This is a genomic window from Salinicoccus hispanicus (assembly GCF_009831115.1).
Lineage (GTDB): Bacteria > Bacillota > Bacilli > Staphylococcales > Salinicoccaceae > Salinicoccus > Salinicoccus hispanicus.
On the sequence record NZ_WUUK01000001.1, the window covers coordinates 747,625 to 805,295 of the forward strand.

Consider the following 57,671-nt stretch of genomic DNA (forward strand, 5'->3'; position numbering starts at 1 on the left):
TTCTTGTAATCATGAAGCCGATCTCATCAAGGTGGCCCCCGATGAGCAGTGTGCGCGAGCCATTTTTCGCATTGCGTCTGCCGAAGATGCCTCCCAAGTTATCCTGTACCAATTCATCACTGACCGGCTCCAGATATGATTTCATCACTTTCTTGACATCGTATTCAAAGCCTGAAATACCATGTGCATCCGTCAGGCTTTTCATCATTTCCAGCTGTCTATCCATAATCAGTCTCCTTGCTTCCATTAAGATACTTCCATTCTATCATAAATTATTTCAGTTTTCGTAATATGGACCATATTGATACACATATCGGAGAGAAGTTGATATCATCATTGTAGACGGGATATAGAAATACTCTAGGAGGCGTTACCTTGATGAATATAAAGATATCGAAAGTTGAAGAATCCGGCCAGGAAGTACTTGTAAAAAGCAATACCTATGAAGACGACAAAGCGGTTGAGCTATATAGCAGACTGACTGATGAATATGCAGATCAGACACTGCCATTCTTCGACGAAGGCGAGAAACTCATCCGCCTCGACATCATGCCGGAAGATGACGTAGCGGATGAAAATAAAGAGCAGAAGGAATGCTACTTCGAGTACTCTGACGCACTGCTTGATGAACTGTCTGCCCATATATAGTAAAAATACAGTAAAAAACCACTCATTCGGATGAATGAGTGGTTTTTTCATGCAATATTATTTGTTCAGTGCATTTTTAGCCTGAGTTACAATCTCAGCGAATGCTTTTTCATCTGAAATCGCGATTTCAGAAAGCATTTTTCTGTTGATGTCGATACCAGCAGTTTTCAGTCCGTTCATCAGACGGCTGTAGCTTATGCCATTCTGGCGAGCGCCTGCATTGATACGCGCGATCCAAAGCTTGCGGAATTCGCGTTTCGTCTGACGACGGTCACGGTATGCATACTGACCGGATTTGATGACTTGCTGTTTAGCTGTTCTATAGAGTGTGCGTTTTGCACCAAAATATCCTTTTGCTTGCTTCAATACTCTTTTACGTCTTTTACGGGACGTCAAACCATTCTTAACACGTGCCATTTTTGCTCCTCCTTAATCAATCGATTATTTTACATATGATAGTAGTTTTTGGATACGTTTGTGGTCGCCTTTGGAAACCAGTCTTGATTTTCTCAGGTGACGCTTCTGTTTAGTGGATTTGTTCGCAAACAGGTGGGAAGTGAACGCACTGTTGCGTTTGAATTTACCTGTTCCAGTACGCTTGACGCGTTTAGCATAACCTTTGTGAGTTTTCATTTTTGGCATGGGATCATAACCTCCGGATTATTGGTTTTTGTCGACGATGGGTGCAACCACCAGGAACATTGAACGACCTTCCATCTTAGGTCTCTGTTCAACTGTTGCAACTTCAGACAATTCGCTGGCAAATCGTTCTAATACTTTACGACCGATATCCTTGTGGGTGATTGCACGTCCACGGAATCGGATGGAAACTTTCACCTTGTCTTCTTTCGCAAGGAATTTCTTTGCGTTTTTCAACTTGGTATTGAAATCGTGATCTTCGATTGTCGGGGAAAGTCTGATCTCCTTGACGTTGATCACTTTTTGTTTCTTACGCGCTTCTTTCTCTTTACGCTGCTGCTCGTACTTATACTTGCCATAGTCCATGATGCGGGCAACCGGCGGCTTTGCGTTCGGAGCCACAAGTACAAGGTCCAGTTCCACACGTTCTGCCATTTCCTGTGCTTCACGTTTAGGCTTGATGCCGAGTTGGGAACCGTCCTGACCGATCAGGCGTACCTCTTTGGCGCGGATTCTGTCATTGATTAATGTTTGGTCCTTAGCTATCTTTGACACCTCCATATAGTTTGAAGACGAACAAAAAGGGCGGGCACAATATGCGCCCGCCAACCAGCATCAAGATGCATGAGACAGAGTCACACTCTGCTCATGTCATTCTTACTGTACTAACCCGGTCGCTACCAGTGTGGTGCTTGCGGGTGAGAAGCGGGAGCTTCTTCTTGTCCGTTCTTATCAACTCCTAATATACTACACGCTTTCAGGATGAATGTCAAGCAGCTATTTCTTCAGTCTGATTTCATCCACAAGCTGCCAGATGAACTCGTCGCGATCAAAGGTGTTCTGATCCTTCTCGCCATACTTGCGTACATTGACCTGGGATTCTTCAATCTCCCTATCACCGATGACGACCTGGTATGGGACTTTCCTCATCTGTGCTTCGCGGATCTTGTACCCCATCTTCTCATTCCGGTCATCGATGTTCACACGGATGCCGTGGCTCTTCATTTCATCCTTGAGCGCTCTTGCATAGTCGTAGTGGAGATCCAGATTGACCGGTATGATCTCCACCTGCTGTGGCGCGAGCCATAGCGGGAAGGCACCTTTATATTCTTCTGTCAGGAATGCTACGAAGCGTTCCATTGTGGAGACGACGCCGCGGTGGATGACGACTGGACGATGGAGCTCACCGTCACTGCCTGTATATGTCAGGTCGAACCGCTCAGGCAGCAGGAAATCGAGCTGCACTGTCGACAGTGTCTCTTCCTTGCCGAGTGCCGTCTGGACCTGGACATCGAGTTTCGGACCATAGAATGCCGCTTCACCATCGGCTTCGGTATAGTCGAGCGCCATTTCATCGACCGCTTCCTTCAGCATGGATTCCGCCTTGTTCCACATTTCATCATCATCGAAGTACTTTTCAGTATCTGCAGGATCGCGGTAGCTCAGACGGAATGAATAGTTCTCGAAACCGAAGTCCGCGTACACATCGATGATCAGCTGGACGACACGCTTGAACTCTTCCTTGATTTGGTCGGGCCTGACGAAGACGTGGGCATCATTCAGTGTCATGCCCCGGACGCGCTGCAGACCACTGACCGCCCCACTCGCTTCGTAGCGGTGCATCGTGCCGAGCTCGGCAATGCGGATCGGCAGCTCACGATAGGAGTGTTTGCTCGATTTGTAGATCATCATGTGGTGCGGGCAGTTCATCGGACGGAGTACAAGCTCCTCCCCATTCATATCCATTGTCGGGAACATGTCATCCTGATAGTGTTCCCAGTGGCCACTTGTCTTGTAGAGATCGACATTCGCCATGACCGGTGTGTAGACGTGGTCGTAGCCGAGAGCGATCTCCTTGTCGACGATATAGCGCTCGATTTCGCGTCTGATCGTCGCACCATTCGGCAGCCATAGCGGCAGGCCGGCCCCGATCAGCTGGTTGTTCTGGAACAGTGCCATATCCTTGCCGATCTTTCTGTGGTCGCGCTCTTTTCTTTCCTCGAGCAGATTCAAGTATGACTTCAGTTCCTTTTTATCGAAGAAGGCTGTACCGTATATGCGCTGCAGCATCTTGTTGTCGCTGTCTCCGCGCCAGTATGCACCTGCTGTCGACAGAAGCTTGAATGTCTTGATCTTTGAAGTGGATGGTACATGGACACCGCGGCACAGGTCGATGAACTCACCTTGTGAGTAGACCGTCACTGTTTCATCCTCAGGAATCGCATCGATCAGCTCGAGCTTGTATGGATCATCACTGAAGAGGTCTTTTGCCTCATCACGAGAAAGTACTTTACGTTCCACTTCCACATTCTCTTCGACGATCTGCTTCATTTCCTTCTCTATCTTCTCGAAATCATCGGAGGAGATCTTCTCATCCATATCGAAGTCGTAGTAGAACCCTTCCTCGATGACCGGACCGACTCCGAAATTCACTTCGCCGTACAGGCGTTTCAGTGCCTGCGCCATAAGGTGTGCAGTGGAGTGGCGCAGTACTTCGAGCCCCTCCTCGTCCTTGTTCGTGATCAGCGCGATGTCTGCATCCGCTTCGATCGGCCTTCTGAGATCATACATCTCACCATCAACTTTGGCAGCAAGCGCCGCTTTCCTAAGGCCCGGACTGATGGACTGGGCAATTTCTTCCGCAGTTATACCGGAATCGAAACTCTTGGCATTCCCATCCGGAAATGTAATTTTCACTTCACTCATATTCTCCACCCTTTCACATATATTGATTGCATTCTAAAAATAAAAAATCGTCCCTCTATAGATAGAGGGACGATTTTCACCGTGGTACCACCCTGATTTGCAGGACAAATGCCTGCCTTCAGTCGGAAATAACGGTCCGTGCCGGCTGGGGATTAGCCAGCATATATCAAGGGAGTCACTCAGACGGTTCATTATGCATGTTTCAGCAGTTCATGCACTCTCTTTGAATAAACACGGAAAAAGTGGTGTCCTTGGAATTCATTTAATGAAATTATACATTGATTATACTCAACCAACTTCCATTAATCAAGCATCAGTTGCCGCGGTAGTTGCTGCCTTCAAGCTGTACTTCCTCGCAAAGTGACCTCAGCCGCTCCATCATCCGGCGTGCCTTCGTCTCCTCTACCCCATTCTCCTTTGTCCTGGCATAGCGGTACTCGAGGTCGGCCATCGAATAGTTGGAGCTGACAAATGTCGGCAGACCTTCCACCATGCGGTAGTGCAGTATGCCGGTCATGACCTCATCGCGCACCCATGGTGTCACATCTTCCGCACCAAGATCATCGAGCATGAGCACCTGCGCGTTCTTGATCGTATTGAACTTGCTGTCCGTCGTGCCATCCTTGAAGCCCGCCTTCAGATCGCGGATGATCTCCGGCACATAGACGATGATTGAAGACACCGACTGCTCCTTGAGCTCATTGGCAATGCAGCCGAGCAGATAGGACTTGCCGATGCCGAAGCTGCCGTGGATGTACAGCCCTTTTGCATCTGTACCTTCGATGATTTTCTTACTTGAAGCAATGGATTTCATGATGATCTGCTGGCGGTTCGAATCGGGATCAAGAAAGACCGTTTCGAACGTCGCGTCCTTGACATCTTTCGGTACATGGTAGGATTCGATCATCTTCTCCTTCTCACGGAAAGCATCATCCTTCTTCTTGTTCGGGCAAGGTGTATACATGATATGGATTCTGCCGCCCCTGACATCTATCGAAGGGACGTATCCCTGTGGATGGTTGATGCACTGTCCCAGGGACGGGCAGTTCTCGCATGCCAGAGACTGTTCTGTATAGCGTTTCAGCTGCAGCAGGTCATTTTTGATCATGGACCGCGTAATTTCGAATTCGCTGTTTTCAAGCAGTTCCACAATTCTCGGATGACGAATCAAAGATTCATACAGCCTGTCGTTATTATCCTGTATTTTTTTATTGTTCTTTAAGAACTGGTTTATAGGTTCCATCTGAATCACCTGGATTTTCTAAAGTCATCTATCATTTTCTGGAGTTCCGGATCGTCTTTTGCCGTCTTCTGAACTGCACCTTTTTCAGGCGCAGGCTTTTTGTCCTCATCTTTATTTGATGCTGGTGCTGGTGCCGTCTTCCTGGTGTCATCCATCCAGGCTGGTCTGCGTTCACCCTGGCGCTCCCTTGGACCGGTGCGCTTCGTATTCCGCTGCTTCCTGAACTCCATGATGGACTGGTACGCCTCCCTGGCCGAACGGATGCCCTTCTCTTCCCAGTCCCGGGCGATCTTCATCGTGTAGGGATAGTTCAGATTGCCCTCCTTCTGCTGATATACATACTCGAGCAGAAGATTGACGACGCCGTTCGGCAGGCTTGTCTTGGCGATGATATCCGTCACAAGCTTCAGATCATTGTCACTCGGCTGATGGTTACGGATATCATTGAGACGATCCAGCGGACTGATCGATTCAAGCCGCTCTATATAGGAGTCATTGGAATTTCCAACTTCTTTTTGCTGCGGCTCAGGCCCGGTCGTCATGGACGGCAGCTTGCCCCTGTTCTCTTTCTGGTAGTACTTTCTTGCTTCATATCTCAGCTGCTCCCTGTCGATACCGGCATACTGTGTGGTCGCCGACAGCAGTATCTGCTTCATATCATATGCATTGAGATTGAAAAGTACGCTCAGTTTCACAATCAGCATCCGTACTTCCTTGGTAAAGAACGCACGGTCGATCTTTGTGCCTTTCAGATGCGTAAAAAGAACATCAAAATCGAAATCGTCCAGATCGACATTCGGACCCGTCGATGCATTGTCCTTCCTTAAAGAATCCTCCGGAATGCTGAATCCTTCTTCGCTGCCTACCTGGAACACCTCCGTAAACTTCCGGGTCACTTCGGTGAAATGCTCAGGCTTCGAAGGATAGCACAGGCGGTCTTTCTTTGTTTTATAGGCATTCGGACCAATATGATTATGAAGGTAGAGACTCAGCATCGGATCCTTGAAAAAGGCTTCCGGAGTGAGCGGCTGCAGCAGCTCATATACGAAGAGGTCATCATGTGCTTCATCGGATACGAAAGATCTGACCAGACCGATGCCTTCCAGTTTCTCTAGAGTTTTCGAGAAGCTGGATAAGGACGTGTTCAGCGCGTCCATTATCTCCTTATGAAACCTTATTTCGAGTTTCTCATAATATGCCGAGGATTCCTGAAGATATATATATGCCATTGCTGCATCCTGATGGATGAGCGGCAGGTAGAGCTCATTCAAAATATTAAGATGGGACTTTTCAAATGCAGCAGGATTATAGACCATGAATTCGGTATTCGGTTTCAGCCGCTCATTGAAGTTCATCGTCATCCCTGCCTTTGGCGAGGTGATTCAATGTATCCATCAGCTGATCGATATCCTTGAATTCCTTATATACAGAGGCAAACCTGACATAGGCCACCTGGTCCAATGTAATCAGTTCCTTCATTACGCACTCGCCAATTTCATTGCTCGAGATTTCTGGTTTATTCAAGTTTCTGAGCGCAGATTCTATGCGCGCAGTCGTTTTTTCCAGTGCTTCATATGGTATCGGGCGTTTTTCGCACGCTCTCAGCAGTCCATCCATGAGCTTCTCCCGGCTGAAGACTTCCCTGTTTCCATCCTTTTTGACAACCACGAGGGGAGAGAGTTCCATCCGTTCAAAAGTAGTGAACCTGAATCCGCAGTTTTCACATTCCCTTCTTCTGCGTATGGCGGACACCTCATCCGTATGTCTGGAATCGACGACCCTGGAACTTGTCTGATGGCAGTTCGGGCATTTCATATGACCACCTCACTTCTCAAGGATTAGTATACCATTATAATATATTACGCATAAAAAAAGAAGAAACATCAGTTTCTTCTTTTCAAATACTACTATAGGTCATGAACAATTTTCTCTGCAAGTTCCACGACACGCGTGGAATATCCCCATTCATTATCGTACCACGCCAGCACCTTCACCTTGCTGTCATCCATGACCATGGTCAGCGAGGCGTCGATGATGGAGCTTCTGCTGTCGGTATTGAAATCGCTTGATACGAGCGGCGCATCAGTCACACCGAGAATGCCGGAAAGTTCCCCATTCGCCTGCTGCTCGAATGTTTCGTTCAGCTGCTCCTTTGTCACCGGCGTATCGAGATCGACAACAAGGTCAACCAGCGATACATTGGATACCGGCACACGCAATGCCAGACCGTGCAGCTTGCCGTTCAGCTGGGGCAGCACTGTGCCAAGCGCCTTTGCCGCTCCGGTCGAAGTCGGAATGATATTGTCCGCGCATGAACGTGCCCTACGCAGATCCTTATGCGGGTTGTCGATATTCTTCTGATCATTTGTATAGGCATGGACCGTTGTCATCAGACCGTTCTTGATGCCGAATGCATCATCCAGCACTTTTGCGACAGGCGCCAGGCAATTCGTCGTACAGGAAGCATTGGAGAATACATCATATGTATCAAGGTCCAGGGCTTCATCATTTACACCGAGCACAATCGTCTGGACGTCGCCGCCTTTCGATGGTGCGGTAAGGAGTACTTTCCTTGCGCCCGCCCTCACATGGGCACTCGCTTTGTCGCCATGGTTGAATGCACCAGTTGCTTCTATTACAAGGTCGATGCCAAGCGCTTCCCATGGAAGATCTTCAGGGTTTCTTTCATTTGTAAGCTGGATTTCCCTGCCGTCGATGACAAGTCCTTCCCCTTCCACCTCAACATGCTTATCCCACGTGCCATGTGTCGTATCATAATTGAGAAGATGTGCAATTGTTTCTGCAGGATAGCTTGCATTCACCGCGACGAGTTCGATGTGATCTGAAGCAGCGGCAATGCGGAAAACCATTCTGCCGATTCTTCCAAGACCGTTAATAGCTACTTTTTTCATGACCATTACCCCTTTATGCTATACTTTTCAATAATTAGTATAACACAATAGAATGCCATTAAAAGTAGCGTTTCATATAAAATTTCACTTTTCAATACTGGATATGAAATCATCTATCTGGTCGAAAAGATCTGCCTTTGAGCCACTGTTATCAAGTACTTCAGTACTTCTTTCCCTTTTTTCGGAAAGAGGCATCTGGCTGTTGATCCGGGCAAGCGCTTCGGACCGCTCGAAGCTGTTACGTTCCATAAGCCGCTCGATCTGTGTCTCCTGATCGACATATACCGTCAATGTGATGTCACATTGACGATCCAGCCCGTTTTCGAAGAGCAGTGGAATATCAAGGAAGACATGGCTTTCAGATAACGCCTCGGCCTTATCCCGATCCATCAGCTTCCGAACCTCCGGATGCACGAGATGGTTCAGCACTTCTCTTTCCTTGCTGTCATTGAAGACGATGGCACCGAGCTTCCTACGGTCGATCTCGCCATCTTCCTCCAGGATGCCACTACCGAAATGTTCGACGATGCCAGGATATGCCGGCCCGTCCTTCGCTGTCGACTTCCGTGCATAGACATCCGCATCAAGTACAGGATATCCTTTTTCTCTGATGTAGTCGGCAGCAGTAGACTTGCCACTGGCAATGCCGCCTGTAAGTCCAATTACCTGGTTCATTGCTTCACCTCTGACATCTAGTGCAATAGAATGTATTTCTTGTCGCAATTGTTTTTGTACTGACCGGTCCACCGCATGTCCGGCACGTCTTCTTCTGATAGATGTTGAAGCGGTCCTGCATGCTTCCCTTTTCACCGGATACCCCTCTATAGTCGGAGATTGTCGAACCGCCGCTTTCTATTGAAAGGTTGAAGACATCGGTTATGGATCTATGGAGATCCACCAGTCTCGCAATGGACACATTACCTGCTTTCCGTGTGGGCAGTATGCCTGATGTGAACAGTGCTTCTGATGCATAGATGTTTCCGACGCCCGGAATGACCGAGCTGTCCATGATAACCGCTTTGATCTCCTTATTGATGTTCGCCGGTGCCTTCGCCCTGTCCAGGAATTCCGCCAGACTGTCCGGATCTGTGTATTCCACCGCCATGCGGGCAAACGGTGGGAACCCACTCAATTTATCCACTGTCGCCATTTCTCCGAACCGTCTGATATCACAATAGATCAGAGCGCGTCCGTCCTGGAGTCTGAAGACGACCTGCCAGTGCTTGCGGTAGTTTGCATCTGTGATCGACTCTACCGAGTCCCTGACAAAATAGGCACCCGACATCCCGAGATGCGAAATCATATGGAACACTCCGTCCGACTTCTCCATTATGAAATACAGGTACTTGCCGCGCCGGCCGATCTTCCTGATTGTTGCATCAAGGACACGGGAGCCGAATGATTCAAAGTCTTCTTTGACGATTGTTCTGCGTCCGGTCTGATGCCCATTTACTACAAAATCGGAAAACGCCACTGCTTCAATAGTAGCGCCTTCCACTTCCCTGGCCAGGGCTCGCCTGACCAGCTCCACTTCCGGTAATTCCGGCATATCTCCACCTACTTCACGTCATACCAATCGCTGCCATATCCATAATCCACTTTGAGTGGCACAGAGAGCGCCATTGCATTTTCCATAATATCCTTGATGACCGGGATGAATGCTTCCACTTCTTCCCGAGGGATATCAAAGATCAGCTCATCGTGGATCTGCAGCAGCAATTCAGCATTGAATTTCTGTGCTTCTTCCGATTTTTCGTATTTTACCATTGCAAGTTTTATTATGTCTGCCGCGCTTCCCTGAATCGGTGAGTTCATGGCTGTCCGTTCAGCAAAGCTCTTTGCGTTGAAATTGCGGCTTTGGATATCCGGGATGTATCTTCTGCGATTGAGCAGCGTCTTCACATAGCCATCGCGCTTGGCATCCTGGATGATGGATTTCATGAACAACTTGACTTCAGGGAAGGAATTCAGGTAATTGTCAATGAATGTCTTGGCTTCTTTTCTCGTGATGCCAAGGTTCTGGCTCAGCCCATAGTCGCTGATGCCGTAGACGATACCGAAGTTGACCGCCTTCGCATTCCGCCTCATATCACTGGTGACATCTGCCCGTTCCACGCCGAAGACTTCCATTGCAGTTTTTGTATGGATGTCGGTATCACTTGTAAATGCGCTGGTCATGGTCTCATCACTGGTGATATGTGCAAGTACCCTGAGCTCGATCTGTGAATAGTCGAGCGCAAGCAGTACATGGGAATCATCTTTCGGCACGAATGCCTTTCTGATTCTGCGGCCTTCATCGATGCGTATCGGTATGTTCTGAAGGTTCGGCTCGACTGATGACAGCCTTCCCGTCTGTGCCAGCGTCTGATTGAAACGCGTATGGATTCTCGAGTCTTCCTTGATTTCGCCCTGCAGTCCGATGACATATGTCGACTGCAGCTTGGATAGCGAACGATAGTCCAGAAGGTAGCTGACAATCTCATGCCTGCTCTGCAGTTCTTCCAGTACATCCACTGCAGTGGAGTAGCCTGTCTTGGTCTTCTTTATGACGGGCAGCTCCAGTTTCTCAAATAGAACGACACCAAGCTGCTTGGGAGAATTGATATTGAATTCCTCTCCCGCGAGCTCATATATTTTTCCTTCTATTTCATCAAGCCGTTCTTTTATTTCACTTTCCATATCCCGAAGACGTGCTGCATCCACTGTGATGCCGCGATATTCCATGCCGGACAGCACTTTGGCCAGTGGTATCTCCAGATCTTTCCAGAGGTCATACATGTCGTCTTTCTGGAGGGATTCCGCCATCAGCGGACCGACATGATGCACTGCCATGACCTTATCCGTCAGAAACTTGTCATGCTCTTCCCCAATCGGCTGCTTGGCATTACGCCCTTTGCCATAGTGGAAATCATCACTGTCGATATTGACACTGAACTGGCCGACAGTCTCCGCCACATCAATGATTTTCTTTGATGGATCGAGCAGGAAGCTGCCGAGCATGATATCCGTATCGAAGTCTTCAAAATGAATATCGAGATGCTTGAGCAGACCCATCTGACGCTTGATGTCATAGACATTGATGGTCTCTCTCGACTTCAGGAACTGCTCAAGCCCCTCCCGATCGATATCCTCCGCGTTGCTGATGAAGGTTCTTTCTCCATCCGTAACAGCGATATGCTCGGGGCCGTGTACCAGGTAATTGTCAGCCCGGACTTCAAGATGGAAAGAAACATCTGCGCCGAGCTGATCCAGCGCATCCACACGCTCGGAATCAAACTCTTTCTTATCCTCCGTCTCGGAAGCGTCCATGTTCTTCAGCAGCGACTCGAATTCGAGTTCCTTGAAGATTTCATATTTCTCTTCTGCGTTTTCATTGGCAAAGGCAAGGGAATTCATATCGAAATCAAGCGGAACTTCACGGTAGATGGTTGCGAGCGATTTGCTCATCAGTGCATCTTCCCTATGTTCCATCAGATTCTCCTTCAGCTTCTTCCCTTTGACACCTTCAAGGTTTTCGAGTACTGCTTCAACAGATCCATGTTCACCGAGCAGTTTGAGTGCCGTCTTTTCCCCTACGCCGGGCACACCAGGAATATTATCCGATTTATCGCCCATCAGTCCTTTCAGATCTATGATCTGCTCCGGTTTCAATCCATATATCTCCTGAATATGTTCCGGTGTATACCGATCAATATCGGATATCCCTTTTTTCGTATAATAAATGACTGTATTTTCACTGGCCAGCTGGGTCAAGTCCTTATCCCCCGAGATGATGATGGTTTGAAAACCTTCCTCATCCGCTTTTCTGCTCAGCGTTCCGATGATGTCATCGGCTTCATACTCCTCCACTTCATACCGTTTGATGCCGTAGGCATCAATAAGTCTCCGTATCGGCGCGAACTGCTCCCCCAGTTCAGGCGGCGTCTTCTGTCTGCCGCCTTTATATTCCTCATACTGCTTGTGTCTGAAAGTCGATTTGCCTGCATCGAAAGCAACAAGGAAGTGCGTCGGCGCCTCTTCCTCTATCAGCTTCTCAAGCAGCCTCGCATAACCGAAGATGGCGTTCGTGTGGAGTCCGCTCTGATTGCTCAGGAGCGGCAGCCCATAGAATGCACGAAACGCCATACTGTTGCCGTCTATCAGTATCAGCTTCTTCATTTCACTATCTCCTCTCTATCGAAATGATCCGACCGTCCGTTACCAGTCTCTTCATAATCAGATTATACATTTCCATACCGGTTTAATCCATAAATAAAGGCACAGCGATTGCTGTGCCTCTAATATCAACCCACATATTCTATTGGTGCATTCGGTCCGAGCGGAATGCCGAACAGCATCCAGACGATCAGCATGATTGCCCAGGCGACGAAGAAGAAGATGGAATATGGCAGCATGACTGAAATCAGCGTACCAATCCCGATATTCCTATCGTACTGCTGCGCAAATGCAATGATGATGGCGAAGTATGTCATGAGCGGTGTAATGATATTGGTTGAAGAATCCGCCACACGATATGCCATCGTCGTCAGTTCCGGAGAATAGCCGAGCTGCATCATGATCGGCACGAATATCGGTGCCATCATCGCCCATTTGGCGCTCGCACTTCCGATGAACAGATTGACGACTGCAGTGACGAACATGAAGCCGATGATCAGTGGAATACCCGTCAGATTCAACGTTTCAAGCAGTTCGGCACCATATACGCCGATGACCAGCCCGATATTGGATTCGGCAAAATATGCAACAAATTGTCCGGCAGTGAATGCCAGTACAATGAACATTCCCATTGCTGCCATCGTTTTTGTCATCTGATCCGCAACATCCTTGTCATTCCTGATGGATTTTGTAATCAGCCCATACACGAGACCTGGAATGAAGAACAGGATCGCTATGATCGGAACCAGTCCATCACTCATGAATGGCGACTGGATGATCGTATCCATGTAGTCTCCCACGGCATCATCTCCACGCATCGGCGAATTCGGCAGTAGTACCAGGAGCGACGCCAGCAGAGCCCCGACCACCATTGAAGTGATAGCCCATACGAGTCCTTTCTTTTCAATCGGTTCAAGCGGGTTCATCTCATCCGTGCTGTTGACTGCTTCCTCATCGGCATTTTTGGAATCAAAGCTGCCAAGTCGTGGCTCGACAATCTTATCGGATACAAACCAGCCGACAAGCGTAAGCAGGAAGACACTGACAAAGATGAAGTAGTAGTTCATTGCTACGTTCATGCCTTCAGCATACTGCGGATCGAGAACTGAAGCTGCAGCAATCGACAGTTCGGACAGCATTGCATCGGTTCCACTGAGCAGCAGGTTGGCTGAAAACCCTGCCGAAACCCCGGCAAATGCAGTGGCCAGACCAGCAAGCGGATGCCTGCCAAGTGCCAGATAAAGTACAGCACCGAGTGGTGGCAATACAACGTAGCCTGCGTCAGATGCAAGTGAAGACATGATACCGGCAAACACAAGGCCGGCAGTGATCAGCTGGTTCGGAATTGCCAGAACAAATCCGCGCAGTGCCGCGCTGATGAGACCTGAACGTTCAGCAACACCAATGCCGAGCATGGTCATGAGTACAACACCCAAAGGTGCAAAGTTGATGAAGTTATCAGTCATGCTTGAGAATATGTAGCTTATGCCTTCCCCATTCAAAAGATTATTGACTGAAACGGTACCTTGATCATCTGCCGGGTGCTCCACTGTGATTTCGAGCATCGACAGTATTGCGGAAGCAACCAGTGTAAGCCCTGCAAGCAGTGCAAAAAGCGTCACCGGATGCGGCAGCTTATTACCCAGCCATTCGACAAAATCAAGGAATTTTTGAAAGATACCATTTTTCTTTCTACCATTTTCCATTCCCAAATTTCCTCCCATTTATTATAATATTTTTGAAAATTCAAAAAGGCCACCATGAAGGCAGCCTTTCCAGTATAATACCCGTACTTGAATTTTACAAATACTATTTCAGCATGTTCATGACATGAGTGACGGAATCCCTGGATTTATCCAATTCAGCTTTTTCCTCATCGGAAAGCTCCAGTTCGATGATTTTTTCTATGCCTTCTGCCCCGAGCACTGTCGGCACACCAAGATAGAGATTATCATAGCCGTATTCACCTTCAAGATATGCAATTGCCGGAAGTACACGTTTCTGATCGAACAGAATTGCCTCAGCCATCTCGACAAGCGCCGCGGCAGGAGCATAGTATGCCGATCCATTGCCCAGCAGATTGACGATTTCGGCACCGCCTTTTCTGGTACGCTCTATGATGGCATCGATGCGGTCCTGATCCAGCAGGCTTGAAAGGGGCACGCCACCCACATTCGAATAGCGGATGAGCGGTACCATGTCATCACCATGTCCGCCAAGTACAAACCCTTGGACGTCTTTGACGGAAAGGCTCAGTTCTTTGGCAACAAAAGTCCGGAACCTTGCGGTATCAAGAACACCTGACTGGCCGATCACCCTGTTTTTAGGAAAGCCGGACTCTTTGAATACAGTATAGGTCATCGCATCCACCGGATTGGTCAGAACAATGATCGAGCAGTCCGGTGAATACTTAACGATGTCTCGCGTGACAGCAGACATCACCTTCTGGTTGGTCTTGACCAGGTCGTCCCGGCTCATTCCAGGCTTTCTGGCAATCCCGGCTGTAATGATTACGATATCCGAGTCTTTAGTATCTTCGTAGCTGCTCGTCCCTTTTATATCCACATCGGTACCGAGAACCGGTGTTGCTTCCATCATATCGAGTGCCTTGCCACGTGTCGGATCTTCAGATTGCGGAATATCCACAAGAACAATATCACCCAATGCTTTTGAAGCTGCGATGAACGCTGTAGTCGCACCTGTAAAACCGGCACCGATAACTGAAATCTTCTTTCTGTCCATACTGTCCACACTCCTAGTCAGCAAACATGCCTACATGTTTTTGATGAGTTCGTCTCCAAATTCGGAGCACTTCACTTCTGTCGCGCCATCCATCAGACGGGCAAAGTCGTATGTTACAACTTTGGAAGCAATTGTTTTTTCCATCGCTTTTGTAACCAGGTCAGCAGCTTCCTGCCATCCAAGGTGCTCGAGCATGAGTACGCCCGATAGGATTACTGAGGAAGGATTAACCTTATCGAGACCTGCATACTTCGGTGCAGTACCATGTGTCGCTTCAAAAATTGCATGTCCTGTTTCGTAGTTGATATTGGCGCCTGGTGCGATGCCGATTCCGCCCACCTGTGCTGCAAGCGCGTCGGAGACGTAGTCTCCATTCAGATTCATGGTCGCAACCACACCGAAGTCCTTCGGACGTGTCAGAATCTGCTGCAGGAAGATGTCTGCAATAGCATCCTTGATGATGATCTTGCCAGCTGCTTCAGCTTCGGACTGTGCTTTATCCGCAGCTTCACGGCCTTCGTCTTCAACAATCTTATCGTAGACTTTCCATGTGAAGACCTTATCTCCGAATTCACGTTCCGCAAGGTCATAGCCCCATGCTTTGAATGCCCCTTCAGTGAACTTCATGATATTGCCTTTATGAACAAGTGTTACGGACGGGCGATTGTTCTCAATCGCATAATTGATTGCGGAACGCACCAGTCTTTCCGTACCTTCTTTTGATACTGGCTTGATGCCGATACCGGAAGTTTCAGGGAAACGGATATTCTTGGCACCCATTTCTTCCTGCAGGAAGTCGATGACTTTCTTGACTTCGTCCGTACCTTCCTGGAATTCGATACCTGCATAGATATCTTCGGTATTTTCACGGAAAATGACCATATCCGTATCTTCAGGACGCTTCAATGGAGAAGGAACACCTTCGAAATACCTTACGGGACGCAGGCATGTGAACAGATCCAGTTCCTGTCTCAGTGCAACGTTCAGGGAACGTATGCCTCCACCGATCGGTGTTGTCAGCGGGCCTTTGATGGCAAGCAGGTATTCATCGATCGTATCCAGTGTTTCCTTCGGCAGCCATTCGCCTGTCTTGTCATACGCCTTCTGACCGGCAAGCACTTCTTTCCATTCGATTTTCTTTTTGCCGTCATAGGCTTTCTCTACTGCACCATCCAGCACTTTGCTTGCTGCACTCCAGATATCCGGGCCGATGCCGTCCCCTTCAATGTACGGGATGACTGGCTGATCCGGTACAGTAAGTACACCATCTTTTGTAGTAATCTTTTGACTAGACATAAATATATTCCTCCAGTTTTTAATCTCGATATGCTATCTGTTTTCGATCGGTTCGTATTTTTTGCCTGTCTGACCAATATACTCAGCTCTCGGTCTGATCAGACGGTTGTCCTGATACTGTTCAAGGATGTGTGCGAGCCATCCGGATACACGGCTGACAGCGAAAATCGGTGTGAACAGGTCATGGTCGATACCGAGTGAATGATATACAGTGGCACTGAAGAAGTCGACATTAGGAAGCAGACCTTTCTCCCTTTCCACAACCTCGGCAATCTTAATGGATTTTTCATAGAATTCAGGCTCTCCTGCCTGATCTGTCAATTTCTTGGACATATCTTTCAGATACTTGGCACGTGGATCGCCCTCTTTATATACACGGTGGCCCATGCCCATGATCTTTTCCTTGTTCGCAAATTTCTCTTCCAGATAGCCTTCCACTGCATCAACAGATTCTATTTCAGAAAGCATCTGCATCACGCGCTCATTGGCACCGCCATGCAGTGGCCCTTTGAGTGCGCCAGCTGCAGCGCTTACACCGGAATAGACATCAGATAGCGTTGCGACACATACGCGGGCTGTGAATGTAGATGCATTCAGCTCATGGTCTGCATGCAGGACAAGCGCCTTGTTCATTGCTTCCACCTGTGTATCATTCGGCTCCTCGCCATTTAGCATGTAAAGGAAGTTGGCCGCGTAGGTAAGGCCTTCTTTCGGTCTGATGACTTCCTGATCGTTCCTGATCCTGGAAAAGGCTGCGACTACTGACGCAATCTTCGCCTGGATGCGAATCGATTTCTCCTGGTTTGCTTCATCGCTCATATCTTCGGCATTCGGATCGAAGTGGGCAAGATAGGATAGAGCAGTCCGGACAGCAGTCATCGGATGCACCTGATCTGCAGCATATTCTGCAAAATGATCATAGATCCGTGGATTGAGTGTCATGTAATCAAACATCTTACTCTGGAAATTTTCCAGTTCATCCTGGTTTGGGAGCCTATCATTCCAAAGTAGAAAAACGACTTCTTCAAACAATGCATTTTCAGCGAGGTCATCGATTTCATAACCACAGTAAGTAAGTTGTGAACCAATGATGGAACTGATGCGGGACTCGGCCGCTACAACGCCTTCTAAACCTTTTTTGTCAGACATATCGATTCTCCTTCTCGTTAAACATTAAATAGCCACCTGGCTTTAAACTCATTATATCAAATTCAAAAGGTTTGTGAACAATTCAAGAATCTTCTTCAGATTGTGAAAATTATATCGTTATCATCCTCGAAAGCCCTTACAAAAAGGAAAAGACGATAATTTCAGAGAATTATCGTCTAAATAAGAAATGATTAATTAACTTATCGAATCTCATAAGTTAATCTTATACTTAGTGACTGACTTCAGATGTTGATATTCCAGTTACAGATTTGACTTTGACTTCCCTGTATTTTTCATGGGATTCCGGCTTTCCGAGGAATGTACCAAGGAAAGCGCCGATGAAACCGGCAGGTACTGAAATCAGTGCAGGGTTATCCAGTGGGAATATCGGTTCCATTGCAATAAAACCGGCTCCCGAAGGATCCATGACATTCGGACTCAGCACAACCAGAATGAGAGAGACTGCAAGGCCGGTTACGATTCCGGCAATCGCTCCTTGAGTATTGAATCTTTTCCAGAATATCGTGTAGACGATGACCGGCAGGTTTGCACTTGCGGCCACACAGAACGCCAGTGATACAAGGAATGCCACGTTCTGATCCTGGGCGAAGATGGCCAGGATGATCGAGAGTACACTGACACTGAATGCTGCAATTTTGGCAGCAAGCATCTGCTGGCTTTCCGACACCTGCCCTTTTTTGATGACCTGGGCATATATATCGTGTGCGAAAGCACTTGCTCCGGAAAGCACCAGACCGGCGACGACAGCAAGGATGGTCGCAAATGCAACCGCAGCAACGAAGGACATGAGCAGGTCCCCGCCCAGTCTTTCAGCGAGCAGCGGCGCCGCCATATTGCCTGCTGGATTGGCCGCAATGATTTCTTCTCTCGTCAGAAGTGCAGCAGCACCGAAGCCGAGGAATATGGTCAGAATATAGAAGATACCGATAATCCATGTCGCCCACATTACGGAGCTCCTCGCTGTCTTTGCGTCCCTGACTGTAAAGAATCTCATAAGAATATGAGGCAGCCCGGCTGTTCCGAACAGCAAAGCGATGATCAGTGAAATATTATTGAGCGGTGACTGTCCCTGAGCACCTGGATTCAGGAAAGACCCTTCAAGCTCGGGCGCCGAGACATTTTTCATTTCTCCGAACATCGTAAATATATTGAAATTGAACTGGAGCAGTACCAGGAATGAAATCAGCAGCGTACCGATCATGAGCAGTACAGCCTTGACCATCTGTACCCAGCTCGTGGCTGTCATGCCGCCGAAGAGCACATAGATGGTCATCATGATGCCGACAATGATGACTGAAACACTATACGGTATACCGAATAGGAGCTGTATGAGCGCGCCTGCACCTACAAGCTGGGCAAGCATATAGAAAATGACGATCGTAATTGAGGACAAGGCTGCAAATGCCCGGACCTTCTTCAGCTCAAACCGTGCTGCAATCATGTCCGCCACTGTGTATTTACCGAGATTTCTAAGTGGTTCAGCGACAACATACAAAACAACAAGGTATGCTGTCAGATACCCCACGCTATAAAAGAACCCATCAAAACCCCATAGTGCAATGGCACCGGCAATCCCCAGAAATGAAGCTGCCGAAAGATAGTCTCCGGAAATGGCAAGACCATTCTGCCAACCTGTCAGTCCCCCGCCTGCTGTGTAGAAATCTTTTGTAGAGTTTGTTCGTTTGGAAGCAAAATATGTAATGACCAAAGTTGCTCCTACGAAGACCAGAAACATGATGATGACTGTCAGATTCATTTATATTCCCCTTCCCTGTACTTTCTGATGATTTCATCTGCTTCCTTGTCAAATGTCTTCGCCCGCTTCATGTAAACGGTTACAAGAGTCCATACCATAACAAATAGCAAAAGCGCATAGATCCATGCCCAGGAGATATTACCGAATGCTTCATTATTGAGTATGTCGGTATAGCCGGTAAGCACTGGAAAGATCAGCGTAGCGATGATGAAAAATATGGTGATTGGCAGAATGAACTTGTTGCGCTTCTTCAAAAGTGACTCGAATTCGGGTTGCGATGCGATTTTCTTATAATCAATCTCTGACATTTCAATTCCCCCTTGTACCCTATATTCTATTTACCTTGTATAATAATGTCAATTTTTAGAATAATTAAAATCATGTACAATTACACCCATTTACTTTTGAACTACAAAAAATCGTCCGTTACTATGAACGGACGATTCTTCTACATTTCCTTAGGTTTTTCGATAAGGTCGATTTCCCCTATCCGATCCATGGTAATGTTGGAAGTGATATTCAGTTCCTCTTGCTCGCTGCCGACTGTCAATGTCAGCTCAGCTCCGATGTACTGGTAGTCTTCATTGAACTGGACTGTCACCAGACCATTGAACATATCGACATCCTGAATGGCATTCTGTACTTCATCATCGAAAAATGGTATCGCATCTTCACGGCTGTTTATTTCATATCTGATTTCATAACCCGTATCCTGCTCGGAAACTGTTCCTTCAGATAATGGCTCCAACTGGGCCAGCAGTTCTCCATATGCGCTGTTTTCCAACTCAAGTGACTGGTCCTGCGCTTCTACGCTGCCATCCTGGTAGATGAAATGTTCACCATCAATTACATAATGGGTCTGTATCTGGGCGCCATCATCCACTTCGACCTTGATTTCATTCTGTTCACTTCGAGTAGTGATCATCCTTACAGCATACTGGCTGTCACCAGATGAAACCGTCGAGGTCTGTCTTGCTTCATAGCTTACAGTATCTCCCCATGCCGAGTTTGCTTCTTCTATGATTTCAGGCGCTTCTACTTCGCCTTCCTCTTCCGCTGTCTCTGTTCCTTCATCGGAAGCTGATTCTGATGGTTCTTCAGTTGAATCCTGCGAATCATCATCCGGCGCTTCGTCGCCGCTTCCATCATTTCCACATGCTGCGAGCAATAGGATCATTGCCAGCAATAATAACTTTTTCATCTTCGCCACCTCATCACCATTATACCGGCCCAGCTGCCGGGCCACAACAAAAAAAGGGTACTCTGGCAGTACCCTTTTTCTTGAATTTCATTACAGTACGTTGGCATGACCACTGAATATGCAATTCTGTTCGGAATCTACCGTGATGATCATCCCTTCTTCAAGGACGTCGAGTGCATCATTTGCCCCTACAATGGTAGGCAGGTCAAGGTTAAGCCCTACAATTGCACCATGTGATGTCAGACCGCCTTCAACAGTGACGAGACCTCCCGCTTTTTCAAGGTGAGGCGTCATGTCGGAATCGACGGATTGGACGACGACCACTTTTCCTGTAAGATCCCTATCTGCCATCTCGCTTGCAGAGCGGATCAGCGCCACTTCTCCCACCGTGCTTTTTCGGCCGATGCCCTGTGCTCTAATCAACTTGTCTCCAACAATATGGAGTTTCATCAGGTTGGTTGTGCCCGCTTCTCCTGTCGGCACACCTGCAGTGATGATCAATAGATCACCTTGTGTGGCAAAGCCTTTTTCAATTGCAGCGGATACGGAAACATTAAGGAGATTATCTGTATCCCTTTTTCCTTTTTTGATTACAGGATGCACACCCCATACGAGCTGCAGCTGTCTTGCTACATGACTATGCGGTGTGACAGCAACAATATCCGCATGCGGACGGTATTTGGAGATCATTCTTGCTGTGTGTCCGGATTCAGTCGCAGCAACAATGGCTTTACAGTTCAGATTGAGGGCGGTATGTGCTACTGATACCCCGATAGCAGTGACGAGTGTCGTCTGCAATGATTTTGTCCGCTCTGACAATAGTTTCTTGTAGTCCTGTGCTGCTTCAGCTGAAACAGCAATGCTTGCCATCGTCTGAACAGACTCGAGTGGATAGTCCCCGGCTGCAGTCTCACCGCTCAGCATGATTGCATCTGTACCATCATAGATGGCGTTCGCAACATCACTTGCTTCAGCCCGTGTACAACGTGGGTTATTCTGCATTGAATCAAGCATCTGCGTTGCTGTAATTACCGGTTTGCCGAGCAGGTTGCATTTCCTGATCAGATCTTTCTGCACCATCGGTACGGATTCAGGTGGTATTTCAACACCCATATCTCCCCGGGCTACCATCAGTCCATCTGAAACTTCAAGTATCTCCGTAATATTATCGATACCTTCCTGGTTCTCAATCTTAGGAATGATATTGATCTGTGCAGCAGATTTCTCCTCCAGCAGTTCACGGATTTCAAGTACATCGCTATTGGTCCGGATGAAACTTGCAGCGATGAAGTCTACGCCTTCGCCAATACCGAAGATTATGTCCTGCTTGTCCTTTTCGGTGATTCCTGGAAGCTTCACGGAAACACCCGGCACGTTTACGCCCTTTTTATTTTTCAAAAGACCATTGTTCAATACTTTACATAGAATTTCGCCATTCTCATGGTCAATCTCTTCTATTTCAAGTTCAATCAGACCGTCATCGAGCAGAATGACTCCACCTGTCTCGACATCATCAATCAGACCCGGATAGGTAACGGAAAACTTTTCCGTTGTACCGACAACTTCATCCATGGACACACTGACTGTCTGGCCTTTGGAAAGTTCGATGCCTCCGTTTTCCATCGTATGCGTACGGATTTCAGGACCTTTAGTATCTAGCATGATCGCTACAGTACGGCCTGCTTTATCGGCAGCTTCCCTGATGTTCCTTATTCTTGCACGATGTTCATCATGGTCTCCGTGGGAGAAGTTCAGTCGGGCAATATTCATCCCTGCATCAATCAGCTGGCTCAGCATTTCAGGTGCTTCGGAAGCTGGTCCGATTGTACATACTATTTTAGTGTTACGCATTTATATATTCCTCCTATATGGATAACTCTTTTGAAAGTCTGAACAGTCCTTCATCGATTCTGTGGCTCTCTTCAAATACCCGATCAAAGCTTGTCTTGGTCAGACGGTTGTTCTCTATTCCCACTGCATGGCCACGAACGTCATTGAGCAGGAGCTCTACAGCATAGGCACCAAGCCTTGAGGCGAGTACACGGTCGCTGCCGGTCGGCTTTCCTCCGCGCTGCATATGTCCGAGCACGCTTTCCCGTGTGTCTATATTGATGTACTTGCGCAATTCCACCGCACATTGTGCAGCAGTCATGACACCTTCTGCGACAATGATGATGGAGTGCTTCTTGCCCCGCTTCATTCCTGTTTCGATTCTTTCCGCAACTTCCTTGATGTCGGAATGCGATTCTGGAATGAGGATCGTTTCGGCGCCGCCGGCGACACCTGCCCATAGTGCCAGGTCTCCTGCATCCCGGCCCATGACCTCGACGATGAATGTCCGTTCATGGCTTGTCGCTGTATCCCTGATTCTGTCGACCGCATCTATAATCGTGTTGAGCGCAGTATCAAAGCCGATGGTATAGTCGGTACCATTGATATCATTGTCTATTGTACCGGGTACACCCATTGTTTTGATACCCTCTTCATTCAGTCTTTGTGCACCTCTGTAGGAGCCATCCCCACCGATGACCACGAGGGAGTCGATGCCACGCTTTTGAAGATTTTCAACCGCTTTTTTTCTGACCTCGGGTTCGATGAACTCCGGACAGCGGGCCGAATAGAGCTTTGTGCCGCCCCTCTGGATGATATCGCCCACATCGCCCAGTTCAAGTTTTTTTATATTGTCGTTGACCAGTCCCTGGTAGCCCTGGTAGACGCCATGGACCTCGACACCTTCATAGATGCCTTTTCTTACGACGGCTCTTACTGCGGCATTCATTCCGGGTGAATCACCGCCGCTTGTCAGCACTGCTATTTTCTTCATGTGTTCCCTCCGTTGAAACATTATCTTACCATTAAAATATCATACCTAACTGTCCTTATCCATCATTTGAACAGTTGAAACCGTTTTTACGCCCAAAAAAGAACAGTCATTATTACGACTGTTCGTTAAAGACACCAATATTCATATATTTATCATAGCGATCGTCCATCAGACGCTGTCCGTCCATTTTGGACAGCTCATCCAGATGCTTCTGGATACTCCGGTCAAGTGCACCGAATACAGCTTCTCGGTCATTATGTGCACCGCCCTGAGGCTCTCTGATCACCTCGTCAGCAATGCCGAAATCTTCGAGGTCCCCTGCAGTAATCTTCAGAGACTCCGCTGCAATCTCCTTGAGGGAGGCATCTTTGAACAGGATGCTTGCTGCGCCTTCAGGTGAAATGACGGAATAAGTGGCGTTCTCGAGCATCAGCAGACGATTGCATACGCCTAGAGCGAGTGCCCCGCCGGATCCGCCCTCGCCGATGACGATACTGATGACAGGCACTTTAAGACCGGCCATCTCCACAAGATTGCGAGCGATGGATTCACTCTGTCCACGCTCCTCGGCGGCCTTCCCTGGATACGCACCCTTGGTATCGATGAAACAGATGACAGGACGGTTGAACTTGTCCGCCTGCTTCATCAGACGCAGTGCCTTGCGGTAGCCGTCCGGATGGGCCATCCCGAAATTTCTATGGATATTATCCTTCGTGTCCCGACCACGCTGGTGGCCGATGACGGTTACGGCTGTTCCGTGGTAGGATGCGATTCCGCCGACGATGGCAGCATCGTCACTATAGGCACGGTCACCAAAGAATTCGATGAAGTCATCGAATATGGACTCTATATATTCCAATGTCGTCGGACGTTTTATATACCTGGCGATCTCGACACGCTGCCACGGTGTCAGATTGGTGTAGACTTCTGTTTTCTTATCCTCGACTTTCTTCTCCAGAAAACTGATTTCCTTTGTCAGATCGAGCTTGTTCTTTGCAGCATACTTTTCAAGTTCTCCGATTTTCTCTTCCAGTTCGAATATCGGCTTTTCAAAATCAAACGCCATGGTCACACCTCACTATGCAGTTTCAATATTCTTCCGAGATAATTTTTCATATCCCGACGGTTGACGACCTCATCCAGCTGTCCGTGCTTCAATAGAAACTCGGCCGTCTGGAAATCTTCCGGCAGCTTTTCCTTGATGGTCTCTTCGATGACACGTCTGCCGGCAAAGCCGATCATCGCCCCTTTCTCGGCGAGATTGATATCACCGACGGACGCGAAACTTGCAGATACACCACCGGTCGTCGGATTTGTCATATAGGCAATATAGAGCAGACCCGCCTGGCTATGGCGTTCTATGGCCACGCTCACTTTTGCCATCTGCATCAGTGAGATGATGCCTTCCTGCATGCGTGCACCGCCGCTTGCGGTAAAGATGATGACAGGCAGTCGGCGTTCGGTCGCATATTCGAATGTTCGAGCCAGTTTTTCACCTACGGCTGAACCCATGCTGCCCATTCTGAAGCGTGAGTCCATGATGGCAACCACTGCCCGAGCACCCTCTATCTCACCTTCGGCACATACTACCGCCTCATTCAATCCGGTCTTTTCCCTATCTTTGATGAGTTTGGACTCATAGTTTGGGAAATTCAAAGGATTGGCTGATGTAATCTCTTCAAGAATCGGCTTGGCAGTCCCTTCATCCATCAGAGCCTCCATCCGGTCCGGCGCGGTTATCGGCAGATGATGTTCACAGTTTGTGCAGACATTCAGCCGTTTGTATAGTTCTTTGGAATACAGTATCTTCTTGCAGCTCGGGCACTTCGTCATGATTGTTTCACTGTTTTCAAATGTGCCGTCATTGCGGCCTGTTTCGTTGACTTTCTTATTCAGCTTGGAGAACAAGTCTTTTAGCATAATAAACTCCCTGTTTCTTTACGATTTGAAAGCCTGTGAATATTTATCGAGAAGAATGTAGATCTTCTTCATGATCTGATTATCGTCTGATTCGACATCCAAGCTGTCGTCATGATGCTTGGTCTTCACATAGGCTTCGATCATCTGTTTTATTTCAATTATTTCCTTCTGCTGTCTTTCTGTTCTGATGAGATATTTCCCGATAAGTTGAAAAAGCTGGTGACTGTCGATGTCAGCTAAAAAAGTGCCCTCTCCACGACGCACATAGATGATGCCAAGCAGTTCGAGTGCTCTCAGTGCCTCTCTGACACTCTGTCTGCTGACATTCAGTTTTTCCTTGAGATACCTTTCACTCGGCAGCTTGTCACCGACCTGGATATTCTCTGATTCTATCAGATTATGAATTTCTTCAACAATGTTTTCCAGACCTTTTCTTTCTGTCATTTCATCCATTATTAAAGGGTCAGACTGCGCGCTTTCTGGTAGACTTCTTCCGGGTCCACCTTGATGCGGTTGACACCTGTCTGCATGGCAGCTTCTGCCACTGCTCTTGCGACACGGGGAGCAACTTCCTTATTGAAAGGGTCCGGAATGACATAGTCACTTGTCAGTTCGTCTTCCTGAATGAGATCTGCAATGGCCAATACGGCTGCTTTTTTCATCTCATCGTTGATATGCGTCGCCCTGACATCAAGCGCCCCTCTGAAAATGCCTGGGAACGCAAGTACATTGTTGATCTGGTTCGGGAAATCACTGCGTCCGGTACCGATGACGAGTGCACCCGCCGCTTTGGCATCTTCCGGCATGATTTCCGGATTTGGATTCGCCATTGCGAATATGATTGGATCTTTGGCCATGGTTCCGACCATTTCCTTTGTCAATGCACCCGCAACGGATACACCGATGAATACATCGGCATCCTGGATGACATCCTCAAGCTCGCCCTGCTTGTGTGCATGGTTGGTGAAACGGCTGACTTCCTTTTTGACATCATTCATGCCATTCGGCCTGTCTTCGTAGATTGCACCTCTTGAATCGCACATTATCATTTCCTTGACTCCGAAGCTATGCAGCAGTTTGACGATGGCCACACCTGCAGCACCTGCACCATTCAGAACAACTTTGATCTGGCTCAAGGATTTGCCGGTCAGTTTCAATGCATTCATCAGACCACTCAGTGTAACGATGGCAGTACCGTGCTGGTCGTCATGGAAGACCGGGATATCCGTTTCACGGCCAAGACGCTCCTCGATTTCAAAGCACCTCGGTGCAGAGATATCCTCCAGATTGATGCCGCCGAATACAGGCGTCAGCAGTTTGACCGTCCTGACAATCTCATCGACATCGTTCGTATCCAGTGCGAGCGGGAATGAATCGACACCTGCAAAATTTTTGAACAGGGCACTTTTGCCCTCCATTACCGGCAGGCTCGCCATTGCTCCGATATTGCCAAGACCGAGTACTGCGGAACCATCCGTGATGACGCCCACAGTGTTGCTCTTGATCGTATAGTCGAAGACCGTGCGCTCATCCTCATATATTTCCTTGCATGGTTCAGCGACACCGGGTGAATAGGCGAGGCTCAGCGCCTCTTTGTCTTTTATCTCCACTTTGGAATTTACAGAAAGTTTACCTTGTTTTTCTCTATGCAGTTCTAGTGCATCATCTCTTAGGGACACTATGATCTTCCTTTCTTGAGTGGTCATACCACTAATAATATTAACATTATCCGAATTGGGTGACAACAGATTCAATTGAGCAGACGTATGTCCGACAGTTCGATTTTCTGCAGTAATCTGTCAATGTTGGATGTTTCAATATTACCAAGCTTTTTCTGGTTGTCAAAATCAAATATTGGAATTCCTTCCTCTCCGACGATGCCTTCGAGCGCATAACTGCCGGAATTTCGTATGACAATCCGCTTCGTTGATTGGATATGGCTGTTTTTGAATTCATCCAGATCCTGCACATTTTCTATGATCAGCTGCGGTTCTGATTTACGTGTCTCCATCCGGCCCGATACTGCAGCAATCTTCTCGGATAACCTGTTATGGACATTGAAATAGACTTTCGGAAATATGACGCCTTCCATCTCCTGGTGGCCATCAGCAATCTTGACGAATGCCATATTCTGTCCTTTTTTAGTGCGTATTACTTTTATATTTTCGAAGAAGACGAGATAGGTGCCCTGCTGCTTCTGATGGAGCAGTGAAAAAGGAATGTACTGCAGTGATTTCTGGATTGTAATGACCGGATGGTCGGACAGGTAGAAGCCGAAAACTTCCTTCTCACCTTCCACCTTTTCAATTTCATCCATCTCTTCAGTGTAGCTGTATTCTTTCTTGATGCTGAAACCGAGGGTACTGAGAAATGAATCGTGGGCGTATTCCTCAGTGTTCAGATCATCCAGCATGGGCAGAGTCTGGAGCATGGTCTTTCTGTTCTCTTCAAAACCGTCAAGCGCACCGGAAAGTATGAGCTGTGTCAGCACCTTCCGGTTCAATGATGCTCCGCTGACACGTGTCTTCAAGTCGTAAAGGTCGGTAAATGGTCCTTCCTTGCGTGCTTCAGTTATGGCTTCACCCATGCGGCGGGTCATGCCACGGATCATCGAGAATCCGATCTGGACACCGTCCGATGGATGGTTGCTCCATCTCGAACGGTTGATGTCCGGCGGATGCATCCGAATGCGTCTAAGCTTCATTTCGCTGATGACCTGCTTGACTTTCACATCGTTGCCGAAGTGATGAAAAAGTATGACGGCGTAGAAGATATCAGGGTATACCGCCTTGATATAGGCAAGCATATAGGAAATCCGGCTATAGGCGACCGCATGGCTTTTCGGAAAACCGTAATCCGCAAATTCGAGTATCAGATTGAAGATATGATGTCCGACGTTGCTGCTGTAGCCCTGCTCTACCGCACCCTTTTCAAACTTTCCACGTTCCTGTTCCAATGTCTCCCTGTCCTTCTTGCTCATCGCACGCCTCAGTATATCCGCTTCGGCATAAGTATATCCGGCGATCTTTGCTGCAATCTGCATGATCTGTTCCTGATAGACGATGACTCCGTACGTCTCTTTCAAAATGTCCTTTATGTCGGCATGCGGGTATTTAACGGATGAAGGATTTCTTTTTCCTTCGATGTAATTGGGAATCTCCTTCATCGGACCTGGACGGTAGAGTGCGTTGACGGCAACAATGTCAAGAAACTGTTCAGGCTTCATATCACGGATGACCTTGCGGATACCGTCCGACTCCAGCTGGAAGATCCCGAGTGTCATGCCGCGGCCGAGCAGCCTGTATACTTCCCGGTTATCATCCGGAATCTTGTCCAGACTGAAATCGGCCTCGGTCCGCCTGATCTGACCGACCATGTATTTGAGCAGGGAGAGGTTCCGAAGACCAAGGATATCAATCTTGAGCAGCCCGGACCCTTCCACTTCATTCATCGGCCACTGGCTGAGCGTATATCCTTCGCTGAAAATGACAGGCACACTGCTGGTCAAACGTTCTTCACTCAGCAGGACACCCGCAGCATGGGTTGATGTATGACGCGGCAGCCCTTCTATCTTACGGCACAGCATTGCATAGATGCCGTATTTTTCATCCGCTTCCATGAGCGAATTGAATTCTTTTCTGGCAAATGCATCCTCGAGCGTCGTACCCGGTGCATCCGGAATGATATTTGAAATCATCTTCAGTTCATCTTCGCCAAAGCCGAGCACCCTGCCGACATCACGGGCGGCCATTTTGGCACTCAGTGTGCCATAGGTCACAATATGGGCGACATTCATCTCGCCATACTTGTCAATCAGATATGCCACCACTTCATCCCGTCTCGTATCCTCAAAATCGATATCGATATCCGGCATTGTCACACGCTCCGGATTAAGAAAGCGTTCGAACAGCAGATTATACTTCAACGGATCGATCTCGGTGATGTTCAAAAGGAATGAAACCAGACTTGCACTGGATGATCCCCTGCCCGGTCCGACATAGATGCCTGATTCCTTGGCATGATTGACGGCATCCTGGACGATCAGAAAGTAGTCTTCATAGCCCATCTCCACAATGATGTCGTATTCATATTTCATCCGCTCCATGTATCTGTCACTGCCATCTGTTCTGGCTTCGAACTGCTCGATCAGCATCTGCCACAGGAATGCTTTCGAATCATTATTATTCTCATGCGGGAAATGCGGTAGCGTCTTCCTGGTCTTCGGCAGTGTAACGTCACATTTCTCCACCAGGCTCACATTGCCATCCAGAAACTGTTTTTCCGCTTCATCCAGGTCGACCCCGGTCCGGATGAAGTCTTCACCCTGGCGGGACCCAAGATCTTCAGGCGCCATTCTTTCGTTATCCCGGATGGCGTTGAGTACTATTTTTGCAGACAGGTCTTCCGGTTCGAGATAGTTCGCCTGCTTCATGTATACACGCTGATAGCGATCATCCGCCACTTCATGTGACGTGTAGCGATCTGCCTCGTCAACGGGAACCGATTCGAGCAGCCGGGCACCCTGATCCGTTTTGGCCACCACTACACAGTCGTGGATATTCCTGAACAGATAGTTCTCCGGTGTAAATGTGAGATCCTTATAGGAAAGCATTGCCGACAGGCGTACCAGTTCCAGGTAGCCTGCGGTATTTTTTGCAATCAATACAAGCGGAATGCCATCAAAGTGATCATCGACCCGTACCTCCATGCCGATCAGCGGCTTTACACCGAAATGCTCTGCCCGTCTGACAAAATGATAGATGCCATGCAGGCGGTTCGAGTCGGTCAATGCAACGGCGGTCTGGCCGTCACCGGAAATCTTTTTCAGCAGCGGATCGATTCGGATATTGCTGTTCAGAAATTCATAGCAGCTGTGAACATTCAGATTGATCATAGGGAGTGTCCCCCTTTTAAAGTTTGCTGTCCAATGCTTCGATCAGCGATTTCAACTCTTCCTGTGAAGCAATGCTGACACCGCTGGCCAACGGATGGCCGCCACCGCCAAAATGTTCTGCGATGTCATTGATGACCGTCTCCTTGGAGCGCAGCCTGACACGGATATCTTCTTCTTCCTCTACCGCCATGAACCATATGCTGGCTTCATCGATTTCCCGGTAGATGTTGACGTGCATGCTCGCTTCATTGCTCGTAAGACCATATTCGGAAAGGGCCGAAGCGGGCACCCATACATACAGTACACCTTTATCCGTCATTCTGAAATTATTGATCAGATACCCTTTGAACCTGAACTGGTCGAGAGACTGCTTATTCATTTCTGTCATATCTTTCGAAGCATCGAAGTTGAACTTCCTCAGTTCGGAAGCCACCTTTAGTGTCAGCGTGCTTGTATTGTTGAACAGGAACCTGCCCGTGTCCCCGACAATGCCTGAAAACAGCAGCCTTGCCGAAATATCATTGATGTAGTCGTTATCGAAGCCCCATGCATCCGCCAGGAGGAATATCAGCTCCGAAGTCGAGGATACGCCAGTTTCGACAATATTGAGGTCGCCATAGGGTTCATGATTCGGATGGTGGTCGATCTTGACGACTTTGTCACCGAGAGAGAGATCTCCATCGATCCTACCCACTCCGGCAGTATCCACTACGATGAGAAGCGGCCGTTCAACGGATGTCGCCGTATCCATTTTTCCAAGAAACTCCAATGAAGCCTCACTCTCTCCGAGTGCCGTCACCTTCTTGTTCGGAAAAATGGACTTCAGAATCTCTTTCAGCCCGAGTTGCGAGCCGATGGCATCCGGATCCGGTCTTAAATGTCTCATTATGATGATTTCATCATAGTCATTGATCATGTTGAGCAGTTTTTTATAATTTTCTCTGAGAGATGGATAGTGATTCATATATTCTGTGAACAATTGAAAATCTCCTTCTGTTTGGATTTACTTGGCTAATATAATAAATTATACTACATTAAGGAATGGAGTTGTATCCGATGGAAATGTCTTATCAGATTGCTGTATCCTTTCTTGTCACCCTGCTGCTTCTCAGCCTCTTCATGTTCATCGTCTATAAGATCAGGAAGATTCGAAGCGAACGTGATGTAAGAAAAGCATATTATAACAGCATATCCAGAATCTGGCTTGGTTCCCTGATTCTGTCCTTTGGTCTGAATACGATCATCCAGTTTCCTACAGCCGTATCCTATATTATCGGTGCACTGTTCGTTGTCATCGGTGCTTATAATATATGGCATTTCAATGCTGCAAGGAAATATTTCAAAGGTAACATACCTATTGAAGATAAAGCATGGGCAGATTTCAATCGTAAAGCCAAAAAATAGACAAGTGAACCTTCACTTGTCTATTTTTTATTTTTCTTTGTAGTACTGGATAAGCAGGGTTGCTTTCGAATAGATGCCATCATCAGACCGCGCCTCGATCTCGAGCCTTAGAAACTGGTCGCCAAGATCCAGAATGCTGCCTTCGATGACAAGCTCCTGATAAAGCTGGACCAGTTTGATATTCATGACGTTGAGCGTGTCGATATGATAGCTGTATATATTATGATTACCGAGGACCACTTCGGTAAGGCGCTCGATCAGACGCATGAATTCCGACTGTGCGATACTGCCATACTCGTCGGTCATGAACGGCATCACTTTGATATGAATCCGATTATCGTCGATCCTGATTTCCCTGTCGATCAGATTCTCCGCAGTCAGGCCACCGCCAAGCTTCCTTGGCTCCCGTTGCCTGAAGACATCCCGCCTGTGCACAATGCCGATCAGAGCACGCTCCTCATCGATGACAGGCAGAATATTGAGCTGATGCCAGCTCATCAGCTGCCTCAGACTCTGCAATGTACTCGAAGTGCTTGCAACAATGTCTGATACGAGTGTGTGCGAGTCTTTCCCATCAAGTTTCCGAAGCTCCGATGACCTGATGATTCCTCGGAACTTGCCCGCTTCGGTCAGCACAGTCATGCTGTCTGCCGGAAAGTACTTCTTATCCCGACCATCTGCAATATCATATACATATTCATCCTGCCTTATGACAAGATCACTCGCCGTGATGACATTCGTCATCATGAGTACACTGTAGAGTTCCCTCTGGATAAGGGATGCCACGGAAAAAGTGTCGGCTGCAGTCGATATGACCGGCAGTGACAGCCCCTCTGCCCGCTTCAGTATTTCAGCATCAGCACCGAAACCGCCGGTGATGAGGATGCCTGAATGACTTTCGAGCGCCCGCCACTGGGCATCCTCCCGGTTCCCTACGATCAGGAGCGCTCCTTCCTCGAGATAGCTTTCAAGTGCATCCGTCCGCATCGCTCCGATGATGAACTTGCTGATCTCCCGATCAAGTCCACGGGTACCTGCGAGCACCTTGCCTTCAATCACCCTGTTCACCTGTTCAAAACTCAAATTGCCTTCTATGTACTGCTCTTTCGGGGCCACTCGGATAGTGCCCACGCGTTCGATCGTTTTGACAAGCCCTTCTTTCTCGGCATCCTTGATTGCCCGGTAGCTCGTACCGTCGGACACTTCAAGATGCGCTGATATTTGACGAACGGATATCTTCGCGCCTTCCGGAAGACTATATATATATTCCAGTATTTCATCATGCTTTGACATACAATCACCCGACAATCATGTATAAAAATAAGGAACACCGCTCCCGGGTGTTCCCCTTGATACCATTATATTCCCATGTGCTACTCAAAATCCACCGTTTCACCCGGTTTGAGCACCTGACAGGCTGTCGACAGCTTTTCTTTGAATGCATCGCCATCCTGTTTGATCGGCGGGAAAGTATTATAGTGCACCGGTACAGCAATCCTTGGTTTTATCAGTTCGTCCGTTGCGTAGACCGCATCCTCGACGCCCATGGTGAAGTGGTCACCAATCGGCACGAAAGCGACATCAAACGGACCATTCAGTTCTGCAATCAGCTTCATATCACCGAATATCCCCGTATCACCGGCATGGTAGATCTTTTTCCCATCCGCTTCAATGATGATGCCTGTAGGCATCCCCGTATACTGGATGCTGCCATCATCCTCTGTAAAACTTGAACTGTGGAATGCATGGACGAATTTGATGGAGCCGAATTCAAAAGTCTTACTGCCGCCGATATTCATGCCGATCGCTTTTACACCTTTGCCATCCAGATAGTCTGCCAGTTCCACCGGTGCTACAACTGTTGCGTTGTTCTTCTTTGCAATCTCGACGGTATCCCCAACGTGATCGTTGTGACCGTGTGTCAGTAAAATATAATCCACTTCGACTTCCCCAGCACTTAGGTCCGTCAGTTCATTGCCATTGATGAACGGGTCGACGATAGCTTTTGAATCATTATTTTCAAGCTGGATAATCGAATGGCCATGGTAGCTCAGTTTCATAAAATCCTTCCTTTCCAATTTAATATTGCATATTACTTCTTTACCCAAGCAGGTCTGATTCATTCATTATTATGATACAATTCTGAAGAGGTGAAATACATGAAAACAATCATTCGCAGCCATGCACTGTCAGATAAGCATCCATCGGAAATACTGGCGCATAAAGACTTCAGTACGCCCAATCTTGCACTGCCTGCCATGAAGAAGATACTGAATCCGGAGGGTGAGCAGTTTGTCGCAGTAAACCATTGGGAGGAGACGGATCCATTCCTTCTCAGCAATATCATCATCGAAACCATCCGCATGCTGGACGATGCTGACGGCTTCATCACAGACCAGATTTTCGAGGATGGATACCATCACATCAACCTGCAGCTTGTCAGTGAACTGTCAAAAATTGTCGGTGCCCGCCACCTGATAGCCGGGCCGAGCTTCAGCAGAGTACCTCCATTCCTGCAGAGCCGACTTCTTGATGAACTCATCGATCATGATGTTTCCGGCGCCATGTACGACCTTCGGGGGCAGGACATCGGTGACTACAAAATGCTGCAGCCTCTAGCCAAGCTGAAAATACATGCCAAGAAGCGCATTGCCGTCATACCGGTCGTTTCCGATGAACAGCAGAAGAATGCATTGCTTGGCAGCATTCCCTTTGATATCGTCTGCATCTCCGATTGAAGCAATGTTTACCGTCAAGGTTCGGGGGAATAGTGTATTCAACACTCAATTAAAGGATGTGTCAATGAATGCAAGCTGTTACTGTACAAGGAAAAGAAAAAGTCAAAGTCAAAAAGATGAAAGCGCCCGAATTACAGGAAGGCACAGATATGATCATACGTGTCACTTCCACAGCCATCTGCGGATCCGATTTACACCTTTACAGAAAAAGCATGCCGATTTCAAACGACTATATCATCGGACATGAGCCGATGGGTATTGTCGAAGAAGTAGGACCTGGCGTCAAGAAAATTAAAAAAGGAGACCGTGTCGTCATTCCTTTCAACGTCAGCTGTGGAGAATGCCACTTCTGCCAGCACGAAATGGAAAGCCAATGTGATAATGCGAATCCCCACGCTGATACCGGCGCCTACTTCGGCTATTCCGAAGCATTCGGCAACTACCCTGGTGGACAAGCTGAATACTTAAGAGTACCATACGCCGATTTCACATCATTTGTTGTACCTAAAGAAAGTGAGCTGGAAGATGAAAGTCTGCTCTTCCTTTCCGACGTAATGCCGACAGCATATTGGAGTGTAGAGCACAGTGGTGTCAAAAAGGGAGATACCGTAATTGTACTCGGTTCCGGTCCTATCGGTCTGATGACACAAAAGTTTGCGTGGATGAAAGGTGCATCACGTGTCATTGCCGTCGATCATAACGAAGTAAGACTCGAGCATGCGAAGCGCACTAACAATGTTGAAACCTTCAACTATAAATCCTACGATGATATTGGCAAGCACCTCCATGAATCCACAAAAGGGGGCGCGGAAGTTGTCATCGACTGTGTCGGTATGGATGGTGAAATCACGGCCAAGGATCGTATCAAGACACTAGGCGGCCAAATAGGCACCATCGACCCGATTATTACTGCCGCAGACTGCGTCAAAAAGTTCGGGACGATTCAGCTGACAGGCGTATACGGTGCGCCAGCCAACGGATTCCCACTGCCACAGATCTTCTCAAGAAACGTTATCGTTAAAACGGGACAGGCACCGGTCATCCACTTCATGCCTGAACTCTACAGAATGGTGGAAAAAGGAGATATCGATCCCACTGATATCATTACTCATAATGTACCACTGAAAAAAGCTGAGAAAATGTACAAGATATTCAATGACCATGAGGATGAATGCATCAAAGTCGTCATGAAACCATAGTAGGCAAAAACTCCGAAGCAGGTTGACCTGCTTCGGAGTTTTTCATCTTTATAGAAATTCACTGATTTCACGATATTCGAGATCTTGAGCTTCTGCGACAGCCTTGTACGTCACATGCCCCTGGATTGTATTGAATCCACCGAGCAGTGAGGCATTCTGTCTCGCTGCCTCTACATAGCCTTTATTGGCGATCTGGAGACCATATGCCATTGTGGCGTTTGTCAGTGCTATTGTTGATGTACGTGGCACCGCACCCGGCATATTCGCTACCGCATAGTGCACGACTTCATGTTTGAAGTAAATTGGATCATCATGCGTTGTCACCTTATCCGTCGTCTCAAAAATGCCACCCTGATCGATGGCGATATCCACAATGACTGAACCGGCGTTCATTGAACGGATCATTTCTTCCGTGACAAGACGGGGCGCACGTGCGCCTGGAATGAGTACGGCACCGATTACAAGGTCGCTGTCTTTGACTGCGCGTGCAATATTGAGTGGTGACGACATGAGTGTCTGGACATTCGTTCCGAACAGGTCATCAAGCTCCCTCAGACGTTTCGGATTGAGGTCGAGAACCGTCACGTCGGCACCGAGGCCGATCGCCATCTTGGCTGCATTCGTACCTGCTATTCCCCCGCCGATAATGGTGACTTTTCCGCGGGATACGCCTGGTACACCACTGAGCAGGATGCCTTTGCCGCCTTTGATCTTCTGCAGATACTCGGCACCGACCTGTGCTGCCATGCGTCCTGCCACTTCACTCATCGGAGAAAGCAGTGGCAGTGAGCCATCTGGAAGCTGGATTGTTTCATAGGCGATCGAAGTCACCTTATTCTCGAGAAGTGCCTGTGTCAATTCCTTTTCAGGCGCCAGATGAAGATATGTAAACAGGATCATATTCTCTTTGAAATAACCGAACTCTTCCGGCAGCGGTTCCTTGACCTTCACTACCATTTCCACATCCCAGACTTCGTCTGCAGTATCTACAATTCTTGCACCTGCACCCGTGTAGTCTTCATCTTCAAAATAAGACCCTGCACCTGCATTCTTTTCCACCAGTACAGTATGTCCTGCTTCAACGAAAGCATGCACCCCGCCTGGCGTCAGCCCGACTCGGCTTTCATTATTCTTGATTTCCCTTGGTACCCCTATAATCATTTCTTGAAACCCCTTTCATTATTGGAACTATGGACGGCACAATTATATCACAGAGTTCACAAAATAGTCATTCAGTCTTTGTATAAAAGTTATAAGCATCCTAAAACGTGGTATAATATATATGAAAGCGCTACATCAATGGAGGGGGTATTAAAATGCTCAAATATGATAACATCCTTATCGCCGTCGATGGTTCCAGAGAAGCTGAATGGGCATTCCACAAAGCAATCGATATTGCCAAACGTAATGATTCCAAGCTCTCCATCATCAATGTCATCGACACACGTTCCTTCGCGTCAGTAGAAGCATATGACCGCACAATCTCCCAGCGTGCCAACGATTTTGCACAGAAACTGCTCGATGGCTATGAAGAGCTCGCCCGCGACCGGGGTGTACAGAAAGTCGATAAAATCATCGACTACGGTTCACCGAAGTCCATCATTCCGAAAAAGGCCGTCAAAAAGACAGGTGCCGATCTCATCGCCTGTGGTGCAACCGGTCTGAATGCAGTGGAACGCTTCATCATCGGTTCCGTTTCAGAATCCATCGTACGCCACGCACCTTGTGATGTACTGGTCGTAAGAACCGAGACACTGCCGGATGACTTCGAACCTGTCGTCGCGACAGAAGAGTTCCTAAATGAAAACAAATAGCCATTACCAGAAAAGTCCCGGAATATTCTATTCCGGGACTTTTTGAACATGTTATAGAAGTTCCAGTAATTCCCCTTCACTCATAATTCTTATGTTGCGTCCATGTGCGATCATCTCAAGCGCCTGCTTTACCTTGCTGCTTTTCCTGGCAGCCTGTGCGTCCCCTTTGCCACCGACTACCAGATAATCTGTATCCCTCGATATGCTCTTCTCGAAAACCGCACCAATATCTGCAACCGCCTGCGCTGCATCTGCACGTTTCATCTGGGATAGCGTGCCGGTGAAGCATATATATTTGCCATACAGTTCATGATCCGGCTGGAACTTCGATTTATCCACCGTAATTTCAGGCCCTTTCGCACTCGTTCGCCTGCTCCCCTTCTTGCGGAACCCTCTGCCGCCGAGAGTGCCTGTATCGTAGTTGTGCTTTTCATTGAATGCATCAAGATCCATGCCATGCTGTTCGAATATATTATGCGCAATCAGTCCACTCATCCTCGCATCCGCCAATGCATTGTGGTGGTTCGAATTATCGATGCCGAAATAGGCACACATTGCCGGCAACCTGTACGAAGACATCTTGTAGAGCTGCTTCGACAGCCTGAAGGAACAGAAGTATTGGAACGGTGGAATCTCCATCCCATATCTGTTGTAGGCGTCTTCCAGTGCATACATGTCGAACTGCGAGAAGTGTGCCACAAGCGGATAGTCCTCTATGAATGCCTCCACTTCTTTCATCACTTCCGGAAAATTCGGCTGATCCGCGACATCATCCTCCGTGATGCCGTGGATGCTGATATTCATACGTGCAAAATACTCCACTTCGGGATTGACCAGTGAGTAGTATTCATCTATGATTTCACCATCTTTGAACTTGACCAGGCCAATCGAACAGATCGAACTGCGATTTCCATTGGCCGTCTCCAAATCTACCGCTACATAATCCATTATACATTTCACCTTTATCTTTTAGAATTGAAACGATCTTTATAAAATAATCACCATAAAAAATGCGGCAGCAAGTATTCCAACACCTGCGAATGAGCTGAATCTTCTCAACACGCCACCATTGTTCTTGTTTCCACCTGCCAATAACATATTCACTCCAACTAGTGCCAGCAATAAAGAGAATAAGAATTTTAAATAAGCAGCATCTGTCTCAATCCATCCTGCAGAAAGACTGATGAGAACAATCAGACCAAGAATACCTGTCACTAAACTCAATACATTTCTCATAAACATCCTTCTTCCAACGCCCTTGGCTTTGTCATTTCCACGAACACCTATACTATGGTTGCTTTACATAATCCATTATATTTTACCTTCATCTTCTAGAGTGCAAATAATACGCACTTAATACATCAAGGCAACGACGCTTAATAGCATTAGTAACAAAGATAATGCAATCGACCCTATCCCCAAATACTTATACCGCTTCTTTTCATTGCTTTTTTGTTTTTCATCACCATATTGAAACAGCATTATAATTCCATTCAGCGCGACAACTATTGGTAGAAAAAAGTATCTGATGGTTGAATCCGGTCCAATTAAACCGGAAAAGTATGCAACGAGATACATTATACAAAAGACGATTAAAATCCAAGTTGTAATTCTTTTAATAATTCCCATCCCCTTTTATGCACTGTGATTTTAAGAGTAATTAAAATTATTACATATATAATATATTTTGCACAGGAATAGTACCAGCAAGCTCAAGCAATACTAGAAAAAACCATCTTCTATCAAACATACTCGATAGAAGATGGTTACATTTTATTATTTAGATTCTGTGATTACAGCCCTGCAACTCTCATGACGTCTCTTGCGATCATGACTTCCTCGTCTGTAGGAATGATGATGATCTTGACTGGTGAGTAAGGGTGGTTGATGAACTTTTCTTCTCCGCGCACGTCGTTCATTGTCGGATCGAAGTAGACGCCCATGAATTCGAGTCCCTGTACGACTTTTTCGCGGACGATATCGGAGTTCTCGCCGACGCCTGCAGTAAAGATGATGGCATCGAGTCCACCCATGCGTGTGGCATAGGAGCCCATGTACTTGTGGATTCTTTCGCCGAAGACTTCCAGTGCAAGAATGGCTCTTTCGTTGCCTTTCTGCGCTTCACTCTCTATATCGCGAAGATCACTTGAGAACCCGCTGACACCTAGGAGTCCGGATTCCTTATTCAGTACGTTCAGTACTTCGACTGCTGATTTGCCGGTCTTCTCCATGATATATGGGATGAGCGCCGGGTCGATGTTGCCTGAACGTGTACCCATTGTTACACCTGCAAGTGGTGTGAAGCCCATTGAAGTATCCACTGACTTGCCGCCTTTGACCGCTGCGATACTTGCGCCATTACCGAGGTGGCAGCTGATTATTCTCAGTTCTTCAAGTGGTCTGTCCATCAGTTCACTGGCACGTTCTGTAACGTATTTATGGCTTGTGCCATGGAATCCGTATTTTCTGATGCCATAATCTTCATAGTAGTTATAAGGCAGACTGTAGAGATATGAACTCTCAGGCATTGTCTGGTGGAATGAGGTATCGAATACCGCAACGTGCGGTACGTTTGGCAGCAGTTCACGGAACGCATTGATGCCCATCAGGTTGGCTGGGTTATGAAGGGGTGCCAGTTCACTGAGTTCCTGGATGTGACGGATCGTCTCTTCGTCAATCAGAACTGAATCATCGAAGACTTCGCCGCCATGGACTACTCTGTGCCCACTTGCTTCTATATCATTGATATCCTTGATGACATTGAAATCAACAAGTTCCTTCAGCATGATATTGACCGCTTCTTCGTGATCTTTGAAATCCTGTTCAATTTTGTGCTTTTCTCCATCGATGGTGATGGAGAAGATGCCATTCTCCAGACCGATACGTTCTACAAGCCCTTTTGCGACTTCTTTTTCCTCAGGCATTTCAAAGAGCTGGAATTTGAAAGATGAGCTGCCTGCATTTATAGCTATTATCTTAGACATGTTTTCCTCCTGAATTTTTAGTTCCTAGTGTAATTATCATACCATGATTCCGTCTGTTCCAAGAAGTGTTTGAATTGTGACGTATTCTTGAAATCAGGCACATCACCGATCAGTACTTCATTATTTTTAAGCGGTGAGAAGTTCTTTTTCACCACTATGATGGATTTCCTCTGATTCTCCGTCTTGAAAATGCTTTTCGGCAAGTTGAGGAACATGAGAAGCGTTGCACTTTCAGACAAGTACTGCTTGATTGTTTCATTATCCTTCTCAAGCATGTTGTCAGGGACGACAAAGACACCGATTCCGTCGTCTTTGACATAGGTCATTGCACTTTCAAGCATCAGCAGGTGCGAGTAGCTCTTCCCTTTTTTGAATGCTGTAGTGAACCCGTCGACTTCAATCGGATAATAGCCGACCGGAAGATCGCCGATCGCAGCATCCACCTGGTTCAGCCGTGCCGGTTCGATGATATCCTGAGGATAGATGTCCATCGGCACTTCAAGAAATTCACAAAGATTCGCATTGAGACGTGCGAGCACAGGATCCACTTCGATTCCCGACAGTTGTGCGTTTTCCGCCTGTTCCTTTACTGTCATCGCCAGGTGACCGGTGCCGCTGCCTGCATCAAGAATGCTTGCCGACTTGCCGCCGAACAGCTGGATGAGATGGGCCACCATATACCCGATCGTATCAGGTGTCAGCTGGTGGTTCGGCTGGACCTGTTCCTTCTGTACCTGATAGAGATAAGCAAACTGGAACGCTTTTCTACGTTCAGCAAAAGAGCCTTCTCCTTCGACATAGAGAAGTGATTCTCCAAACGCTTCAAGTCTTGAGACTCCCGGGTTCTCCTCCAGAAGCTGGTCCGTTTCCTGTATAAGTTTCTGATACGTTCTTTCCATATTCGTCTGTTCCATAAATTCTCCTCATTGCCATAAAATATGGACTGCCAATGGATGGCAGTCCAGAATCCTTGTACATTATATTACATTGATTGCAATGCTTCAATTGCTTTGTCGTAATTCGGATGATCTGTGCCTTCCGGAACGTACTCGACGTATACGACCTTGTTATCCTCATCGAGAATGAATACACTGCGTGCAAGCAGTCTGAGCTCTTCCATCACAACGCCGTAGTTTTCACCGAAAGAAAGATCCTTATGGTCACTCAAAGTAATTGCGTTCTGCAATCCTTCGTCTGCAGACCACCTTTTCTGCGCGAACGGCAGGTCGTTGGATATTGTAAGGACTACCGTATTATCAACATCCACAGCCTTTTCGTTGAAAGTCTTCGTCTGTGTACTGCATACACCTGTGTCAATGGATGGTATGACACTGATCAATTTTTTCTTTCCTTCATAATTGCTGAGGCTGACCGGTTCAAGACCTGTATCCAGCACAGTGAAATCCGGTGCCTGGTCTCCGACCTTCAGTTCCTCGCCTCTTAGAGTCATTGGATTTCCCTTAAATGTTACATCAGCCATTTGAAATCATCCTCCTGATATAATTACTGTCCATCATACGTTTCCCTCATATAGCGGGATTTAATCATGTTTTTGTAACTTTGATAATTATTCTTGACCACATATGTGTCTGCGAAGAAATCATGAAGCCCAATTCTGTTCTCCGTAAAAATAATCATCAGATATGGCAGGTAGAACAGATTATTATTAATGAAACGCCCCACCAGCTCACGAAAGACCACTTGGGCAAACGTCAGCCTGCTGCCATTCTGTGAAATGACACTGATGCCCGTAATCATCTTTCCGAGCGTCTGCTGGAAGAAGTGGGTCATCAGGACAAAATAGGTGAAGTATATTACTGCCATCATTATATTATCAGCACTGAAGAACGGTATCCACAGATATGCCTCCCTAAGATTCAATACATTAAGGATGGGATAGATCAGAATCTGCGATATCGACCATAGGATGATGATATCGAGAATATAGCTGACAGCTCTGGTGAAGAAGTGGGCAGTTGCCATATAGTCGAGCTTGTCAGAAAGTGAATCATTCATCTCCGGCCTGTATCTTTCATTATGTTCCATACAGTTCCCTCCTACTGCTCATACAGGTACATCGGTGCTGCACCCTGTCTGTTTCTGAGCAATGATTCAATCTGTGCAATTTCGGTATTACCAAAAAGGCCACTGATGAAACTTTTCGCCTTATAGCTGAAGGATACGCGATTGGCACCGTCATAACCGTATTCGATCACTTCAGGGTTGCCACCGATATTCTCCTTCATGTTCGAAAGTGCATCTTCGACATATCCGATCTGATCGACGAGACCATTGTCGACTGCATCACCGCCGAGGTAGATTCGTCCGTCTGCAAGATCTCTGACCTCATCTTCATCCATGTCCCGACCTTCGGATACGACAGTGACAAAGTCCTGATACATGCTGTCGACCATGCCCTGGACATACTGTGTTTCTTCCTCAGTTGGATCTTTAGTGCCACTGAGCATCTCTTTCATATCACCGCTTGTATAGGTCTCGAATTCGACACCAAAATCTTCAGCAAGCTGGCTGTAGTTGATGCTCTGCATGATCACCCCGATGGAGCCGGTCAAAGTTTCTTCGGAAGCAAAAATCTGATCGGCAGGTGCCGACACATAATATCCGCCGGACGCAGCCATGCCGCCCATGGAACTGTAGATGGTCTTGCCGGCTTCCTTGGCTTCCATGAGATATTTATGTACTTCTGCACTCTCATAGACGCCGCCTCCTGGAGAATCCACATTCAAAAGTATTCCTTTTATGCTATCGTCGGAAATGATTTCCTTCAAAGCTTCGATTGTCAGTCTGTGATTGTATCCTTGCGGGGCAAACATGCCAGATTCGCCTGAATCCATAATCGTCCCTTCTATGTTCAGCATGGCGATCCTGCTGCTGGCATCTCCGGCTTCCACAACAAAGGAAGGTGGAAATTCCGGGTTGGCATATTCATTGAACAGGTTTTCCCAATCACTTGCCCACATCGTATTGAAGACTGACGCGACAACGCCAAAGACAAGCAGGGACAATGCAACTACAACTGCAATGATTCTCTTCACATCAACATCCCTTTCTGCTTATATTGTATACCAATTTTATGATACCATAGACTTATCATCTACAGGGAATAGGAGTGAACGGATTGATCAATTATAAAACCATCTACTTCTTTGCACCACATGGAGAAGAGACAGAGACCATACGGGAAGACCTTTCAAAGCTGTTCCAAAGACTTGGCATCAGCACAGTGCAATCCGATCAGGAAGCCGATATCATCGCCTCCATCGGCGGAGACGGCGCTTTTCTACAGGCGGTCAGACGCAGTAATTTCAGAGACGATTGCGTCTATCTTGGCATTGCCATCGACAGCGGCAAGTACTTCTACGTCGACTTCCACTATCAGGACCTCCAGAGTCTAGAAGAGTCATTCCAGAAAGATGACATCGATGTCAGAAACTACCCGGCACTTGAAGTGAGGGTGAATGATAATGAACCCAGCTACTGCCTGAACGAATTCACATTGCGTTCAAGCATCGTCAGAACCATAAAGATGGATGTATACATCAGCGATTTCCTCTTCGAACAGTTCAATGGAGATGGCATACTGGTATCCACTCCGACGGGTTCCACCGGCTATAATAAATCACTCGGCGGTGCGGTCGTCGATCCGCTTGTACATGCCATCCAGGTGACGGAGATGGCAAGTGTCAACAATAATACCCACCGTACACTCGGCACAAGTTTCCTTCTCAGCAAGGAGCGTCCCCTGACACTGCTCATCGACAAGAACGTCGACTACTATCCGGTCATGTCGCTCGATAATGAAGCGATGAGCATGAGAAACACTGAAAAAGTGGAACTCGGAATGAGTGACAAGCTGATCAAGACGTTAAAACTCAGAAACAATACATTCTGGCATAAAGCACAAAGAAACTTCCTCTAGAACAGAGGAAGTTTAAGATTGAAGGCAAACCCGTTTTGAAATGGGGTTTGCCTTTTTTATATGCCCGCCAGGAAAAAATCGTATATATTTTTCATGATGAGTATCGAGGTCACAATGATGAACAGCGCCTTGACATAGCCGACCCCTTTGGAGATTGCCATATGGGCACCTGCATACGAACCGAGAATCATACTCCCCGCCATGACAAATCCATACGTGTAACTGACTTCTCCCATGATGATGAAAAGAAGCAGACCACCGATGTTGCTGGCAAAGTTCAGCACTTTCGCGTTGCCGGCGGATCTGAGAAAGTCAAAGCCTGTAAACAGCATCAGGAACATCAGGAATGACCCAGTTCCTCCACCCATGAAACCATCATAGAAACCGATGAGCAGAACAAAAAGAATAAGAATGACAATCTTCCTCGGTGTGAATACCATCTTTTTTTCTATTCCGCCCCAATCCTTTTTCACAAGTGTATAGATGAGTACGAATATAAGCATGACCAGTACAAGCGGTTTCAGTATTTCTCCGGGCATTTTCACTGCCAGAAGGGCACCGCCGACCGACAGCAGAAAGCTGAGCGGAAACAGCTTCATGACCAGGCGGAAATCCACATGACGCGCACGCAGAAATTTCAAAGAGCTGGTCAGGGAGCCGAACGATGATGCGAGTTTATTTGTACCGAGTGCAGTCGCTGGCGACATGCCTGTTGCAAGCAGTGCAGGAATGGAGACCAGTCCCCCACCACCGACTACGGAATCGATGAAGGCCGCAAGAAAACCGAATGCGATGACCAGCACCAGCGTCGAAAGTTCTATGTCCGGCATGATATCTACAGCAGTGAACCGAATGCATCATTTTTTTCCGCTTCGAGAGCAGAATAGCATTCGATGTTTGATAGTGCCTTTTCGATCATCGGTTCAAAATCCACTTTGGATTCGAACTTCTCCACCTTCCTGACTTCCGGTCTTGTCTTCGGCGCTTTCGGTTTGAAGATTGTACAGCAGTCTTCGTAAGGCAGTACAGAAGTGTCATAAGTGCCGTAGTTGCGCGCCATTTCGACAATTTCATTTTTCTCAAGCGTCAGTAGCGGACGGAGCACAGGGAAATTTGTTACAGCATTGATGGCATGCATACTCGTCAGAGTCTGCGATGCGACCTGACCGAGATTCTCACCATTGACGATTGCCTTAGCATTGATCTTCTCTGCGAGACGCTCTGCAATGATCAGCATGAGCCTGCGTGTTGTCGTCATCGACATGTTATCCGGTATCCAATCATGAACCTTCGTCTGCAGTTCGGTGAATGGCACGATATGGAGAGTGATGTCGGTTCCTGTCCGCCGTGACAGTATATCAACGAGCTGCTTGACCTTCTCTGTCGCCTGAGGACTTGTATATGGCGGAGAGTGGAAATGGACGGCTTCAAGTTCTACACCCTTCTTCATCACTTCGAGGCCTGCAACAGGTGAATCGATACCGCCTGAAATCATCAGGAGCGCCTTCCCGCCTGTCCCGATCGGCAAGCCTCCGATGCACTGGACGACTTCATGATACATGTAGATCGCCTCCGCCCTTACCTCGACCATGATCTGATGGTCGGGACGTTTGACGTCTACACCGAGATGCGGGACATTTTCCAGCACATATCCGCCAAGCATCTGCTGGATATCGAATGTATTCAAGGCGTAGGTCTTATCCGCCCGTCTCACTTCGATCTTGAACGTGTCTTTCGTGCCGAAAGTGTTCGCAAAGTCAACTGCTGTATCCTTCATCGCCGCTTCAGTCCGCTCGATCTTCGCTATCGGCGAAATACTCAGTATACCGTTGATATTTTCCAAAGCAGACATGACGGCTCCATGGTCTTCATCCTGCAGAGTAACATAGGCACGGTCCCACTGCGTGTGAATCTGAACATTGAAATCCGACAGTGCACGTTTCATGTTCTCCCTCAATGCCCGTATGAACATCTTTCTATTTTTAGTCTTGAGCGTAATCTCTCCATATCTCACCAGAATGTGGTCATACATCATTTTAAAACCTCTCCTATTTCCTTATGCACCGCAAGAAGTGCGGTGATCATTTCATCTACTTCTTCCTCCTGCGTCAGACTGCTGAAGGATATTCTTATGCTGCCTTCTATGATGGCACGCGCGTTGCCCATGGCGAGTAGTGTTTCGTTCAATTTTTTCAGTTTCGAGGCACAGGCGCTTGTTGTTGATACCATGATGCCACGATTGCCGAGTGCGTTGACGACAACTTCCCCTTTGGCGCCTCTGAACGACACGTTCAGTATATGGGGTACGCCGGAAGGCTGAATATGAACACTCCGCAAGTTGCCGAGCGCACTTCTGACCTTATGATTATAGTCCGAAACCCTTTCGATGGAAACATCCTGCTGCTCAGTCGCCATGCGCAATGCCCGTGCCATCGCTACTGCACCCGGCAGATTGACAGTGCCACTCCTCAAATTATTTTCATGACCACCGCCATGGATGATGGGTGACAGTGTCCTTGGCTCCTTAGCTATCAGTGCACCCGTCCCTTTCATGCCATGAAACTTATGGCTGCTGAGACTCAAGGAGTCGACGCCTGCATAGTCCATATTGATCTTGCCGATGGCCTGCGTCGCGTCAGTATGAAAATGCACTTTCGGATACTGCTTCAGTATTTCCGTAATTTCAGCAATGGGCTGGATGCTGCCGGTAATGTTATTGACTGCCATGACAGTGATGAATATGACATCGTCATTCAGCATTTCCTTCAGATGATCCGTATCCACTGTGCCGTCAGCAAACGTTTTGATGTAATTGACTCGAAAATCGTCCTCTTTCATTGCTTCCAGTACATTGAGGACACTCGGATGCTCAAGTTCACTGACAAGCACTGTCCCGCCGTATGGCTGCTTTCGCCTGAGGACACTCTGGATCGCCAGGTTGTTGCTTTCTGTAGCGCCGGACGTAAAAATACAATGATAATCCGGAACCCCGAGCAGCTCTGCAATCTGTTTTCTTGAAGCTTCCAGAAGCTGTGCCGCTTTCCGGCCGGACTGGTGGATGCTTGCGGTATTGAAGTAGTATGCTTCATTGACGTTCATGAATGTTTCCATCACTTCGCCATAAGGACGCGTTGTTGCTGCATTGTCCATGTATATCAAAATATCTCTCCTCACATAAAAGGGACTCGGGATGAATATCCCAAGCCACCTGTACTATTGCTTATCGAATTCTTTCTCAATGCGTGATGCCGCTCCCGGCTCAACTTTTTCAAGTGCCTTCTCGGCAATCTGAAGTGCCCGTTTGTAGCGGTTCTCCCTGAAAAGCCGTTCCGCTTCCGTCAGCATCTGGTTGAAGTCCGGGTCATCTCTTCTATAACGGTTGCCGTACTGGATCATGACTTCGGTCAGTCTGGCTTCCTGAAGAATCTCATAGGCTTCCTGCTCATATTTGTTCATCAGAATAACCGTACGGTTCACCTTATCCTTGATGTAATGGACATTCAGCGGACGTCTCTGGAAATATTTGTTGATCTCCTTGATATCGATATCCAGTTCATTTTTCATGACCAGGAATTTCTCCGGTACACTTGAAAGATTGGACCCAAGCAGTTCCCTGTAGATCTCCTCTTTGCGATCCTGAATGAGAATGGAATTTTCACGCGCTTCCGCTTCATCCTCACGCAAGTTGACCAGATACTGCTGGATCTGCTTCTGCTCGTCGTTGATTTCACCGATATTGTCCTTGATGTATTCCAGATTGTCCAGCACTTCGCTGTAGCGTGCCGTCGTTTTGCTTATCTCCGTGATGACTTCGTCGTATACATCTATCATGTTCTCAATTTCATGCTCGAACTTCTGGACTCTATGGATGTCCGTCTCGTTTATATGATACTGCTCTTTTACATAATCGATTTCCGTGCGCAGCGTGTAGTTCATGTCCTTCGCCAGGAAAAGGTCATCTGTGATGATGTCCTTCTCATGGTCCACTTTTGTCTTTGCTCTTACTTCATGTTCAATCAGTTCAAGCATATCATCCAACTGATTATTGATATCCTCCAGAATCTCTCGTGCTTCGTCCAGTTCAAGACGTGTGATCAGTGGTTCTACAAGATTCAGCTTGCCTTTCAGAGTGGACAGTTTCCCCTCCACTTTAACGTGTTCGAGATCATAGCCCTCCGCCTTCAGATCACGGCAGCCGAAACGCACTTCCTGGAACTGCTGGGGCAGATCCTTCTGGACTTCCTTGATCAGGAGGGGAATCTCATCCATGTTCTCCTTCAGAATCGAAAGTTCCTCATGCACTTCGTCTATCTCCTTGTTCGCTGTCACGTAATTCCCCTGATTGACCTGCTTCTCGTAGGCTTTCAATTCAGGTTCATATGTCTCGATCAGCTTTTCAAGCGGTGGCTGTGCATCACCAAACTGATGTCCATTCGCAAGTACATCGCGTTTCGATTCCCGGTAGAGCTTTTCGGCTTCATTATATTTCCTTTCGCCTTCCTCATTCGAGGCGATCAGCTGCTGGATTTCACCGGACAGCTCCTGGTACTTGCTTTCAACGCCTTCAAGTTTGGCATTCGCACTTTCAGTCTTCTCACGACTGTCCTTGAAACGGAATTTTTCCACATCATCAGCAGCATGGTCCAGGTCATTTTGGGCCTCTGTCAGGGAATGTTCAAGTACGCCCTGCCAGTCGGACTGCCACTGGCTGTACAGTGATTGCGCCTCACCGTGAAGGTTGTAGTTCCTGACCTTCACAAGTTCGTCCTGAAATGGCAGATTTCGCACTCCCTCGAGTTTTACAGATTGTGTCTTTATGTCATCTTTTCTGATATTGCGTATATATAATAGCATGCCGATCGCGATGACGATGGCAAGTATGACAACGATTAAAACATAGACCCACATACAGCTACCTCCTAAGTATATAATTAGATTATAGCTTAAAAAATTGAAAGAAAAAACATATAAATGTATAATTCAAGAATATTTATATAGACAGGGTGATAGATAATGTTTACAGAAACACAGATCAAAGACTATGCACAGCTCAACCAGATGCTAAAAGGCCTCCTCGAAGATGAGACAGACCGCATCGCCAATCTGTCCAACGCTTCAAGCCTTCTGAATGTATTCCTGCAGGATATCAACTGGGTCGGCTTTTACCTTTATGATGAACCGGCAGACGAGCTCGTACTCGGACCCTTCCAGGGACTGCCTGCCTGTGTCAGAATCCAGAACGGCAAAGGCGTCTGCGGGATTGCCTTCAGAGGCAACGATGTATTCATCGTCGATGACGTGACACAGTTCCCCGGGCACATCGCATGTGATGCCAACAGCCGCTCCGAAATCGTCGTGCCGATCTACAAGGATGGCACACCAATCGGTGTACTCGACATCGACTCCCCTTCATTCGACCGCTTTACAGACGAAGACCGTCAGGGACTCATCGATTTCATAGAAGTATTGAAACAGTATATCTAGACGGCCCGACATTGACAAGCATCTGATATTTGTGTATAATCATTAATTGTGTAAATGAACGGATTAAGTAGCGGATAACCATTACATGTCAGCATGCGGTTCCCGAGCACTGGGATGTGCTGTGTAACCGATGCTATTAGGCGAAGGCACTTCAAATCGCATGCCCATGTAAGTGGTTATCACCCTTATGATGTTTTTTGCATGAATAAAAACAATAAGGAGGAGTCAAAATGGCTCGTTTTAGAGGATCAATCTGGAAAAAGTCCCGCCGTCTTGGAATTTCCCTGACTGGTACAGGCAAAGAATTGGAACGCCGTCCATATGCACCTGGTGATCATGGACCAACACAAAGAATCAAACTTTCCGAATACGGAATGCAACTACAGGAGAAACAAAAACTCCGTTACATGTACGGAATCAACGAACGTCAATTCCGCACAATCTTCGACCGTTCTGCAAAAATGAAAGGTGTTCATGGTGAAAACTTCATGATCCTTCTCGCTTCCCGTCTGGATGCAGTCGTATACCAGCTCGGACTTGCAAGAACACGCCGTCAGGCACGTCAGCTTGTCAACCACGGTCATGTGACTGTAGATGGCAAACGTGTGGATATCCCATCCTTCACGCTTAAAGCTGGACAAACTATCGGTCTTCGTGAGAAATCACAAAACCTCGACATCGTCAAAGAAGCGATCGAGTACAACAACTTCGTTCCTGAATATCTTTCATTCGACGAAGAAAAAATCGAAGGTTCCTTCGTACGTCAACCAGAGCGTTCCGAACTCTCTGCTGACATCAACGAACAGCTTATCGTTGAATTCTATTCAAGATAATAACTGAATACCTGAAAGTCCCGGCCTCTTATACTTTTAGAGGCCGGGATTTTTTGATTTTATATATATAAAATCAACAATCAACCTTATATTGAAATAAAAATTAATTAGTAATTAATGTAATTAATTGCTAAAATAATATATATCACAGTTATTTGAAAAGTATGAATTTTTTCGCACTGTACTCATCAACTACTTATAATTCGAAAGGAAGATTGATAAATATGAACAAAAAAATGCAAGAGTATGTTTCTAGAACTTTTACTAACTCCACAACCTCAAAAAATGTTTTTGAATTGGAAGGTAATTTTATTGGTGTATTTGACACCAATGATTATTTAACAATTTATGAGATTATTAGTCCTCAAAAAGATAAGTATACATATCGAACTGAAAACACGATTGATTTGACTAGAATCAATAAAGTAGATATTGAATATAAATCTTTGAAAAGCGTATTTACTTTTGACCACAAAGACAGTGTAAATATTTTATCAAAAGAAGCTGCAAAAGGTTTTGAGGCGAGTCTAGAAGAAGCCAACTTAAATCTAATAAAACACAATAAAAGAGAGAAGTCAGATATATTTAAGGCATGGCCTAACATTGTCACTCTATCCTCACTAATACTTAGCTTTTTAAATCCCTTCTTTTTAATCATTGGAATAGTGAGTACCATCTATTTACTTATATCCACTAAGTCAGTAATTAAGTCCGCTCTTCCTTCGATCGTCACTTTAAACGAGCTACAATATGCAATTGAATTACAAAATCAAAACAAAAACAGTGCAGTAAAAGATTATAAAACAACGATAGACAATATTGAAAATAAAACTAAAGAAATGGAAATTACTTATCAAAAACGAGAAGAAGAGCTAAAAAAAGAAACAGATAAAAGAAATAAAGAATTACAGTCTATTAATAATATATTGAATAAGAAGTATAGTGATTTGGATCATAATGATTTAGAAATCAAAAATTTTGAAGAAGTATCTTCAGCTGATATTAAGGATCAACTTTCAATGATATCTCTTGAAGAAAAAGAAGTACTACAAGATGGTGGAATAATCATTCTCGATAATACTTCAAAAAAATCTCACATTAAAAATCAAGCGAAACAAATAGTTAGATCGTTTAATGCTGAATGCGATTTCTATTTAAGTAATGTTAATGTAAGAAATGTAGATACGTATAGAAACAGGATAGTTAAATCCTTTGAAACACATAATAGAATCTATAAAACCGATGATGTTGAGCTTTCGAAAGAATTATTAGAACTAAAGCTAAAGAAGCTAAATTATGTTTACTCTTACCAACGTAAAATAGAAGAAGAAAAAGAACTGCAAAAAGCTGCCAGAGAACAACTGATCGAAGAGCAAAAAGTCGAAAAAGAGCTAGAAAGAAAAAGGAAGGAAATTGAAAAAGAAGAAAGGCAGTTTAGCCAAGAAGTGAACAAGTTGATGAAGTATATGCAGAATTCGGATAATGATGCAGAAAAAGATTTATACCTAGATAAAATCAGAGAGTTAGAAGGAAAGCTTTCACAATTAGATACAGATAAAAAAGATGTGGAGAATCGTGCTACAAATACACGTGCTGGATACGTCTACATCATAAGTAATATTGGTTCATTCGGTGAGAACATATATAAAATTGGTGTGACAAGAAGACTAGAGCCGATGGATCGTGTAAAAGAATTGAGCGATGCCTCAGTGCCATTCGAATTCGATGTCCATGCGATGATCTTTTCTGATGATGCGCCAGCTCTCGAAAACACACTGCATAATCACTTTAGAGATAAAGAAATTAATAAGATTAATCATCGCAAAGAGTTCTTTAATGTAGATCTGCAAGAAATCGAAAAGATTGTTAAAGATAAATACAACGACACAGTAAGATTCACTATAGAACCGAGGGCAGAGCAGTACAGGGAATCAATAAAATTATCTAGTTAGAACCTATAAACATGTTGAAGAAATCATTAAATCCCTTAGTCTCTATCACATGAGATTTAAGGGATCTTATTATATTTGTTTCTCTACTTTCATAAACTTCTATTCTTTCTACTTTTTATAACAACCTGTCCATTTTCATCCAGCAACGGCGTCACACCGCCACCCGCCCCGCCCCAGGCATATAGATACTGAACTCCGGTTTCTTTATCGGTAATGATATGACATGGGATGGGACCATCCGTTTTAATCTGTTCTGTTTCAAACCTTGATTCTTCTGGATTGTTGTTTCTACCAAACATGGTATCCACTCCTCAATTGATTATGCATAAATCATAACATACACTGTGTTCTTCCCTCTCAAGTCCCCCAAATCGAACCCCATGAAATTTTTATCAAATGGCACTTTATTTCATTCCAATCACAACTATTAGCACATGCGCTTATACTTACTTTGATGAAATGTATTCGAGGAGGTAGACTGGTGAGTGAATTTACTCAATGGATAATCGACTGGATAGAAGATCATCTCAATGGAAGGTTCAACTTGAATGATTTGGCTGAACATCAGAAGTATCTCCCTGACATCTCGTAACGACTTCTAATTTTTGTTCATTTGTACATTGAGTCATAAAAAAACTGCACCTCCAATTGTTAAATGCATCTAACATTTGGAGGTGCAGTTCAGATTATCCTGCATCCTATTCTACTTATGGGTTGGTCGACCATAGTCCAGCCGACTTGACGAACACACGCGGATGGAGTTTCAACTGGGAAACGATGAATTCAGCCAGATCCTCTGGCTGCAATACCTTTTCTGGATTCCCGTCGGTCAAATTTTCTCTAAAAGCAAGCTCTGTAGCAACAGTACTTGGTGTTAAAGCAGTAACACGAATATCGTGTTTTCGAACCTCCATTGCCAATGATTCAGTCAAACCGATCAGACCAAACTTAGAGGCACTGTAGGCACTTGTAGCAGGCGCCCCTTTCTGTCCAGCAGTGGAGGCGATATTTATGATATCCCCACCATTCTTCTCAATGAGCTGAGGCAGTACGGCTCTTGTTACGTAGTATGCTCCCATTAGATTGACATCAATCATCGACTTCCATTCCTCAGGAGAAAGATCAAGGAAACCACCGAATTTCCCGATTCCCGCGTTGTTGATCAGAATATCAAAGGACCCGAGTTCACCAGTAAGTGAATCGACTGCCTTTTCCACTTGTTCAAGTGAAGCGACATCTGCTGTAGCGTAGGCCACTTTTACTCCAGTTGATTCAACTTCTGCTACAACACTTTTTAAATCCGCCTCTGTTCGCGCCAAAAGTCCTAAATTGACGCCTTCCTTTGCGAGTGCAATCGCAGCAGCTCTGCCGATTCCTTTGCCACTTCCCGTAATCAGGGCCGTTTTTCCATTGATTGGTTGTCCCATCATCCATAACCTCTCTCTATAGCATTAACTTTTATTTTCGAGCAGACATTATTATACAGACACTTCTCTGTTATGTAAATAATGTACTCCTTTGCCCACTATCATCATAATGTGCAACTCGTCTCATATCGATCTTCTACTTTTCCATGTGCCTAAACAATATATACTCTGGACAACTATTGTTCGCCAATCCTCCATCAACCGTAAAAAAACCATCAAAGCAAAAGTTTTGATGGTTTTTCAGTGCATACTATATTCCAAGGCATATCGATATATCCCCGATTCTACTCGTAAAGTGAGCGGTCTTCGATCTTGCTGGTGACCACCATGATGGCAAATCCGACGAATATGATTGTACCGGCAACAAATGTGATTGCAGGGTAGTCGAGTTGCCGCTCAAGAAGGGTGCTTCCGATTGTTGCACCAATGGCGTTTGCCAGATTAAAAGTCGATGCTGTGATGGTGCCTGAGAGCGCAGGCGATTCTTTGGCTGCAATAATGACCTTGGAATTAAGTAGGGGTGCTGTTCCGAAGACACCGGCGCCAAACAGGAAGTTTACCATTATCGCAAGTACCGGATTTGAAAGAAGAAATGTAAAAGCGAATAATATCAGACCTAATGTCAATAAACTGAACAGAAGACTTCTGGTCAGATTGATCGGGAGCACTCTTCCTGCGAGTGCATTTGCAAATACAGCACCTACACCGAATGCTAATAGGCTCAGTGTCACTCCTGTTACACCAAAACCGGATATCTCCCTAAGCATTGGTTCATTGAATGTATAGGCGGCAAATACACCAGAAAAACCGAAAATGATCATTGCCAATACCATTACCACATTTTTATCTTTCAGCATCGATAGTTCTTTCATCAAAGCTGGTGGCTCTTTCTGCTCGACACGCGGCGTCACAATGATGACTCCGATAAGTGTGATGAGTCCAAACACTGCAATGATCCAAAACACCACACGCCAGTCCAGCAGTCCACCTATCAGTGCCCCAAAAGGCACACCAACCATTACTGCGATCGTCAGTCCCCCTTGAACGGCAGCGATCGCCCCTGTACGCCTATTCGGCGCTGATATATCTACGGCAATACTCATACACAGACCGAAGAAAGGCGCGTGTATCGAAGCTGCTGCCAGCCTTGACGCTAGCAGCACTTCAAAATTCGGTGCCGTGGCCGCAATGATATTGCTTATCGTAAATATAGCTGCAAAGATAATAAGCAGTTTTCTCTGTGAACTTTTCAAAGTTAGTATCCTTAGGATGGGACCGAATACTGCTACACTGATTGCGTAGACACTCAGCAGCATGCCGGTGGCCGACAGAGGCACATCAAGATCTTCCGAAAACTGCGTCAGCAGTCCTGTTACTACATATTCAGTCATTCCGATGGCAAATGTACCTATCATAAAAACGAAAAGAATGGTTTTTCTACTAAAGTTTTTCGACATCATAAACGCCTCCTCGACACCATGAAAAATAACACTTTACAGTATCGAAGGAAAACCGTCCAGAAGAAATGATGGAAATGCAGTTTTTAATTGTTTCAATCTCCAAATGAGTGCGGTAATCCATTGCTGCTGTCACCTTTCATGAACCCAGGATGATGCAGTTATTGAATTCCTGTACACTCCATGAAGAGCAGGCTTGCGTAATGCCTTTCCCAATAATTTTTTCATTTCAAAACAAATATTCACATTTACATTAAGTAAGTGAAATATTCCTTTACAACAATCCTCCTTAGCAGTAATATAGCTTCGAACATAGTTGCACAATGAGCACTATATATACGCATCGTTTTAGAACCTTTTCCTGCATCTGGATTTGAGGGTAGACCTATCATGCAGAGTATTTCATCCTATTGTAAAAGAAGGTATCTGAAGTGAAGAAGATCAAGTATCTGACTTTCAATCCGTCCCAGCTGCTCGTGGTCGTATTCTTCCTGTTTATTATTTTCGGTTCTGTTCTTTTGATGCTGCCGATTTCGACCAACGGCACCATATCCTACATTGATGCACTGTTCACTGCCACCTCCGCCATGACCGTTACTGGACTGGCTGTCATGGACACTGGTAATGATTTTACTGTATTCGGCCAGGTAGTCATTCTTGCGCTGATCCAAGCAGGGGGTCTCGGTATCATGTCATTTGCGGTGATGATCTATATGGCACTTGGTAGAAAGGTCGGGTTTAAAAGAAGGATTGAAATCAAGCAGGCATTGAACCAGTCTTCGCTTGATGGTGTACTTGAACTGGTCAAAGCCCTGTTCATCTACTCATTCATCATCGAATCCCTCGCAATGCTTGTTCTCGCCATAAGGTGGGTACCGGAGTTCGGGTGGGTCGAGGGACTGTACTACAGCCTGTTCCATTCGATATCCGCCTTCAATAACGCAGGATTCTCGATCTGGTCGGACAGTTTGACAGGCTACGTCGGCGATCCGATCATCAACCTGATGATCACTTTCCTGTTTATCACAGGGGGGATCGGTTTTACTGTACTGATTGATGTATGGCATAAGCGCAGCTATAAAAAACTGACACTGCATTCCAAACTGATGATGTCAGGTACGCTGGTCGTCAATTTTGTGGCAATGTTCATGTTCTTCATCCTGGAATTCCAGAACCCGGATACACTTGGTGCCCTCTCATCATGGAAAGACCAGCTCTGGGCATCCTATTTTCAAGCCGTTACACCAAGAACAGCCGGCTTCAACACCCTCGATATCGGCAGTCTCAATGATTCAACCGTCACCATGATGCTGCTACTGATGTTCATCGGTGCAGGCAGTGCCTCGACCGGCGGCGGAATCAAGCTGACATCTTTCCTGATACTGGTGCTATCCATCATTCCGCTGCTGCAGCAGAAAAGCCAGATCAACATCGGCAAACGCTCGATAAAGCCGGCAATCATATTCCGTGCCCTTTCAATATCAATATTGAGTGTACTGCTGATCCTTACAGCCGTATTCATCATGACAATCAGTGAGGATGCGCCATTCATCGAAATCGTTTTTGAAGTCGTTTCCGCTTTCGGTACAGTCGGTCTGTCGATGGGTATTACAGCCGACCTGTCCCCCATCGGCAAACTTGCCATCATTTTTGTCATGTTTTTCGGCAAACTGGGACCATTGAACCTGGCCTTCTCCCTTTCAAGACCAAAACAGGATAAGATCAGATATCCGGTAGCGGATATTCTTACAGGTTGAAGGTCATATCATGTGAATAGGAACCAGATACTCCTCTGGTGCTTCTCCATTCCATTTTTGGGTAAAGTAGTATAAACAATTCCGGGAGATGAACAGATGGATAATGAAACAGGAGAGGCAAAAGCCAGAAGAGAAGCAGCAAAACAAACGGGTGTCGAAGGCAGCTATGAAAAGAAAAAAAGGTCCGGTCTTACGGGATGCCTGATCATTGCAATATCACTCGTCGTGCTGATGGTTATTCTTGGTTCATGTACAGGGGTATTCTATGGAGATGAACAGGATGAAAATATTACAGAAGACCAGGGCAGTACCATGGATGACAATGGAACGGGCCTCCTGCAGCTGGCATCGGAACGAAACTCTTATAGTTACTTGACACTTGAAATGCCAGAAGCCACCTTTAAGGTGGCTTCTTTTCGTTCCATTGGATTCTGACAACGCTCAGTTTTTGTTCTTCAATGTTCTCAGTGTATCGATGGCTACCTGTGCCATGCCTTCGATACCGTATGGAATCGCATCTTCGTTGAATCTGAATGACGGATTATGAAGAGGTTTCTGCCCTTCCCCCACAGAACT

56 protein-coding genes (2 of these 56 only partly in view) are annotated in these 57,671 nt (G+C 46.5%); 11 read left to right on the plus strand and 45 right to left on the minus strand.

Translation table 11 applies throughout. From position 1 onward, the window contains the following. On the minus strand, positions 1–226 hold the beginning of the coding sequence (locus GQ671_RS03780) for a M42 family metallopeptidase (RefSeq protein ID WP_160652889.1). Its footprint begins 848 nt before the window's first position; only the first 226 of its 1,074 coding nucleotides appear in the window; its start codon is at positions 224–226; its stop codon lies off the left edge, out of view. Positions 227–378: 152 nt separating this feature from the next. Here GQ671_RS03780 and GQ671_RS03785 point away from each other — a divergent pair, with 152 nt between their 5' ends. After that, on the plus strand, positions 379–648 hold the full coding sequence (locus tag GQ671_RS03785; RefSeq protein WP_246153125.1) for a hypothetical protein: 270 nt from the start codon (positions 379–381) through the stop codon (positions 646–648). Positions 649–705: 57 nt separating this feature from the next. Here the strand turns inward: GQ671_RS03785 and rplT are convergent, their stop codons facing one another. The 26 genes from rplT to GQ671_RS03915 all read right to left on the minus strand — a co-directional run bounded on the left by rplT (position 706) and on the right by GQ671_RS03915 (position 31,085). Continuing rightward, the gene (rplT, locus tag GQ671_RS03790; protein WP_160652894.1) at positions 706–1,065 is read right to left on the minus strand and encodes a 50S ribosomal protein L20; all 360 of its coding nucleotides are present in this window, start codon (positions 1,063–1,065) and stop codon (positions 706–708) included. A 24-nt stretch (positions 1,066–1,089) separates the two neighbouring features. After that, on the minus strand, positions 1,090–1,290 hold the full coding sequence (gene rpmI, locus GQ671_RS03795; protein ID WP_145286717.1) for a 50S ribosomal protein L35: 201 nt from the start codon (positions 1,288–1,290) through the stop codon (positions 1,090–1,092). Positions 1,291–1,308: 18 nt separating this feature from the next. Next, positions 1,309–1,842, minus strand: a complete 534-nt coding sequence (infC, locus tag GQ671_RS03800) for a translation initiation factor IF-3 (protein WP_160652897.1) — start codon at positions 1,840–1,842, stop codon at positions 1,309–1,311. A gap of 222 nt (positions 1,843–2,064) precedes the next feature. Then, positions 2,065–3,993 carry a threonine--tRNA ligase gene (gene thrS / locus GQ671_RS03805; RefSeq protein WP_160652900.1) on the minus strand — a complete coding sequence of 643 codons (1,929 nt, stop codon included), beginning with the start codon at positions 3,991–3,993 and terminating at the stop codon, positions 2,065–2,067. A gap of 313 nt (positions 3,994–4,306) precedes the next feature. Further along, positions 4,307–5,236, minus strand: a complete 930-nt coding sequence (gene dnaI / locus GQ671_RS03810; RefSeq protein WP_160652903.1) for a primosomal protein DnaI — start codon at positions 5,234–5,236, stop codon at positions 4,307–4,309. A 5-nt stretch (positions 5,237–5,241) separates the two neighbouring features. Beyond that, the gene (locus tag GQ671_RS03815) at positions 5,242–6,591 is read right to left on the minus strand and encodes a replication initiation and membrane attachment family protein (protein ID WP_160652908.1); all 1,350 of its coding nucleotides are present in this window, start codon (positions 6,589–6,591) and stop codon (positions 5,242–5,244) included. Continuing rightward, entirely contained in the window at positions 6,578–7,051 is a 474-nt protein-coding gene (nrdR, locus tag GQ671_RS03820; RefSeq protein WP_160652911.1) for a transcriptional regulator NrdR, read from the minus strand. The genes GQ671_RS03815 and nrdR overlap by 14 nt, the downstream gene beginning before the upstream one ends. A 92-nt stretch (positions 7,052–7,143) precedes the next feature. Next, the gene (locus tag GQ671_RS03825) at positions 7,144–8,148 is read right to left on the minus strand and encodes a glyceraldehyde-3-phosphate dehydrogenase (protein WP_380645203.1); all 1,005 of its coding nucleotides are present in this window, start codon (positions 8,146–8,148) and stop codon (positions 7,144–7,146) included. Between the two features lie 84 nt (positions 8,149–8,232). Continuing rightward, positions 8,233–8,823 carry a dephospho-CoA kinase gene (coaE, locus tag GQ671_RS03830; protein WP_160652917.1) on the minus strand — a complete coding sequence of 197 codons (591 nt, stop codon included), beginning with the start codon at positions 8,821–8,823 and terminating at the stop codon, positions 8,233–8,235. Between the two features lie 4 nt (positions 8,824–8,827). Further along, complete coding sequence (mutM, locus tag GQ671_RS03835; protein ID WP_160652920.1) at positions 8,828–9,697, minus strand: bifunctional DNA-formamidopyrimidine glycosylase/DNA-(apurinic or apyrimidinic site) lyase; 870 nt, start codon at positions 9,695–9,697, stop codon at positions 8,828–8,830. 8 nt (positions 9,698–9,705) lie between these two features. Next, positions 9,706–12,306, minus strand: coding sequence for a DNA polymerase I (gene polA / locus GQ671_RS03840; protein ID WP_160652923.1), 2,601 nt, complete (start codon positions 12,304–12,306; stop codon positions 9,706–9,708). A gap of 125 nt (positions 12,307–12,431) precedes the next feature. Beyond that, positions 12,432–14,009 carry an AbgT family transporter gene (locus GQ671_RS03845; protein WP_160652926.1) on the minus strand — a complete coding sequence of 526 codons (1,578 nt, stop codon included), beginning with the start codon at positions 14,007–14,009 and terminating at the stop codon, positions 12,432–12,434. A gap of 103 nt (positions 14,010–14,112) precedes the next feature. After that, positions 14,113–15,045: a malate dehydrogenase gene (gene mdh, locus GQ671_RS03850; protein WP_160652929.1), complete on the minus strand. Its 933-nt coding sequence runs from the start codon at positions 15,043–15,045 to the stop codon at positions 14,113–14,115. Positions 15,046–15,075: 30 nt separating this feature from the next. Continuing rightward, a complete protein-coding gene (icd, locus tag GQ671_RS03855) occupies positions 15,076–16,341 on the minus strand; it encodes an NADP-dependent isocitrate dehydrogenase (RefSeq protein ID WP_160652932.1) in 1,266 nt (421 codons plus the stop codon). Between the two features lie 33 nt (positions 16,342–16,374). Continuing rightward, positions 16,375–17,490 (minus strand): citrate synthase, encoded by a 1,116-nt coding sequence (locus GQ671_RS03860; RefSeq protein WP_160652934.1) that lies wholly within the window; start codon positions 17,488–17,490, stop codon positions 16,375–16,377. A gap of 229 nt (positions 17,491–17,719) precedes the next feature. After that, entirely contained in the window at positions 17,720–19,267 is a 1,548-nt protein-coding gene (locus tag GQ671_RS03865) for a solute symporter family protein (protein ID WP_160652937.1), read from the minus strand. Next, positions 19,264–19,575, minus strand: coding sequence for a DUF485 domain-containing protein (locus tag GQ671_RS03870; RefSeq protein WP_160652940.1), 312 nt, complete (start codon positions 19,573–19,575; stop codon positions 19,264–19,266). The genes GQ671_RS03865 and GQ671_RS03870 overlap by 4 nt, the downstream gene beginning before the upstream one ends. 140 nt (positions 19,576–19,715) lie before the next feature. Continuing rightward, positions 19,716–20,468 carry a hypothetical protein gene (locus tag GQ671_RS03875; RefSeq protein ID WP_160652942.1) on the minus strand — a complete coding sequence of 251 codons (753 nt, stop codon included), beginning with the start codon at positions 20,466–20,468 and terminating at the stop codon, positions 19,716–19,718. Positions 20,469–20,558: 90 nt separating this feature from the next. Next, positions 20,559–22,319 (minus strand): pyruvate kinase, encoded by a 1,761-nt coding sequence (gene pyk / locus GQ671_RS03880; protein WP_160652945.1) that lies wholly within the window; start codon positions 22,317–22,319, stop codon positions 20,559–20,561. A gap of 13 nt (positions 22,320–22,332) precedes the next feature. Next, the gene (pfkA, locus tag GQ671_RS03885; protein ID WP_160652948.1) at positions 22,333–23,292 is read right to left on the minus strand and encodes a 6-phosphofructokinase; all 960 of its coding nucleotides are present in this window, start codon (positions 23,290–23,292) and stop codon (positions 22,333–22,335) included. 112 nt (positions 23,293–23,404) lie between these two features. Beyond that, entirely contained in the window at positions 23,405–24,358 is a 954-nt protein-coding gene (locus GQ671_RS03890; protein ID WP_160652951.1) for an acetyl-CoA carboxylase carboxyltransferase subunit alpha, read from the minus strand. A 2-nt stretch (positions 24,359–24,360) separates the two neighbouring features. After that, a complete protein-coding gene (accD, locus tag GQ671_RS03895; RefSeq protein WP_160652954.1) occupies positions 24,361–25,212 on the minus strand; it encodes an acetyl-CoA carboxylase, carboxyltransferase subunit beta in 852 nt (283 codons plus the stop codon). An 18-nt stretch (positions 25,213–25,230) separates the two neighbouring features. After that, complete coding sequence (locus GQ671_RS03900; RefSeq protein ID WP_246153134.1) at positions 25,231–25,665, minus strand: FadR/GntR family transcriptional regulator; 435 nt, start codon at positions 25,663–25,665, stop codon at positions 25,231–25,233. Positions 25,666–25,667: 2 nt separating this feature from the next. Continuing rightward, positions 25,668–26,891, minus strand: a complete 1,224-nt coding sequence (locus GQ671_RS03905; RefSeq protein ID WP_160652957.1) for an NAD(P)-dependent malic enzyme — start codon at positions 26,889–26,891, stop codon at positions 25,668–25,670. A gap of 71 nt (positions 26,892–26,962) precedes the next feature. Further along, the gene (locus tag GQ671_RS03910; RefSeq protein WP_160652959.1) at positions 26,963–30,106 is read right to left on the minus strand and encodes a DNA polymerase III subunit alpha; all 3,144 of its coding nucleotides are present in this window, start codon (positions 30,104–30,106) and stop codon (positions 26,963–26,965) included. Positions 30,107–30,122: 16 nt separating this feature from the next. Continuing rightward, a complete protein-coding gene (locus GQ671_RS03915; RefSeq protein WP_160652962.1) occupies positions 30,123–31,085 on the minus strand; it encodes a DHH family phosphoesterase in 963 nt (320 codons plus the stop codon). A 77-nt stretch (positions 31,086–31,162) separates the two neighbouring features. Between GQ671_RS03915 and GQ671_RS03920 the strand changes: the two genes are divergently transcribed. Next, positions 31,163–31,510, plus strand: coding sequence for a YtpI family protein (locus GQ671_RS03920; RefSeq protein ID WP_160652966.1), 348 nt, complete (start codon positions 31,163–31,165; stop codon positions 31,508–31,510). Positions 31,511–31,537: 27 nt separating this feature from the next. Here GQ671_RS03920 and GQ671_RS03925 read toward each other — a convergent pair whose 3' ends face one another. Further along, positions 31,538–32,803 carry a DRTGG domain-containing protein gene (locus GQ671_RS03925; protein ID WP_160653550.1) on the minus strand — a complete coding sequence of 422 codons (1,266 nt, stop codon included), beginning with the start codon at positions 32,801–32,803 and terminating at the stop codon, positions 31,538–31,540. An 80-nt stretch (positions 32,804–32,883) separates the two neighbouring features. After that, positions 32,884–33,570: a metal-dependent hydrolase gene (locus tag GQ671_RS03930; protein ID WP_160652969.1), complete on the minus strand. Its 687-nt coding sequence runs from the start codon at positions 33,568–33,570 to the stop codon at positions 32,884–32,886. 99 nt (positions 33,571–33,669) lie between these two features. Between GQ671_RS03930 and GQ671_RS03935 the strand changes: the two genes are divergently transcribed. Then, positions 33,670–34,248: a hypothetical protein gene (locus tag GQ671_RS03935; protein WP_160652972.1), complete on the plus strand. Its 579-nt coding sequence runs from the start codon at positions 33,670–33,672 to the stop codon at positions 34,246–34,248. Between the two features lie 68 nt (positions 34,249–34,316). Then, positions 34,317–35,447, plus strand: coding sequence for an alcohol dehydrogenase catalytic domain-containing protein (locus GQ671_RS03940; RefSeq protein ID WP_160652975.1), 1,131 nt, complete (start codon positions 34,317–34,319; stop codon positions 35,445–35,447). Positions 35,448–35,495: 48 nt separating this feature from the next. Here GQ671_RS03940 and ald read toward each other — a convergent pair whose 3' ends face one another. Then, positions 35,496–36,608: an alanine dehydrogenase gene (ald, locus tag GQ671_RS03945; RefSeq protein WP_160652978.1), complete on the minus strand. Its 1,113-nt coding sequence runs from the start codon at positions 36,606–36,608 to the stop codon at positions 35,496–35,498. 155 nt (positions 36,609–36,763) lie between these two features. On the opposite strand from ald, the gene GQ671_RS03950 reads away from it, so the two are divergent. After that, positions 36,764–37,261 carry a universal stress protein gene (locus tag GQ671_RS03950; protein WP_160652981.1) on the plus strand — a complete coding sequence of 166 codons (498 nt, stop codon included), beginning with the start codon at positions 36,764–36,766 and terminating at the stop codon, positions 37,259–37,261. 51 nt (positions 37,262–37,312) lie between these two features. Here the strand turns inward: GQ671_RS03950 and GQ671_RS03955 are convergent, their stop codons facing one another. From GQ671_RS03955 to sppA, 7 genes are all read right to left on the minus strand, one after another. Beyond that, positions 37,313–38,209, minus strand: coding sequence for an exonuclease domain-containing protein (locus tag GQ671_RS03955; protein WP_160652985.1), 897 nt, complete (start codon positions 38,207–38,209; stop codon positions 37,313–37,315). Between the two features lie 39 nt (positions 38,210–38,248). Continuing rightward, on the minus strand, positions 38,249–38,497 hold the full coding sequence (locus GQ671_RS03960) for a hypothetical protein (RefSeq protein WP_160652988.1): 249 nt from the start codon (positions 38,495–38,497) through the stop codon (positions 38,249–38,251). Positions 38,498–39,054: 557 nt separating this feature from the next. Continuing rightward, positions 39,055–40,245: an acetate kinase gene (locus GQ671_RS03965; RefSeq protein WP_160652991.1), complete on the minus strand. Its 1,191-nt coding sequence runs from the start codon at positions 40,243–40,245 to the stop codon at positions 39,055–39,057. A gap of 17 nt (positions 40,246–40,262) precedes the next feature. Next, positions 40,263–41,159: a class I SAM-dependent methyltransferase gene (locus GQ671_RS03970; RefSeq protein ID WP_160652994.1), complete on the minus strand. Its 897-nt coding sequence runs from the start codon at positions 41,157–41,159 to the stop codon at positions 40,263–40,265. Positions 41,160–41,227: 68 nt separating this feature from the next. After that, positions 41,228–41,725 (minus strand): thiol peroxidase, encoded by a 498-nt coding sequence (gene tpx / locus GQ671_RS03975; protein ID WP_160652997.1) that lies wholly within the window; start codon positions 41,723–41,725, stop codon positions 41,228–41,230. 23 nt (positions 41,726–41,748) lie between these two features. Beyond that, the gene (locus GQ671_RS03980; protein ID WP_160653000.1) at positions 41,749–42,291 is read right to left on the minus strand and encodes an RDD family protein; all 543 of its coding nucleotides are present in this window, start codon (positions 42,289–42,291) and stop codon (positions 41,749–41,751) included. Between the two features lie 11 nt (positions 42,292–42,302). Continuing rightward, a complete protein-coding gene (gene sppA, locus GQ671_RS03985; RefSeq protein ID WP_160653003.1) occupies positions 42,303–43,301 on the minus strand; it encodes a signal peptide peptidase SppA in 999 nt (332 codons plus the stop codon). A 74-nt stretch (positions 43,302–43,375) separates the two neighbouring features. Here sppA and GQ671_RS03990 point away from each other — a divergent pair, with 74 nt between their 5' ends. Next, on the plus strand, positions 43,376–44,185 hold the full coding sequence (locus GQ671_RS03990) for an NAD kinase (protein ID WP_322789453.1): 810 nt from the start codon (positions 43,376–43,378) through the stop codon (positions 44,183–44,185). Positions 44,186–44,241: 56 nt separating this feature from the next. Here the strand turns inward: GQ671_RS03990 and GQ671_RS03995 are convergent, their stop codons facing one another. From GQ671_RS03995 to GQ671_RS04010, 4 genes are all read right to left on the minus strand, one after another. After that, positions 44,242–45,015 carry a TSUP family transporter gene (locus GQ671_RS03995; protein ID WP_160653008.1) on the minus strand — a complete coding sequence of 258 codons (774 nt, stop codon included), beginning with the start codon at positions 45,013–45,015 and terminating at the stop codon, positions 44,242–44,244. A gap of 5 nt (positions 45,016–45,020) precedes the next feature. Then, positions 45,021–46,220, minus strand: coding sequence for a tRNA uracil 4-sulfurtransferase ThiI (thiI, locus tag GQ671_RS04000; protein ID WP_160653011.1), 1,200 nt, complete (start codon positions 46,218–46,220; stop codon positions 45,021–45,023). Beyond that, positions 46,217–47,335: a cysteine desulfurase family protein gene (locus GQ671_RS04005; RefSeq protein WP_246153172.1), complete on the minus strand. Its 1,119-nt coding sequence runs from the start codon at positions 47,333–47,335 to the stop codon at positions 46,217–46,219. Before GQ671_RS04005 ends, thiI begins: the two co-directional genes overlap by 4 nt. A 63-nt stretch (positions 47,336–47,398) precedes the next feature. Beyond that, on the minus strand, positions 47,399–49,093 hold the full coding sequence (locus tag GQ671_RS04010; protein ID WP_160653016.1) for a septation ring formation regulator EzrA: 1,695 nt from the start codon (positions 49,091–49,093) through the stop codon (positions 47,399–47,401). A gap of 105 nt (positions 49,094–49,198) precedes the next feature. Here GQ671_RS04010 and GQ671_RS04015 point away from each other — a divergent pair, with 105 nt between their 5' ends. The 3 genes from GQ671_RS04015 (at position 49,199) to GQ671_RS12980 (ending at position 52,454) form a co-directional block, all read left to right on the plus strand. Beyond that, positions 49,199–49,669, plus strand: a complete 471-nt coding sequence (locus GQ671_RS04015) for a GAF domain-containing protein (RefSeq protein WP_160653019.1) — start codon at positions 49,199–49,201, stop codon at positions 49,667–49,669. Positions 49,670–49,899: 230 nt separating this feature from the next. Further along, positions 49,900–50,502, plus strand: a complete 603-nt coding sequence (gene rpsD, locus GQ671_RS04020; protein ID WP_160653022.1) for a 30S ribosomal protein S4 — start codon at positions 49,900–49,902, stop codon at positions 50,500–50,502. Positions 50,503–50,726: 224 nt separating this feature from the next. Continuing rightward, on the plus strand, positions 50,727–52,454 hold the full coding sequence (locus GQ671_RS12980) for a DUF4041 domain-containing protein (RefSeq protein ID WP_246153141.1): 1,728 nt from the start codon (positions 50,727–50,729) through the stop codon (positions 52,452–52,454). Between the two features lie 89 nt (positions 52,455–52,543). On the opposite strand, the gene GQ671_RS04030 is transcribed toward GQ671_RS12980, so the two are convergent. The 3 genes from GQ671_RS04030 to GQ671_RS04040 all read right to left on the minus strand — a co-directional run bounded on the left by GQ671_RS04030 (position 52,544) and on the right by GQ671_RS04040 (position 55,338). Then, positions 52,544–52,753 carry a DUF6440 family protein gene (locus GQ671_RS04030; RefSeq protein WP_160653024.1) on the minus strand — a complete coding sequence of 70 codons (210 nt, stop codon included), beginning with the start codon at positions 52,751–52,753 and terminating at the stop codon, positions 52,544–52,546. A 408-nt stretch (positions 52,754–53,161) separates the two neighbouring features. Next, entirely contained in the window at positions 53,162–53,881 is a 720-nt protein-coding gene (locus GQ671_RS04035) for a 3-ketoacyl-ACP reductase (protein ID WP_160653562.1), read from the minus strand. Between the two features lie 284 nt (positions 53,882–54,165). Next, the gene (locus tag GQ671_RS04040; protein ID WP_160653027.1) at positions 54,166–55,338 is read right to left on the minus strand and encodes an MFS transporter; all 1,173 of its coding nucleotides are present in this window, start codon (positions 55,336–55,338) and stop codon (positions 54,166–54,168) included. Positions 55,339–55,769: 431 nt separating this feature from the next. Here GQ671_RS04040 and GQ671_RS04045 point away from each other — a divergent pair, with 431 nt between their 5' ends. Beyond that, the gene (locus GQ671_RS04045) at positions 55,770–57,095 is read left to right on the plus strand and encodes a TrkH family potassium uptake protein (RefSeq protein WP_160653031.1); all 1,326 of its coding nucleotides are present in this window, start codon (positions 55,770–55,772) and stop codon (positions 57,093–57,095) included. A gap of 96 nt (positions 57,096–57,191) precedes the next feature. Beyond that, positions 57,192–57,530 (plus strand): hypothetical protein, encoded by a 339-nt coding sequence (locus GQ671_RS04050; RefSeq protein WP_160653034.1) that lies wholly within the window; start codon positions 57,192–57,194, stop codon positions 57,528–57,530. Between the two features lie 6 nt (positions 57,531–57,536). Here the strand turns inward: GQ671_RS04050 and GQ671_RS04055 are convergent, their stop codons facing one another. Then, on the minus strand, positions 57,537–57,671 hold the end of the coding sequence (locus GQ671_RS04055; protein ID WP_160653037.1) for a M20 metallopeptidase family protein. It continues 1,044 nt past the right edge of the window; the window shows 135 of its 1,179 coding nt (coding positions 1,045–1,179); the start codon falls outside the window, past its right edge — the gene reads right to left on this strand; the stop codon is at positions 57,537–57,539.

Excerpts from the sequence above, each read along its gene's own strand:
- GQ671_RS03785 (WP_246153125.1), top strand. The coding sequence starts at position 379 with ATGAATATAAAGATATCGAAAGTTGAAGAATCCGGCCAGGAAGTACTT.
- rplT (WP_160652894.1), bottom strand. The coding sequence starts at position 1,065 with ATGGCACGTGTTAAGAATGGTTTGACGTCCCGTAAAAGACGTAAAAGA.
- rpmI (WP_145286717.1), bottom strand. The coding sequence starts at position 1,290 with ATGCCAAAAATGAAAACTCACAAAGGTTATGCTAAACGCGTCAAGCGT.
- thrS (WP_160652900.1), bottom strand. The coding sequence starts at position 3,993 with ATGAGTGAAGTGAAAATTACATTTCCGGATGGGAATGCCAAGAGTTTC.
- dnaI (WP_160652903.1), bottom strand. The coding sequence starts at position 5,236 with ATGGAACCTATAAACCAGTTCTTAAAGAACAATAAAAAAATACAGGAT.
- GQ671_RS03815 (WP_160652908.1), bottom strand. The coding sequence starts at position 6,591 with ATGAACTTCAATGAGCGGCTGAAACCGAATACCGAATTCATGGTCTAT.
- nrdR (WP_160652911.1), bottom strand. The coding sequence starts at position 7,051 with ATGAAATGCCCGAACTGCCATCAGACAAGTTCCAGGGTCGTCGATTCC.
- GQ671_RS03825 (WP_380645203.1), bottom strand. The coding sequence starts at position 8,148 with ATGAAAAAAGTAGCTATTAACGGTCTTGGAAGAATCGGCAGAATGGTT.
- coaE (WP_160652917.1), bottom strand. The coding sequence starts at position 8,823 with ATGAACCAGGTAATTGGACTTACAGGCGGCATTGCCAGTGGCAAGTCT.
- mutM (WP_160652920.1), bottom strand. The coding sequence starts at position 9,697 with ATGCCGGAATTACCGGAAGTGGAGCTGGTCAGGCGAGCCCTGGCCAGG.
- polA (WP_160652923.1), bottom strand. The coding sequence starts at position 12,306 with ATGAAGAAGCTGATACTGATAGACGGCAACAGTATGGCGTTTCGTGCA.
- GQ671_RS03845 (WP_160652926.1), bottom strand. The coding sequence starts at position 14,009 with ATGGAAAATGGTAGAAAGAAAAATGGTATCTTTCAAAAATTCCTTGAT.
- mdh (WP_160652929.1), bottom strand. The coding sequence starts at position 15,045 with ATGGACAGAAAGAAGATTTCAGTTATCGGTGCCGGTTTTACAGGTGCG.
- icd (WP_160652932.1), bottom strand. The coding sequence starts at position 16,341 with ATGTCTAGTCAAAAGATTACTACAAAAGATGGTGTACTTACTGTACCG.
- GQ671_RS03860 (WP_160652934.1), bottom strand. The coding sequence starts at position 17,490 with ATGTCTGACAAAAAAGGTTTAGAAGGCGTTGTAGCGGCCGAGTCCCGC.
- GQ671_RS03865 (WP_160652937.1), bottom strand. The coding sequence starts at position 19,267 with ATGAATCTGACAGTCATCATCATGTTTCTGGTCTTCGTAGGAGCAACT.
- GQ671_RS03870 (WP_160652940.1), bottom strand. The coding sequence starts at position 19,575 with ATGTCAGAGATTGATTATAAGAAAATCGCATCGCAACCCGAATTCGAG.
- GQ671_RS03875 (WP_160652942.1), bottom strand. The coding sequence starts at position 20,468 with ATGAAAAAGTTATTATTGCTGGCAATGATCCTATTGCTCGCAGCATGT.
- pyk (WP_160652945.1), bottom strand. The coding sequence starts at position 22,319 with ATGCGTAACACTAAAATAGTATGTACAATCGGACCAGCTTCCGAAGCA.
- pfkA (WP_160652948.1), bottom strand. The coding sequence starts at position 23,292 with ATGAAGAAAATAGCAGTGCTGACAAGCGGCGGTGATTCACCCGGAATG.
- GQ671_RS03890 (WP_160652951.1), bottom strand. The coding sequence starts at position 24,358 with ATGGCGTTTGATTTTGAAAAGCCGATATTCGAACTGGAAGAGAAAATC.
- accD (WP_160652954.1), bottom strand. The coding sequence starts at position 25,212 with ATGCTAAAAGACTTGTTCTCCAAGCTGAATAAGAAAGTCAACGAAACA.
- GQ671_RS03900 (WP_246153134.1), bottom strand. The coding sequence starts at position 25,665 with ATGGATGAAATGACAGAAAGAAAAGGTCTGGAAAACATTGTTGAAGAA.
- GQ671_RS03910 (WP_160652959.1), bottom strand. The coding sequence starts at position 30,106 with ATGATCAATCTGAATGTTCACAGCTGCTATGAATTTCTGAACAGCAAT.
- GQ671_RS03920 (WP_160652966.1), top strand. The coding sequence starts at position 31,163 with ATGGAAATGTCTTATCAGATTGCTGTATCCTTTCTTGTCACCCTGCTG.
- GQ671_RS03925 (WP_160653550.1), bottom strand. The coding sequence starts at position 32,803 with ATGTCAAAGCATGATGAAATACTGGAATATATATATAGTCTTCCGGAA.
- GQ671_RS03930 (WP_160652969.1), bottom strand. The coding sequence starts at position 33,570 with ATGAAACTGAGCTACCATGGCCATTCGATTATCCAGCTTGAAAATAAT.
- GQ671_RS03935 (WP_160652972.1), top strand. The coding sequence starts at position 33,670 with ATGAAAACAATCATTCGCAGCCATGCACTGTCAGATAAGCATCCATCG.
- GQ671_RS03940 (WP_160652975.1), top strand. The coding sequence starts at position 34,317 with ATGCAAGCTGTTACTGTACAAGGAAAAGAAAAAGTCAAAGTCAAAAAG.
- ald (WP_160652978.1), bottom strand. The coding sequence starts at position 36,608 with ATGATTATAGGGGTACCAAGGGAAATCAAGAATAATGAAAGCCGAGTC.
- GQ671_RS03950 (WP_160652981.1), top strand. The coding sequence starts at position 36,764 with ATGCTCAAATATGATAACATCCTTATCGCCGTCGATGGTTCCAGAGAA.
- GQ671_RS03955 (WP_160652985.1), bottom strand. The coding sequence starts at position 38,209 with ATGGATTATGTAGCGGTAGATTTGGAGACGGCCAATGGAAATCGCAGT.
- GQ671_RS03960 (WP_160652988.1), bottom strand. The coding sequence starts at position 38,497 with ATGAGAAATGTATTGAGTTTAGTGACAGGTATTCTTGGTCTGATTGTT.
- GQ671_RS03965 (WP_160652991.1), bottom strand. The coding sequence starts at position 40,245 with ATGTCTAAGATAATAGCTATAAATGCAGGCAGCTCATCTTTCAAATTC.
- GQ671_RS03970 (WP_160652994.1), bottom strand. The coding sequence starts at position 41,159 with ATGGAACAGACGAATATGGAAAGAACGTATCAGAAACTTATACAGGAA.
- tpx (WP_160652997.1), bottom strand. The coding sequence starts at position 41,725 with ATGGCTGATGTAACATTTAAGGGAAATCCAATGACTCTAAGAGGCGAG.
- GQ671_RS03980 (WP_160653000.1), bottom strand. The coding sequence starts at position 42,291 with ATGGAACATAATGAAAGATACAGGCCGGAGATGAATGATTCACTTTCT.
- GQ671_RS03995 (WP_160653008.1), bottom strand. The coding sequence starts at position 45,015 with ATGCCGGACATAGAACTTTCGACGCTGGTGCTGGTCATCGCATTCGGT.
- thiI (WP_160653011.1), bottom strand. The coding sequence starts at position 46,220 with ATGATGTATGACCACATTCTGGTGAGATATGGAGAGATTACGCTCAAG.
- GQ671_RS04005 (WP_246153172.1), bottom strand. The coding sequence starts at position 47,335 with ATGGACAATGCAGCAACAACGCGTCCTTATGGCGAAGTGATGGAAACA.
- GQ671_RS04010 (WP_160653016.1), bottom strand. The coding sequence starts at position 49,093 with ATGTGGGTCTATGTTTTAATCGTTGTCATACTTGCCATCGTCATCGCG.
- GQ671_RS04015 (WP_160653019.1), top strand. The coding sequence starts at position 49,199 with ATGTTTACAGAAACACAGATCAAAGACTATGCACAGCTCAACCAGATG.
- rpsD (WP_160653022.1), top strand. The coding sequence starts at position 49,900 with ATGGCTCGTTTTAGAGGATCAATCTGGAAAAAGTCCCGCCGTCTTGGA.
- GQ671_RS12980 (WP_246153141.1), top strand. The coding sequence starts at position 50,727 with ATGAACAAAAAAATGCAAGAGTATGTTTCTAGAACTTTTACTAACTCC.
- GQ671_RS04030 (WP_160653024.1), bottom strand. The coding sequence starts at position 52,753 with ATGTTTGGTAGAAACAACAATCCAGAAGAATCAAGGTTTGAAACAGAA.
- GQ671_RS04035 (WP_160653562.1), bottom strand. The coding sequence starts at position 53,881 with ATGGGACAACCAATCAATGGAAAAACGGCCCTGATTACGGGAAGTGGC.
- GQ671_RS04040 (WP_160653027.1), bottom strand. The coding sequence starts at position 55,338 with ATGTCGAAAAACTTTAGTAGAAAAACCATTCTTTTCGTTTTTATGATA.
- GQ671_RS04050 (WP_160653034.1), top strand. The coding sequence starts at position 57,192 with ATGGATAATGAAACAGGAGAGGCAAAAGCCAGAAGAGAAGCAGCAAAA.